Raw genomic sequence first — 56,986 nt, 5'->3', positions numbered from 1 at the left:
GTTTTTGTTCAACGATTCAAAGGTTCTGAAGACCTATAAATTTGACCTCGGATTTGCTCCCGTTGGGCATAAGCAGTTTGAAGGGGATGGGAAAACACCCGAGGGAAGCTACACGGTCGACAAGCGTAATCCAGATACTAAGTTCCACCTGTCGGTCGGGATATCTTATCCGAACGAAGCCGACATTGCCTACGCAGCCTCACAAGGCCGCAGTCCCGGTGGCGAAATCTTCATACATGGCGGTCCACGCCCGGGTATTGATCCAATCAAACCCGACTGGACAGCTGGGTGTATTGCAGTAACTGATAGCGAAATCGAGCATATCTATGCGATGCTTCGAGACGGTACACCAATTGATATTTTCGCTTAGATTGCGGATGAACTGATGGCTGAGCACACGATTTTTGCGGGCTGAGACAAGACAGTCTGGTGCTTAACTACCCAAAAAGCAGTACGTCTGCCGCAGCTTGACTAAAGAATGAAAGCCCCCAGTGACACCGGGAGCTTAATGATCAGCCCAACCAGACATCGAGAAACAGCATCACGACCAGACCGATCGCCAGTCCTGTAGTCGCCTGTTTCTGGTGACCACTGCGGTGGGTTTCGGGGATGATCTCATGGCTGATGACATACAGCATTGCACCAGCGGCGAAGGCAAGGCCCCAAGGCAAGAGCGGTTCGGCAACAACGATAACTGCGGCACCAAGAAAGCCGGTGACAGGTTCAATCAAGCCAGTCAGAGCCGCGATCCCAAACGCGCGTTTTGCAGAGTATTTTTCACCAAGCAAAGCCACAGCAACCGCCAGCCCTTCTGGCGCGTTCTGCAAACCGATCCCCAAAGCCACAGGAAATCCACCATCAAACCCGTCCGCGCCGAATGCCACCCCGACAGCCAAACCTTCCGGGGCGTTATGGATGGCAATCGCTATGACGAATAGCCAGACACGACGTAGCGATGCGGCTTCGGGGCCTTCACGGCCTGTGCTAAAGTGCTCATGCGGGATCACCTCGTTCAAGATCGCGACAGCCCCCATGCCAAGCAGGATTGCAGCACAGACGATCAAAGCAGGTATCGCGCTATCCCCGTATCGAATTTCGGCTGCATCAAGCGCTGGAATGATTAATGAAAAGAATGAAGCCGCCAGCATGACCCCTGCGGCAAACCCAAGGGAGATATCGCGCCATTTTCGCGAAGGCGTGTTTCCGAAGAGGACCGGAACCGCACCCACGGCTGTCATGAGACCCGCTGCGAGACTTCCGTAAAAGCCCAAGGCGATAGGCGATAGAGTCGTGAGCAATTCCATACTCAGCTCGCAGGATAGGACGAGAATATCTCGGTGCTACCGTCCTTCTTGATTAAAAAGACATCATAGGCATCAGAGCCATCCCCAAAATCCATGCCAGGTGAACCAATTGGCATACCAGGCACCGCAAGACCGATTGCATCAGGGCGCTCCTCAAGAAGACGTGTGATGTCTGCAGGCGGCACATGCCCTTCAATTGTATAGCCCTCGATGGTTGCCGTGTGGCACGAGAACATTGAGACAGGGATACCACGGTCCATCTTTAGGCGGACGAGCGCACCGCCGACATTCTCGCCTTCGGGTGAGAATCCGGCGTCAGAAAGTCTGTCCATCCAGGCCAAACAGCATCCGCATCCTCGGGTCTTGGCCACATGAATAGCAGTCTGGGCTGTGGCCGCCGTTGTGATGGTTGTCAGTAGTACGGCACCAATAAGCAGTTTCGTCTTAGAAAACATTTGTAGTCCTACTCGCTTGTTTCAGGTTAAATTGCCGAACTATGCTCGGAAGTTTCTCCAAACCATGCCACGAACTGGCAAACGGAGCGTTGTTTCCAAAAGCATCTCAAATTGTTCCATCGGCATCTCGGTCTTGCATCGCACGCCTTATCTTCGGCACCGCGAATTCTCGTGGTTCGTAATAATCAATTGTCGTCACCATGCGACCTGTTGAACTGAACAGAAAAACGCCTGCTGTGTGGTTCATGGTATAGTCGCCATCTTCGCGCACTACCTTTTCGTAGACTGCGCGAAACCCTTCCGCTGCATCGGCGAGTTGTGCATTTGAACCAGTCCAACCTTGAATTTGTGGATGGAAATATGAGACATATTCAGCCAGCACACCGACTGTATCGCGCTCTGGGTCGACAGTAATGAGCACTGTGTTCAGGTTACTCGCGTCGGGTCCGATCTCGTCGAGCCACGCAGATATGTCCGAGAGAGTAGTGGGGCAGACGTCGGGACAATGGGTGAAGCCAAAGAAGACTAAGCTCGGCTGTCCGATGAGGGTTTTAGGACCTACTGCTTCACCATTCTGATTGGTCAGTTCAAAGTTCATTTCCGTCAAGGGCAGTGGGCGCTGGCGCGGAGTTGACGTGGACCCTGGTCCATCGACCTGCCACCAGCCCATAAAAAGAGCGGTGGCCAAAGCGACACCGCCGATACCGAAAAACTTTGTGATAAGTTTCATGCCTGTATCAGCCCTCGGGTCCGCGTGCGCCGATACGCAGCACTGGCATCATCACTTCCAGCTCTGTCCCATCCGCAAAGAGCAGTATTATTGGGAAGGTCTCCCCTTCGACAAGCGGCGCCTGCAGCTTCATCAGCATGATGTGATAGCTGCCTGGCTTCAGCGAAAGCGTTTCTCCTGCTGGGATTTCAATATCAGCAGCAGGCATCATGCTGCTGACACCATTATTGTCTGTTTGTGTCTCATGGATGCTCGTCATGCCTGCAATATCGGCTCGTATCCCGATCAGTGTAACGGGCTTCTCGCCCGCATTCCGAAGTGTCAGATAGGCGCCACCCGGGCGCGATGTCCCAAGGCTTGCCCGCGCCCAAGGTTGTTCAACAACAACCTTGATTGCTCCATTGGTGTCTTCTGCTGTTGATACTGCAGGCATCCCCATCAGAAGGGTACAAATAAGGCCGCGTATGCCTTTTGCAATGCGTTTCATTTTTGATATCCTCACTCGGTTCAGTTTCCTGCAACCGCTTGAACTTCAGACTGAACAAGCGCGATCAGCTGTTTTGCGCCAAAGTCGGTCAGACGCTTCCCATTTACGAAAAACGTGGGCGTACCTGTAATTCCGACGGCTTTTACATCGGCGCGATCCTGATTGAGGATGCCGATGACACCTGGGGATTTGATCTGATCTGCGGCAGCAGTTACATTCAGACCAGCAGCCGCTGCGATCTCTACAATCCGCGCTGTTTCTGGAGCGCCATGAGATGCCCAACTGGGCTGGTTCTCCAGCAACGCCTCAAGCACAGGTAGGAAGACCTCCTGCATTCTGGCAGCTTCCAACACCTTGATTGCCAGTTCCGAACCTTCGCCGTGAAACGGTGTGTAGCGCAAAACCACGCGTACATCTTCGGGGTACTCGGCGAGGATTTGCTTCACAATTGGATGAAACGCGCGGCAAGCTTCGCAGGCTGGGTCGAAAAACTCCACAATCGTAACTGGCGCGTCCTCTCGGCCCAGAACAGGGGAGTAAGCGCGAACGAGTTGCTCTTGCTGCTCTGCAGGAGCCGAAGTCGCAACTGGCGCTGTATTCGAGCGAGATACAAACCATGATCCGAGCGCGAAAAGGGCCAGCACGGTGGTCAAGGTGATGAGGACAAGAGTTTTGCGTGTCATGTGGAAATCCGTCGCAGTTGGAGGAGCAGAGCAGATATTGCCCCAAAAGTTATGAAAGAGAGTGCCGGAATGGGCAGGCCAAGGATCAGCATTGCGTCATCGGTGCATGAGGGGCCAGATTCAGTGCATGGAGTGATCGGCTCTGGTACGATACCCGCATAAAGCAGCCAGTGATACAGAGCTATTGCACCTCCAATAGCAGCGAGTGGAAGAGCGTATCGCCAGATGAACAGGTCAGACTGCCATGCCGCTACGCCAAGAATGACAGCGAGCGGGAACATGAAAGCGCGCTGAAACCAGCACAGGTGGCAGGGGGTTTGCCCCAATACCTCGCCGATAAATAGGATGGCCAGTGAAGCGGCCAAGGCAATAAACCACGCCGCGAAGACCAGCATTACGCCGCGATTATCTGTTGGTAATAAAAGAGAATTTGTTGTCACCCTTCTATCCTTTGCTTGAGGTCGGATACGATCTGGGAGGGATCGGTGTTGTACTCGTAGATCCGCACAAATTCGCCCTGCGGATTAAACAGCAAGAAGGATGATGTGTGGCCCATGGTGTATCCATCGGGCGCATATTCATCTTCATTGCGTTGGTAGTAGACCTTGAAGGCTTTCGCCGTGCTCATGGTCTGTTCCGGCGGTCCGCTGAGTCCCAAAATGCCTGGGCCGAATTGCGGAACATACTCAGCTAAAACGCTGGGGGTGTCCCGCTCGGGATCAACAGTAATGAAAAGAGGCTGCACAATAGTTCCATCATCCGCCAGATCATCCATAACCTGTCCTATGGTAGACAGACCCATGGGGCAAACATCGGGACAGTTTGTAAATCCAAAGAAAACAAGCATCCAACGCCCGCGGAAATCCTCATCGGTCTGCATCATGCCATTGTGATCGGTCAGCTCAAAGTCAGCCAATACAGTCTCTGCCTCAGCCACGCGCACGGCAGCAATCGGAAGCTGGTCACGCTGTGATACCCATAGGCCGCCTACGGCTATGATGGCTATAGCTACGAGAGACCACAGAGTTGTTCGCACTTTTTTCATGGCAAATTTCGACCTTTCTGCAAATCACTTGTTGCGCGTGATACAAGCTACAGCTGATAGAGGTTCAAGCACAAAATTTGAGTTTTGATACCATGTCACGTTTTTGTGAAAGCTATGGATTTTCAATAGTGTGTAAACGTAGATAACCTCAAGTGACTTTAGATAAGGAATGGCGCATGCTGGCAATTGGAACGCTTTCACGGAGAACCGGAACGAAGGTTCAGACGATCCGCTATTATGAAGAAATCGGCCTGATGAATGAAGCTGGGCGCACCGCAGGCGGGCAAAGAAGGTATGACGAAAAAGATCTCGACCGCCTCGCGTTTATTCGCCATTCGCGACAACTTGGCTTTTCTCTCGACTCCATTCGCGAGCTTCTGGACCTTGCTGATAATCCCGCGCAGTCCTGTTCAGAAGCTGATTCAATTGCACGGCGCCAGCTCGGGCAGGTCGAACAGCGTATCAAGCGGCTTCAAGCTCTGAAAAAAGAACTGAGACGGATGGTCGCCGAATGTGATGGCGACAGCGTTGCGGAATGCAAAGTGCTTGAGGTGCTGCGTGACCATTCAGAGTGTTTGACTGAGCATAACGAGATAGGTGCGTGAATGCCCAAGCGCATGATCCTTATTGTTTGTCGGAAATTATTCGACGTGAAAGTGTTCTAAAACTGTTTGCTTTTTGCAGAGCTTGATCCGTCACCCCCACACAAAGATGTGACTGGTTCCGCTTGGAATTGTGGCCGGTCGCTGACATACGTCTCTCACGCCACTCACTAGAAGGTTGTTTTGATATGTTGACCAGACGCCATTTTGTCATCTCTACTGCTGCTTTGTTTTCTGCACCTATACCTCAGGCAGCACTGGCGGCTCCAACCTCTAACCGATCAAAGTGGGACGCTTGGGATGCTCAGGTTACACCCGCAAATTATGACCCTGCCACGTCCAACCCATGGGGATTTCATCCACGGTTTCTTCCGCAGCTTGTGCAAGCAAACGACAGCCTGACTCCTGGAGATGTTCATGTCGATGCAGTTGCCCGATATCTCTATCATATCCGCAATGATGGAACTGCTATGCGCTACGGCGTCGCGATCGCTCGGGGAAACCTTTACGAGCCAGGAACGTATCTGATCAAACGCAAAACACACTGGCCGACCTGGACGCCAACCCCTGCAATGATTGAACGTGATCCTGCAACATATGGGCCCGTTGCCGATGGCGTGGACGGTGGACCTACCAATCCTCTCGGCTCGCGAGCGCTCTATCTCTATGTTGGTAATCGCGACACCTACCTGCGGATTCACGGCACGCCGAGCCCGAAATCAATCGGTGGACGTGCAAGCTCGGGATGCGTTCGAATGGTAATGGCTCACATCAACGGGCTCTATGATCAGGTCTCAACCGGCTCCTCAGCAATCCTCTATCCGCCAGAAGACAGAATTACCGCAAAGAGTTGAGCAAACATCAGGCCTGCTTCTTCCGCATCAGGACAGCAATCGATCCTGCGGCTGGATTAACCAGTTGCGGGCACGCCTTCTGGTCTTGAACATATTGGATTTCCGCGTTTTGACCGCAACGGCAAGTATGTCGTCTCAACAGGGCCTACGTAGCGGTAGACAAAGCACCCATCTGTCGGCTCAATTTTGACTGCGTTTAAGTCCTGAAAAGGTGCTGCAATCTCAAGAACACCCTCCGGCAACTCTTTGATGAAAATGTCATTGGAAGCGCTCGTTTGACCAGCAAGATCAGCACATCCACCGAGTGCGAGTATCGCAAGACCGAGACCACTCATACATAATTTCATTTTGCCGTTCCTTTTAGTTTCCGAGTATGTGGGGAAGTGTGCTTGAAATTGCATTTTGTCGGCCTTCACTTAACTACCCATTACGGACCAGAGCAACCTATGCAAGCGATCTTCATGCGAATAGCCTTCCGTTTGTGGTGAAGTAGAGCATAAACGCACAGTGCTAAAACCGCAGGGTGATACTTTGCTCGCACAGCACGTTTTCAGAAATATCGATCTCACTTTTTTGTGATGAGAAATCGCTTGAACCTCCAGTAGGTGAAGGTTGTAGAAGCTTCAAAAATGGCGGGATCAAGGAATGCACTATGAAGTTTACAAAGGATGCAACTATCACAAGGCGCGGAGCCCTTCTTGGAGCAGCGGCCGGTGGATTTGTTCTGACAGCAGGCTCCGCTCTTGCTCAGAACGGGCCACCTCCTCCGGCACCTGCTGTACGAAGGAATTCATCGGGCTTTGCGATTGCCAATTGGCGCGATCACTTTGACGATCTGAAGAATGGTGTAATTCTCTGCGATATAGATTCCCGAGCGGTCCAGTATTGGTCTGAAGACCAGAATGTCTATAAACTCTACCCTTCCAGTGTGCCGGAATCCGAAGAGCTGACCAAACGCGGTTACACAAGTGTGATTAAGAAAGTAGAAGGACCAACTTGGCGTCCAACCCCGTCGATGAAAATCCGTAACCCTGACTGGCCAGACTTTTGGCCTCCAGGTCCGGATAACCCTCTGGGCACCCACGCACTCTATCTTTCATGGCAATATTATCGCGTCCACGGGACAGGGGACACTCGGAAAATAGGTAGGCCATCCTCAAATGGGTGCATAGGCCTCTATAATGAGCATATTGAAGAACTATTTGCTCTTGCCGAAGTCGGGACACAAGTTAAGATTTTCTAATCACTCGAAGCATGTTGCCCTGAACCAGAGAGCTGCATGCTTCGCCTACCTCGTTATATGTCGAAAGCCTTTGTTAATGAATAGAAGAAAATTTATCCTGACTACCGGAGCAGCAGTAACTTTTCTCAACAATCCTGTTTCAGCTCATGTCGTCTTACCAAAATATGATCTCCCACCAGAATTCCTTCCCAAGGTTGTAAAATCCCCAATCAGGGCTGCTCCTTACGAAATTCATGTTATCCCAAACCATTTCGCTCTTTATTGGACCCAACCCAATAACCGTGCAATCCGATATACTGTGGGTGTAGGCCGTCCCGGTCTTTATGAAGCAGGCGAATTTTACGTAGGTGCAAAGAGGAAGTGGCCGAGTTGGACACCAACACCTGGCATGCTGCGTCGCGAGCCGGAAAAGTATGGTCCCCTTCGCAAAGGAATGCCTGGTGGCCTGAAAAACCCTTTGGGTGCTCGTGCGCTTTATCTTTTTCAGCCAGGCCTTGGTGATACACTACTACGCGTGCATGGTACGAACAATCCAAAGACTCTCGGGCGTGCTGTCTCAAATGGGTGCGCAAGGCTCGTGAATGATCAGATTGTCGAGCTCTATGACAAAGTCCCGATGCGCACCCGTGTAGTGTTACATCCTGTTACGTAAAAAATGTAAAATGACAGCTCGGGGGTCCAATCCGCTGTAGGGTGTTTATTGAGATCAACGCCATTGTATCACAGTCGGACAGCGATATTGTCCGACTACCCGCGTAACGAATAGGTTATGTTCAATGCCGTATATCGCGATTCAAAAACGAATTTTCATGGGCATGAAAACGTTCAGTGAAACTCGTCCTCGAAAAGTGATGAAATCATATATTATTGCACTTCGTCCCGCGAGAATTGAGCCCATGCATGTTCACGCAGGGATTGAGTTTTCGCAGTCAGCGCAGACCGACGCCGTGCATTTCTGACAACCTTACCAAACATTTCGCGTATCTCTCGCTGAAGATCGGCGGTTCTCAACGGGACCCGTAGGTTTTCCAAGTCACGGATGGAGATGGCTTTACTTCGGTTTCCTGCAGCTATTGCTTGCCAGTAAGTTCGGACCGCCCGCGCGGATAGATACATGAACATTACTTCTGGATGGATTTTCACCTCGCTTGATATCGGTCGCAAAATCATGAGTGACTGTGATGCCGACCAAGGTTCCCATTCCGGTTTGTCGAACACCTCAGGCAGGAATATCCCTACCTTGCCGACCTGTCCTTTGATCGTGAACAGAAGATCACCAGATCTCAGCTTCTGTTGTTCTAAGCTCTCCCATTTTGCCTGACCTACCGTCAGGCCTCGTGATGCCGCAAGAACCATTCCATCTTCGCTGATATCCTGTGGGCTGACCTCTCTAAAATTCACCGTTTCCGGAGGGTCATCGGTTACTACGGATGGTCTGTGGATTCTGAAAAGGCTGTCGAGCCGGGCGGTTTCCACATCTGGCCGGTGCTGACCAATCCTTCTCGGACCCGGAGCATATAAAAGGTAGCGTCGAGGGATTAACACATATTCATTTGTAGCGATTTCCGCCCGTTCAACATCCCGCCATCTGTGTAAGGAAATCTTGGATTCTTTGGATAGAGGTATAGTCGACCAATTCGGGGCCGAACCTGATTTTGAGCGATTGTTACTATAGACCCCTATATCGGCGAACCGAACGGGCGTCGGGAATTGATCTGTACCTCGAACAACCACTACATTTTTCGCGTCAGGTGCATTCTCATATAAGACACCCTTCGGCGCATGTAGAACTGCGCTGAGACGGTCCTTGCGGCAAATTAAACTACGGGCTGCGGATGGGTCTTTCGAGCGTTTTTCCAAGGTACCATCTGACAAGCAGATTATGGTTCGACAGCTGACATTTTCTACAGCATCGCGGAGCGCAAGCACTTCGAGATCTAATCGGCCGCGGGAAAAGAAGACCGACGACGGCCCCATATTTGCTTCGCCCACCCGAGGATCGTCGGTTTCCAGTTGAATTGGAGAAGGCGGCATCATGATCTCAGTGGCGGCAGCTTCGGACCAGTTGCGTTCCCACGGCAATCCACGTTCAACTGTAATATCGAGCCCAAATAGGTCGGAGAGGGACTGCATGAGTGGTCGATCTGCCGCAAATCCGGCGAAGCGAATTTCGGTATCTTTGTTTAGCAGCTTTACGCTTCTTGAGTACTGAAGGCATACGCGCACCGAGCCAGCATAGGAAAAGCGTACCGATGAGGGCCATTTCAAAACATAGAAATCTTCAAATGGTGGCGGTTTAAGAAGGTCGCCGTCGGACTCGTCCCAATCTGGAGAGTCGTAGTCGTCATTCTTCAAAGGAGAACCTATTAGATAACTGAGCTGCGTTGCAGCATCACTGGTGAGCCAGCACCCTGCACCCTCATATTGATACATCTCTCCGAGAAGTTGCTCGACGATCTGGAACGCAGCATCTTTCGATAGGCCGGCAATATAGGTCGCTATATCCAGAGATGTACCATCTCGATCTGCATAGGCGTCGGTTCGAAGTACGGGCGAAACTTTCGGGGTATCGTTGGCAATCGTCGGATGTGCGCAGGAGATTTGCGCTGATCGGCTGAAAATATGGGTGAGACCAACGTTGGTGAGGAGGTCCGCTTCACGAATGATCCCGATAACGTTCACAGTTATGTACTCCAGTAATGCTGGCGGGGCACCCAGAGCTGACCCGATCCTTCAATCCAAGCGGGAAGGAGACACATTGAGATATGACGAAATTTGTAAAAATTTCCAAGAGTTACATCGCAAATATTAAAAAAACATAATATTGAATTTACGTATATCAGCGGCTGATAGCCATTCGATGCGAAAATTGAACTGTTGATGGATTTATGCTGCATTTCGTTGCCCTGAGCGAGATGACAGGTCATTTATATACCCAGACCAAGACGGTGTTGAACAACATGCCGACACATGCGGTCTGAGAGAGAAAGCGCAGTAAGCGAAAAGCTGACGACCAATGAGGGGTGATGTGATGCAGAATAAATGGCGAAGAACTCAGAAACACGGTTCGTCTTTGGCGCAAAGACTGCTGGTACTACCTCAGAATTCATTGCTCAAAGTGCTTTTGGAAATTTGGTGAATTATGCAGAATCACTATCGCGAGTTTGCGAGGTTTCTTTGCAAAACGCGCTCCCAATTGGATCAGAAACAGTTTCACTAATGTTCAGAAAGATTTTTCTTTGCCCAAATTTATTCTGACGGATGTTCATTGTCGAACGCCATACTTTGCCAGTCTTTGGAGTGAGAGACCTATATGTTGTGCTCTTGGATTGCGAAAAACCCGAAGGGGAAATTTCTCAATAAGCCTTTGAAAACAAACGCTTGTAGTGATTTCCAAGCTGTGGAATCAAAACGGGACCGATCAAACATCGGTGTCCTGAAACAAACAGCAAAAAGGACCAAAGGAAAAAAAGGCGCCCCCGAAGGGACGCTCTAAGGTTACGACCGACTGCGGCCGCGATTTCAATGCTGACAATAGACCCAAATATGGGCGTCCGCAACTCCGCATTCGGTCATAGCGAAATATTCAACTCGGACCATGTTCCGAGAACGGAGAAGTTATGACTATCAATATGTTACCCACAACCACTGACGCTATGTCGTCGGGGATTGTTCTACCCGGACCGTCGCAAGCTGAGCGTGACGTACCTGCAGCATCAGCAGGTCACTGTACGACCATTTCGGTCGTCGGAGACGGCCCAGGGTACCGCATGCAGGGCGAGAGTGCATTAGAGCAGAGCTCGCAGTACTTGCTGAATTCCATGCCAGATGTGGTCAAGCTGCAAGAGCAAGTCCGTTTCCACTACGGTTGGGACCCGAAAAATCTGAAGGAGCGAGTTTTCGACTTGGTAGCAACACTGGGTTGCGGTTCTGTTATCGCTTGTACCGTTAAACCAGAAGTTCGACTGGTTTCGGGCAAGTTTATTGCCGACATGCAAGAAGTTGCCTGGTGGGTAGAAGAACTCGGCTTTGCTGATGACGTTCGACTGATCACAGATGCCGATATGGACCCCACGGACCTATCTAATGCCAAGATTTTTGCAGCAGTTCGGTCGGTCGATCCTGAGGCTGATGAAGCCGCTATGAATGTGGTCGCAGGACTACCTGACAGTGCTGGTAGAAGCCTACGTGATTTAACGATCGAGACCGAGCTACAGGCTCGAGGATATCATGCCCTTATTCGGCTTCTGCGGAAGCGCTACCTCCGTACGCTGCAGCATGAAGTGATCGGCCCTATGACGATCGTTGCGCTTGCTGGCTCTGGCGGGGGCTTCATCCCAGCTCAACGTCTCGGTGTCCGGAAGGTCAGCTCCGTCGTTTCACGTGATGAGATGCAAGCCGCAGCCTGATCTTCTCAACAATCAAAATGAACATCCCGCGCGTAAATCTCGTGCGCGGGATCAGTATCCCCTTGTCCAAATTTGGGTGCAATGCACCCAGCCAACAGAAGGAATTATCTAATGGCAAAAGACTTTCAAAATGAATACTTGAACTTCGGTCTCGACATTAATCATGTCTACAAACTGCATGGTGAGGATTGGCAATTCGCCTATCAGACCAACGGCACAGTAACGTTTTCTGTCATCGATGATCCGTACAGAAAAGCAACATACGACATCGGTACGCTGAATCGCATGAATGCGGCCGGGGACATCGAGTTGACACCGTTTGGCCAACTGCCTGAGCACCTGCGTCCTCTTTCTGTCAATTTAAATGAAGATGCTTTTATTGCTGGTCTCCCCGAGGCGCAGGGTAAGGAATGTGAAAGCCGTCATGCTCTTGTTCGAAGTTTCCTTGAATTAAAAGCGTCCAAAACTGTCAAAGGAACAGATGAGGCTATCACAGCTTCAATGGGTGAAATTCGTCAGAATGCGGAAGAGTATCTTGCGGAAACATTACCCGATCCCCTGTTCTCAGAAAATATGCGGCTTTGGAAAGAAGGTAAGGGCCGTAAGCCAAAATCCAAAAGTACGGTCAGTATCCCAGGGCAGGTCTCCTCCAGAACCCTACGCGGTTGGGTCAGCCTGTACAAGAAAGGAGGAAAAAAAGCCCTCATTTCCAACAGTAACAACCAGGGAAACATCAACAGTTTCTATAGCGTAGAAGAGAATACGTTGTTGGCTCAGGTTGTCCAAAAGGAATACCTCACTCTGCAGAGGAAATGGCAGACGACGGTCACCGCAGATGTAAAATACGCATTTAAAGAAGCGAATGTGCTTCGCAAAGCGGATGGTCGGGTACTGCTCCGAACGCCAGGCCGCAAAGCCGTCAGCGAGTACATCTCCCGACTTGGCAAGTTTCGTGTTTTGGTGGCGCGTTTTGGCCAGGAAGAAGCCCTCAAGAAGATGCGGGCCGTAAAGGGAGGTCTTGAAGTCCTGCGCCCATTTCAGCGGGTTGAAATGGATGAGAAGAAAATCGATTTACTCACGATCATGGCCAAAAGTGGAATGCTTACCCTCTTTTCAGAAGAGGAACTCGAAGCGATGGATTTGCTCGATAAGCAAAAACGATGGTGGTTGGTTGCGGCAATTGACTGCCGGACCCGTTGCATCGTCGGAATGACTCTTACTGCGAACCCCAAAACCAGCAGTGCAATCAAATGCCTCCGGATGGTGGTCAGCGACAAGGGACAGTTTGCAGATGCTGTCGGGGCACTTTCGCCGTGGGCTATGTTTAGCAAGCCGGAAAACCTCGCCGTTGATAATGGGAGCGCCTTCAAGTCCATTCTGTTTTCGTCGACGTGTGCAGATCTCGGAATTGCAAAAACGCAAACAATTGCAGGCCAGCCCTCAATGCGTGGTCATATCGAGCGCTCTTTCAGGACACTGGATCAGTCTTTGCTGCCTCGCCTGTCTGGCCGGACTTTCAGTAACGTTCTTGACCGCGCAAATCACCCAGCGGAAAAACGTGCCTGTCTAACCATCGATGATCTCGCCTTTGCTCTGGTTCGGTGGGTTGTAGATATCTATCACAACACGCCGCACGAGGGCTTGTGTGGCCGTACACCGCTTGAACAGTGGGAGAAAGATCTCGCCGATGGCAACTATCCCCTTAATGCGGCCCCCAGCGCGCGTCACAAACGCCTGGCGTTTGGCCTCCCGCTTGAACGTATGGTCCAACCAGATGGTATTCGGGTCCTTAATGTTCAGTACCATTCTGGTCAGTTGGCGAAGTGGTATCACAAGCACGGTAGCCAAAAAGTCCAGGTGCGTTGGAACGATGAAAACATCGGTGCCATCGAGGTAATGTTGGACGGTCAGTGGTTTGAAGTCCCATCAATTTCGGATGCTTTCAAGAATGTCGATGCCACAACTTGGAACGCTGCCCGCCGTGCGCTGCGGACGAAAGATGAAAAGCGAAAAGAGTGGGAAGAAGAGGTGATTTACCGTGCGATCACTGACATCAAAGATCTGAACGCCGAACGGCAGAGTGCCTACAAAGTGATGGATCATGAGTGGACAGAGGCACGCTTCAAAGCCGTAGAGAAAGAAGCGACCGTAAACTTCGATGTGGTCCCCACGCGCGATAAAACCACCAACCCAGAAAATGGTTTCGGCCGCTCAATCAATCCTGTGATGCCAGAAAAACCATCTGCAACTCGCGATGCAGTTGAGGCCGCACAGAAAAACGCGGCCGACGATGACGATTGGGATGTTCGGGGCTGATCTCGACTCTCACCAACACATTTTTTTAGGAGAACCAACATGACGAAATCCATCATTGAGATCGCAGGCACAATTCAGTCCATCCGTGACATGCACTTTGTAACTGAGCGTGACCGCAATCTGATGGCTCAGCTTTCTCGGTTGTTTAAGGTTACAAACGGCAAGCTGACCCATGAGCCCGTGCGGTTTACAGCAGGCACCGAAACACACGGCATTACATTTATTGAGGGATCCGGCGGCGGCAAAAGTACTGCCATCGCCGAAGTCCTCTCCAATTTCGAGCCGTTGGTGTGCAATCCCGAAACAGACAAGCCACGCTATCTTGATGTGAAGGTAGAAAGTCCAGCGACGCTTCGTAGCCTTGGTGTGAGCATGCTCTTGAAACTGGGTGGCGATAAAGTCTCAGACCGGGCGAAAGTTTATGACATTTGGGGCTTGGTTCGGCACCGCTTGCAGATTACCGGAACAACCCTCGTATGGCTCGATGAAGCCCATGATATGTTCCGTGGCACATTGTCTTCAGAAACGGACAACATGTTCAAAATGCTGAAGTCTCTCATGCAGGGAGAGCATCCGGTCGTGCTTCTGTTGAGCGGTACTGAACGATTGTCGCGCATCACTCAGATTGATCCTCAGGTGAACCGTCGCTTCAACAAAATCCGTCCACGGCCACTGGCTTTCGGGACCGATAATAAGCGATTGGTAGGGCTCGTCACCAAGTGCGCAGAACGGGCTGATTTGGAGGTCTCCCTGCAAGATGACCAAATCAACCGTCTTATTTATGCGAGCCGCTACCGCTTCGGACGCTGTATTGAAACCACGATCCATGCGATTGAATGCGCGCTGATGGATGATGTGGAAACACTTACCATTGAGCACTTTGAATTGGCTTGGGGGCAGCAAGAAGGCTGCGAAATCAAAGAAAATGTGTTTGCCGCTGAAAACTGGATGGGAATTGAACTTGAGGACGAGGACGGCGATATTTTCCTGAAAGAGCGAGACAAAGCGATCAATAAGAACAAGTCACGCAAAAAGAAGGCAGCATAACTATGGCACTCCTTCCATTGCTTCCCGTAATTGCCGGCGAAAGCTTGACTTCATACATGGCCCGTATCGCAAAATTTCACTGCGATAGTGACGTCTATTCATTCCTCAGCATGTTTGAGCTGTCACGTCAGGACGTGATGTTCCCATCGGAAGAGGTCATTGAGCGCATCTCTTTACTTACCGGGCAGGGTGAGGCGGTGCTCAAACGTATGACGTTCCTACGTCAGGGTGGCCGGGTGCGCACGATCTGTGGCGAAACCGTCCATTCTGAGTTTGCCAATCTGGAACAGACAAGCTTCTGTCCAGCATGTTTGCTGGAGGATGGACATGCAGATAGTGCGTCCGCGGGTATGAGAGTTGGCCGCATCGGCTGGTTGATCGAACCATCTCGGACATGTCCGAACCACGGTATCCTCTTACGTCGATATAAGAATCTGACTTACTCCAAGAAATTTCAACTCATGTCTGACGTTGCGCCAAATGACAATGAGTTGAGAGAGATGGTCGCAAATTCTGATAAGCAAAAAACCTCTGAGCTTCAGTCATACATTCAGCAACGCTTAGAAGGTGTGTCGGGCTCACCTTGGCTTGATAACCAGCAGATTGATCAGGCGTCTCGTGCCTGTGAAATGCTGGGTGTAATTCTAACTGCCGGCACGCACTGCAATCTCAAAAAAATTAGCCAGGCGGAATGGAATGAAGCCGGCGATCTAGGATTTGGTTTCGCTTCACGGGGTGAGGAGGGGATCCGGGAAGGTCTTCGGTTGGCGTTTGATCGTTTCATTGAGCGCGACCTCCATGGAGGTCCACAGAAAGTATTTGGTCGTCTCTACCAATGGCTTCAGTTCAACACAAACGGGAAAGAGTTTGGTCCGATCCGTGGGGTTGTCCGCGAATTTATTGTGGAAAATTTCGTTCTGGAAATCGGAATGAATTTACTTGGGTCACCGGTAGAACAGCAAGCGATCCACTCTGTTTATAGCCTTTCCCAAAAAACAGGGATGCATCCGAAGACGATCAATCGAGCGGCTGTGTATTCAGGTCTGGTGCAGGGCGATCCTGATCGTTCACTGGCCCATTTGACCTTCGATGCCAAAGCTGGAGAAGAACTGGTTCTAAAGATGCAAAATGCGCTCCCCACCTTACGGATTCCAGAGTACCTGAACTGCAACCGTGTTCAAGCTCAGCAACTCGTCCGGTCCGGCGTAATCCCGCGGATTGGAAAGGGATTGGCAGGGGCAACTGGGGTCCTCAAGCATGTTGCAAAAGAGGACCTTGATCAGTTTCTTGACCGTATTGTAGGGCAGGCAACGCAGGTCGACTGCGCGACGGACGGACTTTTCGATATTGTTTCAACCGCTGAGATTGCTCGGTGGCCCGTGCTCGACATCGTGAATGGTATTCTTGCAGGGGCGTTTTCCAAGCTGGAAATCGTTGACGTTGACCTGAAGTTCAAGGGTATTCTTATGGACCCGAATGAAGTCTGCGAGGTTCTTTCTGAGAAGTTGCCGACTGGCCAAGTAAGTGCCAATGAGGCGGCTCGAATTCTCGGCATGAATACATACAATTTGCGTAACTTGGCCAAACTTTTAGATCCGGATGGCAAGCCTTACCTTACAGAGCATTTCATCAAAAAGAACTCAAAAGGCGTACAGGTTTCGGTCTTCATGGTAGATGAGCTTCTGGCTTTTCTGCGCACGCATGTTTCGCTGAAAGACTATGCCGAGATGCATATTTTTTCACCCAAGGTGATGAAGATGAAGTTGGATGGACGAGGGCTGAAACCGATTGTTGCCGATCACAGTCTGGGACGGTTTTTCTACAGGAAAGCCGATATCGCTGCCTGATCTAAACTCCAACGACCAATATTGCTGAAAAAGCCGCCCTTTGGGGCGGCTTTTCTTTTGACTTCACGTTTTTCGGTGGCAGAAATAGGGTGGCCTGTGGTGGCAGAAGTACTGACCTGAGCATTTTAGAAAACCCTTATAATAAAGGCTTTTCAGTAGGAAGGTGGCGGAAAATAGGGTGTTGTTTCATGTGGGGCACACTATAGAATGACCATTCTGTAGGCCTTTGCACACTCTGCCCAGACAAATAGCCACCGGTGACGAGAGTTGCCGGTGGTTTTTTTTACAAGTGTTTGGTCTGCCTTTTTGACCTGCGTGGCACGCCCTTTTGGCTATTCGCGTGGTGATTTCTAGAAGCGGTCGCCGCGTTAGCCATGCGCAAGCCAATAGTGTTTAAACTGCTTGATACCGGCGTGATTGTGGACGCCATGCTTTGCAGCTTCACAATAGGCCACTTCTGTTCAGCGACGATCGTAACCCGTTTGAATGTCTGAAACCGCTCTCTTTGTTTGGGGGGGTATTCACCGGTGCATCTGGGGTTTTGGCTTGGGTCGGAATGGTGAACGCACGATAGACCTACAGTGTTTCATCATGTTCCGAGGCGAGTTTGGCCCAATCAAAGGTCACACCAATACCCGGAGTATCCGGGGCAACGGCCATGTGATCCTGGATTACCAAAGGTCTTGTCGTGTATTTATCAATCGGGAACGAATGTACTTCGATCCAGCCTGCGTTGGGGCGGGCAGATACGAGGCTCACATGCAGCTCTTGCATCCCGTGGCTGCACACGGGAATGTCGTGCCGGGCTGAAAGTTCTGCCGCTTGAAGCCAACCCGTGATGCCGCCGCAGTTGGATGCGTCTGGCTGGATAAAGCTGAGCTTGGCATCTGCGAAAGCGTATTCGAATTCATGGATCGTGTGCAGGTTCTCACCCATTGCCAGTGGCATTCCCGTGGCGTCCGCGATTTTTCCATAGGCTTTGTAATCATCGGGAATCGTCGGCTCTTCGAACCAGTAGATGTCATAATGCGCGACCGCCTTGGCCAGCTCAATCGCCTGATCGGCAGACATGGAATAGTTGGCATCAATCATAAAAGTGATGTCGGGGCCGATCAATTCACGCACAGCTTTGATACGGGCGACATCCTCGGCCAATGTGGGCTGCCCGATCTTGATCTTTACCCCGTTATACCCCGCATCCAGATATCCCTGAACGGACTTCAGCAATTTCGGCAGCGGAAAATTCAGATCAATGCCGCCGCAATAGGCGCGGCAGCGATTTGATGCGCCGCCCGCCATTTTCCAAAGCGGCTGGCCTGTGCGTTTTCCTAACGCGTCCCAAAGCGCAATATCGACTGCCGAGATCGCAAAAGAGGCAATGCCACCGCGCCCGACATAGTGAATATGCCACTGCATCGCGTCATACAGAACGGCGGGATCATTGCCGTCTTGCCCCAATAGAAACGGGGTTAGATCATGATTTATCATTGCAACAATCGGATGCCCGCCCTTGCCACCTGTGTAGGTGTATCCCGTACCTTTGGTGCCATCGTCCAAGGTGATGGTACTGGTAATCAACTCAAAATGCGTGTGATCTCCGTGCTTTGCATCGGTGAGAACTTCGGCCAGCGGGACGTTGAACAGCTGGGTATGGATGCTTGTAATTGTTGGCATATGGGCCTCTGGTCCAGTTGATTGCACCGCATGGTGATGGGTATGGTTTGGAGCCTACCGCCTATGCAGACGCCTCTGCAACGCCCGTCAGATCACGCAGGCCTGTTTGCGCCATGGCGATACTCAGCTCGTCCGAGAGGACATCCCACATGCGGTTCAGACCTTCCTCGCCTCCTGCGGCAATGGCGAATTGCAGGATGCGACCGAAGAAGGTGAAATCGGCCCCAGCGTGCAGCGCCTTGAGCGCGTCTTCACCCGAACGCAAGCCACTGTCGAAAAAGACAGGCATGTCAGGTCCGACGGCAGCGCGGATTGCGGGCAGGATGGTGATCGGGCAGGGCGCGCTTTCCAATTGGCGCGCACCGTGGCTTGAAACCTGAATAGCGTCGACACCGGCGTCGCGCAATAGAACCGCGTCTTCTACGTCGAGGACGCCTTTGACGACCAGCCTGCCGGGCCATGCGTCGCGCATCGCCCTCAGAGTATCCCAATCGGCCCGTGCGCGGCTTTCGGTGCGGTCAAACGCATAGCCGGGCATGTCGAAATTCGCCATGGCGGGTTTGCCGTGCAGCAAGCTGCTGAGCGACCAGCGCGGATGCAGGGCGAAATCTATGAATTGTTTGGGGCCTATCTTGAAAGGCATCTTGAAGCCGTGGCGCAGCTCGCGCGGGCGGCGGCCTACTTCCGGCACATCGGCGGTCAGCACCAGTGTTTCATACCCCGCGTTGCGCGCCCGTTCGATCAATTTGAACGTGCCGGTACCGTCCCCGCTGAAATAAATCTGGAACCACGCATGGCCCTCGGCCACTTCGATGATCCGCTCCAGCGGGGTGGAGGCAACGGTAGAGACGCCGTGGGGAATGTGGTGTCTGGCCGCCAACCGTGCCAGCATCAGATCGGCACCCGCGCCCGACAGGTTGCACATGCCCATAGGTGCGATGCCGAACGGGCGCGCAGCGGGCGCGCCAAAGAGGGTAGTGGCAAGCGAGCGGTTGCTAACGTCACATAAGATGCGGGGCCGCAGGGTGATGGCATCAAGGGCCGCACGGTTGCGCGCTGCCCCTGTTTCCGTCCCTGCGGCCCCGTCGATATAGTCAAAGATCATCCAGGGCAGGCGGCGGCGGGCAATGGCCCGTGCGTCCGCCGCCGAATGGATGTCTCGCGCGTTCATTTAGGCCTTCACGGCTTCCATAAAGCGGTGACGGATGACAACGGGGTCAAGCGTGATAACGGGTAGTTTGATATTGCCGCTGTCACATTTGCACACGATGATCGTCATCTCGTCGCTGTTGATGGCGTCTTGCAAAACAGGGCCGAGGTCTTTGTCCTGCACCTCGATCACTGTGTCGCAGCCACATGCCTTTGCGACGGCTGTCAGCGATGTCTTTTTGCCCGCATAGGTCGGCTGGTCTCCGGTGGAGCCGTAAGAGCCGTTGTCGATTATCAGCAGAGTGTAGTTGTCCGCTGGATTGTTGGCGATGGTCGGCAGCGTGCCGAGATTGGTCAGCACCGAGCCGTCCCCGTCGATGGAGATCACGGGTTTGTCCTGCGCCAGCGCAAGGCCAAGGCCGATGGATGATGCAAGGCCCATGGTGCCAAGCATGTAAAAGTTGGTCGGCTGGTCGTCGATCATATGCAGCTCTTGGCTGGGCAGACCGATGTTACAGACAACAAGGTGATCACGGATGATCGGGGCGATTTCTTTGAGAATTTCTGAACGGATCATTGGTCGCCGTAGCCTCCCCAGAAGTTGGCATCGGTCAGGATTGCCACAGGTTTGTTGCACATGAAGGTGTATTTGAGGATGTTATCGAATTCCTCGACATCCTTTTGCCAGTGAAAGTGGTAGGTCGGGATGTTCAGCTGGGCCAGCAGGGCCTTGGTGTGCACAGCCATTTCAACCTGACAGGCGACAGGCTCGCGCAGTTCGCCGCGGTACGAGATGATCATGGGCAGCGGCATGCGGTAGAATTGCGTCAGCGTCGCCAGCGTGTTGATCGTCACACCGATGGCTGTGTTCTGCATGATGATGGCAGGGCGTTTGCCGCCCATGAACGCGCCTGCGCACAGGCCCATGCCTTCGTCTTCTTTGTTGGAGGGGATGTGAAAGATATCTTCGCGCGCTTCAACCTCGTCGATCACACCGGCCAGCTGTTTGCAGGGCACGGTTGTCACGAACGAGACATCGTTGGCGACAAGATCATCCACGATCTTCTTGTCGATGTTCATCTTGGGGGAACCTTTCCAGAGAGTTAAATCAGATTAAAAGCAGGGGGCGGTGAGCAGGCAGTATGCAAAGTTCATCGCGCGGGGTGTTCGGGGCGGGTGTGTGTCAGGGTTCATTATACATCAGGACCAAGGCGTCAGGATAATTTTCGGGGCTGCCACAGTGCCTGCGCGCAGGTCTTGGAACGCGGCAAAACCTTGGGACAAGGGGCGCGACTGGGTCCAGTCCAGCGGACCGAGGCGGCCCTCGAAAATGGCCTGCGCGGTATCGCGGAAATCCTGCGCGGTGTAGGTATAGGTCCCGATAAAGGTGATCTCTTGCAAGGTCATGCGGCGCACATCCAGCCCGCCTGAATCTTCGCCCAGACCCACGTGGGCGATCACACCACCCGGTTGGGCAAGGGCCGACGCCGTGGCGCGGGTGGCACCATAGCCGACCGCGTCGATCACGATTGCGAACTGCCCTGTGGCATCGCCCACCGCATCTTCCCCGCAGCGTTTTTTGAGGAAGGCGCGGCGCGTTTCGTTCGGTTCGGCGATGGTGATGTCATCTACCCCCATCGCACGCAGCGCCAGTGCAGCAGCAAGCCCGATAGCCCCGCCGCCAATCACCAGCGCACGTTTGTCCATCGCCGGATGCAACGCTTCCAGTGCCAGCCGCACCGCGTGCCAACTGACGGCCAAAGGCTCGGCCAGTGCGGCTTTGTCCAGTGGCACGTCGTCAGGCACCGCAACCAGATTGGCGGCGGGCATGGTGATGTATTGGGCAAATGCGCCTTCGCGTGGCATCATCGAAATGATCTGGCGATCAGGGCAGAGATTTTCGCGCCCGCTGGTGCAGGCAGGGCATGTGCCGCAATTTACCAGCGGATTAACTGTCACGCGCTGGCCATCCTGCGCGCCGCCGGTAATCACACCGGCAGCCTCATGCCCCAGGATCAGCGGTGCAGGGCGGCGTGCATCGTGGCCCAGATAGGCGTGCATGTCAGAGCCGCAAATGCCCACGGCTTCAACCTTGATTAGCTGCTCGCCGTTTTGCGGTACGGCATCGGGCACATCACGAAACCCGAGGGTTTCAACCCCGTCATACACAAGTGCTTTCATTTTGCAGTAAACCCCCCGTCGACCATCAGAACCTGCCCTGTGACATAGGCGGAAGCCTCGGAGCATAAAAACAGCAGTGGCCCGTCCATGTCTTCCATGCGCCCGTTGCGGCCTGTGCAGGTCTGCGCCGCATTGCGGGCAGCACGCTCTGGGTCGTCAAACACGGCTGCTGTCAGCTCTGTCGGGAAAAACCCGGGGCCGATGGCATTGGCTGTGATGCCGTGGGGCGACCAGGCTTGCGCCATGGCGCGGGTCAGCTGGCCAACTCCGCCTTTGGTCGCACCATAGGCAATGCCACCCGGAAAGGCCCGCGTGGTCTGCAGCGAAGCGAAATTGACAATCCGCCCCCAACCTTTGGCCTTCATCGCAGGAACAAGAGCTTGGGACAGAAAGAAAGGCGCAGTGAGGTTGATTGCCAAGGTGTTGTCCCAGCCCTCTGGGGTGACTTCATCGGCGTCCTGCCGCGTGTTCAGCCCTGCGGCGTGGATCACGATATCGGGTGCGCCAAAGGGGCTGGCGATGTCGGTCGCGAGGGCGGTGATCGCGGCGCGGTCCGCGATATCGGCTGCCACGCGCGCAGCGTTTTTACCGATCTGCGCGCACATTTCGTCCAAGGCCTCAGCCCGCCGCGCAACACCGACAACCTGCGCCCCCGCAGCGGCCAGCGCAGTCGCCGCCCGCCGACCCAACCCCGAGCTTGCGCCGGTCACGCACGCCACACGGCCCGTCAGATCAAAAAGGGTGCGCGGATCAGTCATGCCTAGCCTTCTGCAGTCAGATCAAAGTTCTCACCGGGAAAGTATTTGGCCAGACGCACATCAGCGGCGCGGGCGTGGCCCTCCATCCCCTCCAGCCGCGAAATGCGCGCGGTAGCCTCGGCCACACGTTTGGAGGCATCGCGCGTGGTGCGCTGCCATGTGACGATCTTCATATATTTATGCACCGACAGGCCGCCCGTGTATCCCGCAGCGCCCGATGTGGGCAGCACGTGGTTGGTGCCAGATGCTTTGTCGCCGTAAGACACGGTGGTTTCCTCACCCAAGAACAGCGAGCCATAGCAGGTCAGCCGGTCCAGCCACCAATCCAGATCATCGGCCTGCACGGTCAGGTGTTCGGGCGCGTAATCATCCGAACACGCGGCCATTTCTTCGCGGTCGGCGCACAGGATGACTTCGGCATAGTCGCGCCATGCGGCAAAGGCGTTTTCGCGGTTCAGTTCGGGCAGATCATCAATCAGACCCGGCACCAGTTCCATCACTTTTTCGGCCATTGCACGGTCATCGGTGACCAGCCAGACGGGCGAGTTATAGCCGTGCTCGGCCTGACTGACCAAATCAGTGGCTACGATATGGGCATCAGCCGTTTTATCGGCCAGCACAAGGCTGTCTGTCGGGCCTGCGATCATGTCGATGCCAACGCGGCCAAACAAGATGCGCTTGGCCTCGGCCACGAACTGGTTGCCGGGGCCGACCAGTATGTTGGCCTTGGGCAGACCGAACAGGCCAAATGTCATGGCTGCCACCCCCTGCACACCTCCCATGGCAAGGATTTTGTCCGCACCGCAGATATGGGCGGCATACACAATCGCGGGGGCCACACCCACATCAGGGCGCGGGGGCGAACAGGCTGCGATATGGCGGCACCCCGCAACTTTGGCTGTGGTCACTGTCATAATGGCAGAGGCGATGTGGCTATAGCGCCCGCCGGGTACATAGCAGCCCGCCGCATCCACGGGGATCGCCTTTTGACCTGCGACGAAACCGGGCTCGATCTCCATCTCGACGTTTGTGAGGGTGGATTTCTGGATTTCGGCAAAGCGGCGCACGTTGTCATGGGCAAAGCGGATGTCGGCCTTGAGCTTTTCCGGGACCAGCGCGCAGGCTGCCTCGATCTCTTCCGCGGTCAGGATCACGTTGCCTTCGTATTGGTCGAACTTGGCGGCGTATTCCATGGCTTTGGCATCGCCGCCTTCTTCGATATCGGTGAGGATGTTTTGCACGATATCGTGGGTCTTGGAGGCGTCTGATTTCGCGGTCAACGTCGCTTTTTTCAGGTATTCACGTGTCATGTAATGCTTCCTAGCGTTGGATGTTTGCCAGCGTATGCGCGGCGCGTGCAGGCAAAGGGGCGGTAAGGGGCGAATAGGCGGTATGTGTAAACAGGGTCGCCACAGCAGTACCGCTGTCATGCACCGAGCCGGCCAGTCTGGCGGTTGCGCAGGGCAGAGCGGCAAATTGCATGGGCGCTGTCTTTCATGGAATGGGTGGTGTTATTCGCACCATAGCTCTGTAAAGCAGCAATGCAAGCCCTTACATTTTGCTGCTGGATCATAAGTCTGTGGCCTGATCTTTGGTGTTGGGATAAGCTGACGACACTGCTGAACCTTTTGGAGATATGATGAAATCTGCACCCGCTGCCCCCACTCTGGATGACGTGGCCCTCCTTGCGGCGGTGTCTACGGCGACTGTGTCGCGCTGCATCAATGAGCCCGAAAAGGTAGCGGTGCGCACGCGGGACAAGGTCGCGGCGGCGATTGCGCAATTGGGGTATACGCCCAACTTTGCCGCGCGCTCTATGGCGGCAAAGCGGACCTTTACGATTGGTGCGATCATTCCGACGATGGAGAATGCGATTTTTGCGCGGGGGCTACAGGCGTTCCAAGAGGCGCTGGATGCGCGCGGCTATACACTGCTTGTTTCAAGCTCTGCCTACAGTCTTGACGCGGAAGAGGAGCAAATTCGCAATCTGGTCGCGCGGGGGGCGGATGGTTTGTTGGTGATCGGTCATGACCGTGATCCGGCCATCTATGACTATCTGGAGCAGCAGCGTGTGCCGGTTCTGGTGGCCTGGTCCTATGACGAAAACGCGCGCGCGCCCTCCATCGGGTTTGACAACCGCGCCGCGATGCGTGCGCTGGCGGAGCGGGTCCTCGCGCTGGGTCATCGCGATATTGCGATGATTTCCGGCACTAGCGCACAAAACGATCGTGCGCGGATGCGGATCGCGGGCCTGTGCGATGCGATGGCCGCACACGGGCTGGATCCTGCGACGCTTGACCCTGTTGAAGTGCCTTACGGATTTGACGAGGGGACCGAGGCTTTTGTGTCTTTGATGGCGCGCACCCCACGGCCCAGCATTGTAATGTGTGGCAATGACGTTCTGGCTGTGGGTGCCGTGCGCGGTGCGCGGCAAATGGGCCTGCGGGTGCCACAAGACATCTCGATCACCGGGTTTGATGACATAGAGCTTGCATTGGTGGTCGAGCCTGCCTTGACCACGGTACATGTCCCCCACCGCACCATGGGTGCGCTGGCCGCTGCCGAACTGGTTGCGATGATTGAGGAAAAGCGCAGCGGCATGTCCCAAAGACTGATCGCTGAGGTGGTAGAGCGCGCTTCTGTCGCGCCTGTGGGTAGATAAAAGTCGCACAGGATTGGCGCGCGGGGTAGCGCTATTATACCTCAACCTGAGGCCTGATTTGGCTGCGCTGCAGCATTTTCGAACAACGCATTATTGTGCCTTAACGACAGGTATCTTGACAAAAATTAATCAGAATTGCGGTTTTTGTATGCCCTTTTGCACAAAACGTATTGGATGACGTTTTGTTAATCCTGCACGTTGGCGAGGCAGAGAAAAGAATCGAATCTGTAATTTCTGGGAGGAACCACATGAAATCTCTTCGCAATACGGCACTTGGTCTGACACTTGGCATTGCCGGTGCGTCCTTTGCCCTGGCCGATGGCCATTCCAAAGAACTGACAATCGCGATCGTGAACAACGGTCACATGATCAACATGCAAAAAGTCGCCGAGGCCTACACCGAAGAAACCGGTGTAAAGCTGAACTGGGTGTCGCTGGAAGAAGGCGTTCTGCGCGAGCAGGTCACATCCGACACGGCCACAGGTGGCGGCCAGTACGACATTATCAACATCGGCATGCAGGAAGCACCCATCTGGGGCGCTGCTGGCTGGATCGAGCCGCTGGAATTCGGCGCCGAGTATGACGTAGACGACATGCTGCCTGCCATGCGCAACGGTCTGTCACACGAAGGTACGCTCTACGCGGCACCATTCTATGGCGAAAGCTCCATGGTTATGTACCGCAAGGACCTGACCGACGCTGCTGGCGTATCAATCGCCGACAACGACAGCTGGGACAACGTGAAGGCCGCAGCCGCAGCCATCCACAACCCTGATGCCGGCGTTTACGGTGCCTGCCTGCGCGGCAAGCCAGGCTGGGGCGACAACATGGCGTTCATCACAACAGTGGTAAACTCCTTTGGTGGTGCATGGTTCGACAAAGACTACCGTCCGACCATCAACTCTGATGAGTGGAAAGCGGCCATGAACTTCTACGTGGATCTGCTGGGCAACTACGGCCCTCCCGGCTCCGAGGGTAACTCGTTCAACGAAATCCTCGCGCTGTACAACGAAGGCAAATGCGGCATGTGGATCGATGCCACAATCGCGGCGTCCTTCCTGACAGTAGACGGTGTTGCATACGCACAGTCGCCAAACGCAGGTAACCCTGTTGGCGCGAACTGGCTGTGGGCATGGGCAATGGCTGTACCAACAGGTACGGACAACTCTGACGAAGCCAAAGCCTTCATCGAGTGGGCAACATCCAAAGCGTACATCCAGGCTGTTGCAGATCACCCAGACTTCGGCTGGGGTTCGGTTCCAACCGGTACACGCGCATCCACCTATGCTTCTGCTGACTTTCAGGCAGCTGCACCTTTCGCCGCAGCCGAGCTGGCCGCGATCGAATCCGCAGCACCAGAAGCAACTGACATCAAGCCATACGTAGGTGTTCAGTTTGCAGCGATCCCCGAGTTCCCCGAAGTCGGTTCCGCTGTAGCACAGGAAATGGCTGCGGCCCTGTCCGGTGCAAAATCTGTAGACGATGCGCTGGCCGCTGCTCAGCAGGCAGCCGACGCAATCATGTCCGAAGCGGGCTACTACTAACTCGCTTTGACAAATGCAGAGGTCCGGTGGCATGCCGCCGGACCTCTCACTCCAAACCCGCATTTCCGTTTTTCCGGCCAGCAGCACCGCGTGTGCCGCTGCCCTGAACAACTGTCACCTCCGCCACGGGGCCGCTTTGGCCTTGGTGTTTAGCAAGGACACGAGATCCGTCATGTCAAATCGTACGCTCCCCCGTCTGCTTCAATCGCCCGCTGTATTGCTTTTGCTGGTGTGGATGCTGGTCCCGCTGGGGATGACACTGTATTTCTCCTTTATCCGCTACGTTCTCAACAGTGCGCGGCGGCCTGAATGGACGACACCATCGCTCAGCAACTGGCGCGGTTTTGGCAACTATGAATATGTGTTGTTCAACGCCAAGGATTTCTGGCTGGCTGTCCAAAACAGTGTGTTCATCGTCAGCAGTATTCTGGTGCTGACCGTCATTCTGGGGTTGGGGATTGCCGTACTGGTCAATCGCAGCTTTCCGGGGCGCGGGATTGTACGGGTCTTGCTGATCTCGCCCTTCTTTGTGATGCCTGCGGTCAACGCGGTTTTGTGGATCAACATGATCCTTGATCCCGTGTTAGGGCTGAACGGTCTGGCCATCTCGGGCATTAACAGTGTTGTGGACGGTCTGCGTGATTTCCCTGTGCTGGGGTCTTTCTTCTCGCTCTGGCCGCCGCTTGAGCCGGTCTCGTTCCGCGCGACCCAGACATCGGCCTATGCGGTCATAATGATGGTGACATGGCAGTGGACGCCCTTTGCGGTGCTGATCTTTATGACCTCGCTGCAATCCGAGGACGAGCAGCAGAAAGAGGCGGCCATTCTGGACGGGGCCAACGCATGGTCACGCTTCCGCAACCTGACAGTGCCACATCTGGCGCGCCCGATCGCCATCGTTGTGATGATCCAGTCGATCTTTCACCTGTCGCTCTATGCCGAGATCGAGATCGTCAGCCGTGGCAACGGGAACAAGAACCTGCCCTATCTGATCGGGGAGTTCACCTCCAACAACATCGGTGCCGCAAGCGCCACGGGCATCTTCGCCGTCATTCTGGCCAATATCGTTGCAATCTTCTTGCTGCGTATGGTCGGCAAAAGTCTAATGGACTGAGGAGAGTAGCAATGGCTGCCGTAACAGAACAATCCAAATTCGGACACATCATCTGGCCTGTCGTGGCATGGATCGTGGCGCTGGTTTTCTTCTTTCCGATCTTCTGGATGGTGTTCACCAGCTTCAAAACCGACGCTGATGCGGTCAAGCCGGAATTCTTGTTCCGCTTTACGCCGACGTTGGAAAATTACACCAACATGACGCAGAATTATGACTATTGGCGCTTTGCCATCAACTCGGTCATCACATCGACGTTCGCCACGCTGTTTGCGTTGGTGGTGGGGGTACCTGCGGCCTATGCGATGGCATTCAACCCCAGCCGCCACACCAAGGACGTGCTGCTGTGGATGCTCTCGACCAAGATGCTGCCAGCAGCGGCGGTTCTGTACCCGATGACCTTTCTGACCAAGAACTTCCTTGGAATTTATGATACGCATTTCCTGATTATCCTTGTGTTGTGTCTGATCAATCTGCCCATCGTCGTGTGGATGCTGTTCACCTATTTCAAGGAAATCCCCAAAGAGATCATCGAGGCGGCGCAGATGGACGGTGTCAGCACTTGGGGCGAGATCAAGGACATCCTGATCCCGCTGGCGTGGGGGGGGATGGCTTCGACTGCGCTGCTGTGTTTCATCTTTTGCTGGAACGAGGCCTATTGGACCGTACGCCTGACCACGACAGAGGCGGCTACCCTGTCCAAACTGATTGAAGGCAACCGCGCACCAGAGGGTCTGTTCTTTGGCCGCCTGTCCGCTGTGTCGACTGCCGCTGTTGGCCCGATCATCGTGCTGGGCTGGTTCTGCCAGAAGCAGCTGGTGCAGGGTCTGACATTTGGTGCGGTGAAATGATAACGGGTGTATCCTTGCCCCTGATGCGCGCGGTTGTGCGGGGGGCGGCAATCGCCACGCCCGCGCCGCTGGCTGCACAGTGTTGAGGTAGATTTATGTCCATCATGACCCCCGAAATCGAAATGGTCGACCGCTCCACGCGGTCTATCCGCTACCTTCAGCACGGTTGGCCTACAGACCTGTGCCGCTGGCACGCCCATGAGGAATACGAACTGCACCTGATCACTGCGACACGCGGCAAAGCGTTTGTCGGTGACTATATCGGCGATTTCAAAGCAGGCGATCTGTTCATGACAGGGCCGAACCTGCCGCACAACTGGATCACCGATCAGGTCTGGACCGAGCCTGTGGTCACGCGGGATATGCTGGTTCAGTTCAACCATGAAAGCGTGGTCAAACTGGCCGAGGGGTTTCCCGAATTCAGTCAGGTGCTGCATATGTTGCAACTGGCGCAGTCGGGCATTCAATTCGAAGGGTTTAACGGCACTTTTGCACGCGGACACATGGAAGCGATCCGCGACAACAAGGGCGCCGAACGTATTCTCGCCTTTATCCGTTTCCTCGTGCGTCTGAACGAACATGCCGAGAAAAAGACACTGTCGGTGGCGCGCATGGTCCAGCCTGAAGGCGGCAGCAAACAAGCGCGCATCGCGCAGGTCATCGATTACGCGACCAAAAATTATCACGACAGTTTTTCCGTGGCCGAGGCCGCCAGCATGGCTGGCATGACCGAAGTGACCTTTAGCCGGAATTTCCAGACTGTCACGGGCCACAGCTTTGTCGAGTTTCTGAACCGCATCCGCATCGGGCAGGCCTGTGCCATGCTCTATGCCTCGGACGATCAGATCATCACCATCGCGCAGAACTCAGGCTTCAAGAACCTTGCCAATTTCAACCGTCACTTTTTGAAAGTGAAGGGTATGACCCCGTCGGAATATCGCGCCACTGCGCGCAAAGACCTGATGCCACAGGCGGAGGACAGCAAATGAACAGTGCCACCCACGCCCCGATCTATGCCACTAAATATGACCGCGCCGACTGTGAAACAGGCATTGTGCATCTGGGCTTTGGTGCGTTCCATCGCGCGCACCAAGCTGTATATCTCGACGACTATATGGAGGCGACAGGTGATCTGCGTTGGGGTATCGCAGCCGTAAATCTGCGCGCCAGCGAGGGCGGGCATTTCCGCACAGCGGGCGAAGATGTTGCGCGCCACGACGGCTACTACCTTAAATCCTACTCCGCAGACGGGCAGGTTGCCCTGTGCCGCGTGCGCAGCCATGTGGCGTTTGTCGATTGGAGTGCGGACCGTGCAGGCACCGAAGCATTGCTGGCCCGCGCCTCGGTGCATCTGGTGACGATCACAGTCACAGAAAGCGGCTATTACACCGACCCTGTTGGCGATCTGAACCTGTCGGACCTCACTGTCGCCGCCGAGATTGCAGGCGGTACCGGCCAGACTGTCTATGCATATCTGCGCGCAGGATTGCAGCAGCGCATGGACCACACAGGCGCGCCGCTGACCATCGCGTGCTGTGATAACATCCGCCAGAATGGCAAGATGCTGCATCGCAATCTGCTGGCCTATCTGCGCGCTTGTGGCGACGCGGCGCTTGCCGAGTGGGCCGAGGCAAACGTGGCCTTTCCCTGTTCGATGGTTGACCGCATCACACCGCGCAGCCCTGCCGAGCTTGGGCCGGAACTGTCTGCGCTGGTGGGACGTGATGTGCAATCGCCCGTGATGGCCGAAGACTTTATTCAGTGGGTGCTGCAAGATCATGCAGCAGGCCCTATGCCTGATCTGGCCCGCGTCGGCGTGACGGTCACGCCCGATGTGGACCCCTATGAAGAAACCAAGATCAGGGTGCTGAACGGCGGCCACACGGCGCTGACTTATCTGGCCGCCCTTGAGGGGATCGAAACATTTGACGCAGCCATGCGCATCCCGCACCTGAACGCGCATTTTCATGCTTTCGAGACGCAAGAGGTTTTGCCTGCGCTCACGCTGACGCTGCCGTTTTCCAAGCAAGACTATCTTGCCGATATCGCCCGCCGTTTTAGCAACCGCGCGATCGGCGATACTGTTGCGCGCATCTGTGCAGATGGCATGGCAAAATTCCCGATCTTCATCCGTCCCACGGTTGAGGGCTGTCTGGCGCAGGGCATTATGCCTGTTCACGCGCTGCGCAGCATCGCAAGCTGGTATGTTTTTGCCCGCCATGTGCAGGCAGGTAAAATCCCCTTCGAATATCTTGAACCCAGCTGGGATGATCTCAAGGCGCTGATCGCAACAGACGCTTTTGTAACCTCTGCCCAGCTTTGGGGGCATCTCCCGCAAACTTATCCGCAGTTTACGCAAGCCCTGCGGCAAGAAATCAGTGAAATGGAAACAAAATGGCCGGTCTGACCCTTCGTGATGTGAAAAAGAGCTATGGCGATGTGCAAGTCATGCACGGTGTCGATCTGGACATCGAAGATGGCGAGTTTGTCGTGTTTGTTGGCCCGTCGGGCTGTGGCAAATCCACCCTGTTGCGGATGATTGCGGGGCTTGAGGAAATTTCGGGCGGCAGCGTCGCTATTGGCGATACCGAAGTAAATGACGTGGCGGCCTCCAAGCGCGGCGTGGCGATGGTGTTCCAGACCTACGCGCTCTATCCGCATATGACGGTTTACAAAAACATGGCCTTTGGTCTGAAACAGGCCAAGACCGACCCCGCCGAGATTGACCGCCGCGTGAAAGCCGCCGCCGACATCCTGCAAATCACCGATTATCTTGAGCGGAGTCCGCGCAACCTGTCGGGTGGTCAGCGCCAGCGTGTAGCCATTGGCCGTGCAATTGTACGTGACCCGTCTGTGTTCTTGTTTGACGAGCCGCTCTCGAACCTTGATGCGGCGCTGCGTGTTCAGACCCGTCTGGAAATCGCCCGCCTGCACGAGCGGCTGAAAACCACGATGATCTACGTGACCCACGATCAGGTCGAAGCGATGACATTGGCGGATAAAATCGTCGTGCTGCGCGATGGCCGGATTGAACAGGTAGGCTCGCCCATCGACCTGTACGAGCGCCCCGCGAACGCCTTTGTTGCGCAGTTTATCGGCAGCCCGAAAATGAACTTCTTTGAGACAGCCGATCTGGCCCCGAACGCCACAGCGGTGCTGGGTCAGGAACTGGCTGGCAATTTGCAGATCGGCCTGCGCCCCGAAAATCTGGTGCCCTGCGCGGTTGAAGATGCCGTGGTGCAAGGCACGCTGGAGCTGGTCGAGAACCTTGGTGAATATGCGTTGGTGCATTTGCAGACATCCACGGGTGTTGAATTTATCGCCAAAACCGAGAAACCCCCGCAGGCCGAAAAGGGCGAAACCATCGGTTTCACCATCAAGCCTGAATTGGCGCACCGTTTTGACACCGCATCGGGTTTGCGTCTGACCTGACGCCGCACAAAAAGGACAGCTGAGATGATTTTATGCTGCGGTGAAGCCCTGATTGATATGGTCCCTGCCCAAGCGGCAGGGGAAGCAGAGGCGCGCGCCGCCTTTATGCCGCTGTCGGGTGGGGCGATTTTCAATACCGCCATTGCGTTGGGCCGTCTGGAGACGCCAGTGCAGTTTTTCTCTGGCCTGTCGAGCGATCTGTTTGGCGTGCAACTGTCCGAGGCGCTGAACGCGTCCGGTGTGCAAACGGATTTGGTGGTGCGCAGCAATCGCCCCACCACGCTGGCGTTTGTGACACTAACGGACGGCCATGCGCAGTATACTTTCTATGACGAAAATACCGCAGGCCGGATGCTGGGCCTTGATGATCTTCCGGATCTGGGCGCGGATATATCCGCGCTCTATTTCGGGGGGATCAGCCTATGTGCCGAGCCGGCTGCCAGCGCCTATGAGGCTTTGGCGCTGCGCACTGCCAATCAAGCATTGATTGTATTGGACCCGAACATCCGTCCCGGCTTTATTCAGGATGAGCAAGCCTACCGTGCGCGGCTGGACCGTATGATCGGGGTCGCCGGCATCGTGAAAGTCTCTGATGAAGATCTGGACTGGATCGTGAACGATGCACAAGGCGAGGACGCGCAAGTGGCCCGCCTTCACGCGCTGGGCGCGCATCTGGTGGTCGTCACCAAAGGGGCCGACGGGGCCACAGCCCATGCTGTCGGGCAACCTATGGTGAGTGTTGCAGCACCGAAGGTGGAGATCAAAGATACAGTAGGCGCAGGCGACACGTTCAACGCAGGAATGATGGCGCAACTGCACCGCGACGGTTTGTTGAGCAAAGATACGTTGCCAGCGATCACCGCACAGCAGCTCCAGACGGCGCTGGCTTACGGTGCCAAAGTAGCGGCCATCACCGTCTCGCGCAGCGGCGCCAACCCGCCGCACCTGTCCGAGTTGTAGCTGCCTGTGTGCTGCCAAAATCGTACTGCGTCCAGTTTGTTATCACTCCGAGAAGGCGCACAGATCGGCAGTTGCCCCTAGGGTCTGTGTTCAAGCTATACTCATTGCAGGTAGTCTCGCTGCACTGGTGAAGCTGACAGCGCACGCTCGTTCAGCTGATCATAAAACTGCTGGCTGTCGTTTGGTCGCAGCTTTTGCTGGAATTTTTGGATCGGACCGTTGCCCTGTTGTACCGCGCCGATCCGCTGCTGCGCATATCGCATCCCGTTCCGAAATGATTTGCAGTTATTGCTCGCGTAAATCTCGGGGGACACTTCCTTAACGAGGCACGTCAGGGCCTGTTGGGCGAGATCTTCGTTCGCGCTGACAGGGGCCGCGATGAGCAGCAAGGGGATCAAATATTGCTTCATCGGTTTTTTCCTAGTCTTGGGTTGGCGTGATGGCTTCGGGCTGTGGATCTGGCGCAGGCAACGTGGTAGGGCGCGCTTCCTCGGTCACGACATTCGTCGAAATGGTCGAGTTGATGTTTCGTTTATACCGATCAATGTTGAGATCGCGGGTGAAAACAGGGACATCAGTTGTCGTGATGCTGGGTGCGCCCGGTCCTGCGTAATAGACGCTGAACAGCAGTGAGAACGTGCCCAGAAATATCATTATCATTCCGGGGAATGAGCTCTCTGCGCTCAGGCTGAGCCCGCTTTTGTGATTTACACCTGCTTTGTTGGCGTCCGAGGAATAGACGCGATCAAAGATCAGCACACTGCCCAGAACAATCGTGGTGAGCGAGACAACAATCGCTGCGACCGAGATCGAAAACCGGTAGAGTAATGCATGACCGATACGTGCGTTCTTCAGCTTTTGGTACTCCAGCTCCATAAAGCTGGGGTGGAGTGCATCGCCGCTTTTGAGTACGGCCGCGCCGTCCCCGTTGAGCGAGAAAATCTGGCTGGATTGCATGTAGGCCGAGTAGAACAGATAGCCCAAAAGCCCCAAGACAAATAACGTAGACATGGCGGAGACAAAATATGCCGCTTGGCGGGAATAGCTGTGGCCGCGAGGAATAAAGGGCTCTGGGGCAACAGGCAGCCCGCCAGGGGGGATCGGTCCAATTGTAACGGTCTGGTCGGTCATAATCTTAATCCTGAAACATGGGCGATGGGCGTCGGGCCGCAGGGAGGAGGACGGCCCGACGCAGGCATTACACGTAGGCGTGTGCTACGCGGTGGGTGCCTATTCCGAGCCATTCGCGATAGTCTTGACCGGCAATATCTACTTGCGGTTTCAGCCCACCTGCTGTGGCCATATTGCGGATTGTGATCTGCTCCCCGTCAAAGCCGTGCAGGCGCATGTCCCAAGGCTCGGGGTAGGTGAACATTTGCTCTTCCAGAATACTGACTGCCAACCGCTCGCCCAGACGCAGGCTGTCGTGGTAATCGGAGTAGTAGTGAACACCGGCCATATTGCGCCCGATGGAGATATTGGCCGCGAGTTTGTTCAATTCGCCTTCAACGGTGATCTCGCTGGCAAGGTCGCCGCTGTCGCGCAGCGCACTGCCATCATCTTCCGCCTCATAGATCATATCCATACCAATATCGGCCAGCGTCAACGGCTCCCAGCTGCTTTCGCTTTTGAACATCTGGAAGAAGGCTTTGAGGATGGTTACACAGGCGCCCGCCACAGTGGCATGGCCCGCGCCATACGCGGGATGCATGGGCGATCCCTCAATAAAGGCCATAGGCAGCAGTAGGCTTCGCTCCCCGATATTGCCGCGGTTTTCCAGAGGGTTTCCTGCGTGGGAAAGCTGCTGCATGTTGTGGGCGTTGATCTGGTCCAACAGGCCTGTGTGATGCAATTCGCCATGCATACGGATCAGGTTCTGGCGCGCACAGGCGGGCAAGCCGTCCAGATCGTTGTTGGCCACCAGCGTTAGCATCGCGCCCAGACGCTCGGGCCGTGCGCGGCGGTGGTAGTTGAATTTCTGACGCCGCACCAGTTTCAGCCCGCGTGAGGAAACCTCGGTGAGCAGTGCCAGCAGATGTGGATCGCCAAAGGTGGCAAAGCTGCCGCGCTGGCTGTCTTTCTTGCCCGAGGGCATGCCGGTGTCGAATGTCGCCTTGCCCAGCAACATCAATGCTGCGTTCAGATAGGCCTGATACAGCGCGTCAATTCGTACATATGACGCCAGATCGCGCGGCGTCGCGATAAAGCGGGGCGGCAATTCGCTGGGCGGCATCTCCTCCAGACATTCGGCATAGCCGCCCAGTTCCTGAAGCCTGCGCGGGTTGGCGCCGTTCTGCACATCCAGCCAGCTGTGCCAATCGCCCATATAGTCCAGACGCGGCTTAAACGTGGCGATCTTCTGCGAGATGGTCTGAACCCCGTATTTGATAAAGCCGTCCATCGGGTTTTTAGTCGTTCCCGCCAGCATGAACTGTGAAATATAAGGTCCAGTCATAGAACCAGGGGCAGAGCCGCGGAAAATTGAATGACCGTCCAGCGCGCTGCGCCCGCGCAGCCGTGCCGCGCGACGGGCTTTCTCGGGCTCGCTCAGCGGCTCTCCGATATCGGCGAAAATGCCTGTCACAGGCTCTTCAGGGCGAAACCACGGCAACTGGTTCAGCGCGGCCTGTACCGATTCAGGGCTGCTGCCCGCAGCACCAGGCGTTTGGTCGGAATTGCGAATGGCGGTGAAAGGTACATCGCGCAGCAGGGCAAGGCCGTAGACTTCGGCCATTTCTGCCGTCAACTCGTCCGTGCCTGCCGACGGGGCGGGCGGCATTGGCAAATCATCCGCATCCGCCCCCTGCAAATCCGCAACATGGCCCGAACGCGGGCTTTCCCAGTTGCGCACGTGCAGCGGCGTGCCTTCGGGGCCTGTGCAATGGAATGTGTGTTGTAGTCCGGTATCGTCAAAATCCCGCTCTGGCGGCAATGCGCCCAAGGCATCGCGCGGTCCCAGTGGTACGTCAAATGGCGCGGTTGAAGAATAGGGCGAGGGCGCGTTGATCGCATGGACAAACTGGCGGTATGCCTCGGGTGCGACGAACCCCCGTGCGTCATGGGGCAGCCCTTTGGTAAACTGGAATGGCCAGCTGTCTGTATGCGCGGCCTCTTCGCCATTGGCGGTGGTAGGCAACAAGGGGCGGGCGTTGGCCTGCACCGCAGCACTGGCGCGTTGCTGCTGTGAGTATTGGCGGCGTGCGCTGCCATTGGGCTGTGGCTTTGGGTGCGAAATTGTCATGGCTTATAGCTCCTCGGTATTGGGTGTCTCTTCGCCGGACCACGGCACACGAATGGCGTCGAACAGCCACGTGAGACCCTCGCTAGGGTCCTCGAACGGCTCGCACTTGTGGATCACGACGCCTGTCTCGCTCAGCCCGTGCAGATGTCGGCCCGAAGCGCGCAGCGTGGCGCGGCTGCCCGTCCACTCAACCTCGACGCAGCCATCGCCGGGAAAGAAGGCAGAGGGCATATCGCCGACCAATCCGGCTGGAACATCACGGTTAAAGATGAATGTCTCGCGGTTGCGCGCCAGATCGCTGCGGATCAGCGTGCCCACCAGCGTATTGCCCAGTTTGAGGTTTTTGGGCGGATCAATCTCGGAAGGATCGCATTTTCCGGCCTCTGTGATGGTCAGATGGGCACCATCCGCTTCGCGCCGTTCCACGATGAGGCGTTCACACCCGATGGATAGAACATTTGTCGGCGTTGCGTATTCTGCCAGTGTCAGCACGTTCCGCATGAGGATTTTATATGGCATTTCGGTATCTCCTTTGGTGCAGATGTCCTCAGGCTAGACACAGGGCGTCAGTCACGTGTCAGGCGGCCGTGAATGCGCCGTGAAAAGGCGTCAAAATCTGCTCTGTCAGGCATAAAAAAAGCCCCGCGCAGCATGGGGCTGAGCGGGGCAGGTCAGGGAGGTTTGGTATGTATCTAAATGGTATCTGCAAACTGTCGGGCATAGATCGCAGAGGCGATGGAGGTGCCGGCAGGCCGTGTCACCGTGCCGCTGCGCCGCGCGGCAGCAATCGGCCCGCCGCGCAGACGGCTGACCTCTGCCACTGCGGCTTCAACCGATTGCGCATTGGGCGCGCGTCGCGCGCCGCTGAAGCGGTAAGGCTGGCTGCCACCGTTTTGCAGGCCTGCGACGCCGATAATGCCGTTCGCACCACCGTTGAGGGCATCCAGCAGGACGGATCCGGTCCCCTCGCGGTGGACCTTGAGGGCAGGCGCACCCGTGCGGGGCACGTCAATGTCCAGTAAATCACCGTTATCGTCCAGCAGCAGATAGGCGGCGTCCACGAACCATGACTGGCGGCCCGTGCTGTTAAACCCTTCCAGACGGTCATCGCGGCGCACCCAAAGATCAATTGCAGCACCGCATGATTTCAGGCCAAGATCCCAAGTGCCTGACGGGGCCACAGGATGGGTCATATCGCGCCGCGCAGTTGGCGCGACGGTCAGGGTATAGTGGTCTGGTCCAAATCCTGTCGGATGGGCCAGTCGCGCAATGATCTGTCCGTTCTGGACCAGATCAGCATAAAATCCGGGCGCAGGGATTGCCGATGCTGACAGCGTTAACGGGGCCGCGCCTGGCAAGGTCAGCTCGAATTGTTCGAGCGGAGTGCCATCCCTCACAAAGATCTCGACGCTGCTGGGGGTCAGATCATCGGGGGGCAGGCCCCATGCGATATGCTCCATCCTGCCGCCAGCCAGCCGTCCATGCACACGGTCCTGCCGGTGGTTGCCAGTGGGGATGGTCAGGGCCAGGCTCTCGTGGGGCAGAGTTTGCAGGGCCGTCATTGTATCCCCCAGCAATGTGGCAAAACCACTCTGGCCTGTGCCGTTGTCAGGCCCGCCCGTAAACGCCAGACTGGCATTAATGACCAAAGGCGCCCCTGCGATCATGCCGGCACTGCCTGCCGCAGGGCTGAAAAACAGCGACGTCACAGCAATCGCTGCAAGCCCCAGCAGCAAAGGCGGCAGCAATTGTTGCCCCGAGGTGTCCAGCAGCACCGATGTCGGCAGCTCGACCCCGTAAAGCGGGCGATCGGTGTCATGCGTCCCTGGATCAGCTCCGGCCATGTGATCCAGTATCGCCGTGCCATGCCCTTCGCGCAGCGCCCAACTGTCCTGCATCCCTAAAGGCGGCTTTGAAAAAGCGCCATAGGCAGCGTCTTCGTCCAGCACGCCATTTTTGGTGAAATGATCGATCAGCGCGTCAATGTCATGACGCATCAAGAAGGTGCCAAGGCCCAGCAACGTATAGGTTGGAAACATCGGCTTGAACGCATCCAATGGAACACGGTCCTGTATCCAGAGCATTTCAAACCGCGAATAGCCGTCTGCCTTGCGGAAGCGTCGGTTTAAAAACGCGATAGAGAAATCTGCGATCCCCATCGCGACTGTCTTGCCAGCAGCAGCCTTGTACGGGCTGGATTTCTGGATCGATTTTTGCGCGGTTTGCTGTGGTGCGCGAAACGGGCTGCCCCCGCTGAATGCTTCGAATCCTTCGGCGACCCCATCAGCCCCGTGGATCGCATCGCGCGAAATCACTGGCCCCAGAAGGCCCGATGGGTGCAGCCCGCTCTTTTTGTTGCTGCGCGGCAGCCTGACAAAACCCTCTTCGACCTCTGTGCGTTCCAGCACGGCATCTGCCAACTGGCTGAACAGTTCGGCTGTGGCCTGCTCGGGCGCTTCGGCAATGTTTTTGCCGAAACCCGCAATCTGTTCGGCCAATTGTGCCACATCCAGATACCTGGGCTGGGCTGATTGATCCGAAAGCACCAGAAGGCTTGCTGTCGAAGGGTCAAGCATACCCTTCGGCAGGGGCAACGGTTCTGACCACTTGGTCATAGCGCCAGATCCTTTTCTGCACGGCTGCGCAAATCCTTCAGCTCGTCCGTGGCAGCGGGCAATGTCAGCGGGGCCGTCCGCGTGAGCCAAGCAAGTCCGGAAGGGGTTGCGGCAGTTGTGTTGACGACCGTGTCAAAGGCAGGTGCGGTAAAGTCCTGATTGCCGAATTTGGTTGCATCCACCGAAAAGCCTTCGGCGGCTGCTGGCAGGCCCGCAATGCCCAGCTTGGCAGCATAGATGCGTCCCAGCGTGATGCCCAGACAGGCCCCCGCCATGCTGTCCATCGGGAAATGAACGCCCGCAACGGTGCGGTTTTCCGCGATGCGCGTGGCCATGCGCATAAACAGATTGGCCTCGCTCAGCGTGTCTGCATCGCTATGACCTGCCAGACGGCTCAGCACATATGCGCCGGCAAAGCCTTCGGCGGCATGGCCACTGGGCATGGTCGAATGTTGTGGTGTCTGGATCACAGGGGCCGCATCGCGCATGAGGTCAATCGGGCGCGCAACGGGGACGGCATATTTGATCTGTGCCACCACGCTCATCGCCGCCTCAAGGACCGAGCGGAGCAGTTCCAGCGCCCAAGGCTGGGATATCCCATTGAGCTGTAACAGTCCGCCGTAAAAGCTCAGAACATCTGATTGCTGCAAAACGATCTCGGCCAGCCTGTCACCGCGCAAATCCTTGGCGCGAATTACCGCGTCGGCCTGTGCATCAAATACAGTGCCTTCAACCGGTCCGAACAGATCAAAAACCGCTGCACCGTTCAGGGCGACCGTGCCGTTGGATACTGTTTTGGTCGCGTCGGATGGCGCGGGCGCAGGTGTACCCGCAACTGTGACGTCAGCGTTCAAATGCTCAAGATAGATCAGCCGTCGAAAAATCGGGTTCATCCGTTCCAGTGCATCTGGCCCGCTTGTTACGGGGGTGACCGCATCAATAGGGCTGGGTGCGCTGGGCAAAACACCTTCCAGCGCCAGTGCCACGGCACTGGAGATCAGCGTATTGTTCGGCCCGCCTGCGTGATTGGTCATGGCGCTACCAGCCGATCCTGCACTGCCCGCGCTGCCCGCACTGCCCGCCGATCCGGCCGAGCCCGCGCTGCCCGCTGAACCTGCACTGCCCGCCGATCCTGCGCTGCTATAGAGTGAAAATGACATAATAACCCCCGTTGTCGTCGTTTCACCCCAATAAGAGCGCCAATATTCCCATCTGCAAACAGCAACTTTGGCCTTTAACGTTTTTTTCACGTTGTAGGAGTTTTGCGTTTTGGTCGGATCAGTGGTATTAACAGTCTCGGGAGAGACAAATGTTAACAGTTTCATTATACGGGCAGGTGAGTGTCCGTGGATCGGACGGAGAGGATTTGACCCCGCGCGGGAAGAAGACGCGCGGCCTGATTGCTCTGTTGGCTTTCTCCAAAGATTTCAAACGCTCGCGCGCTTGGTTGCAAGACAAACTGTGGAGTGATCGTGGCCCGGAGCAGGCCGCGGGCTCCATGCGGCAGGCGCTTGCCGATCTGCGCCGTGCGCTGGGAGCCGAGAAAAATGCGCTGGTTTGTGATGCAGGCTGGGTACAGCTTGATCCCGCGCTCACCCGCCTTGCGGCAGCTGACCCATCGGACCAAGGGCAGGAGATTTGCGAAGATCTGGATATCCGTGACCCCGAATTTGAAAGCTGGATCAGGGATTTACGCCAAAACACCGTTTCAACAGAAAGCGATGCGCGTACCGAACACCCCATTCTGGTGATCGTCACCGAAGGCAACGACAGTCCGGGATCTGACCAAACTCTCAAGTTCGTCCGCGACGACGTGATCCACTCTCTGCTAGAGCTGGGCGCGTACCGTGTACTGGATCTGGACGCCAGCCAGACAGACCGCCCCAGCAGCCCCGGACCAGGCGTATTTCTGCGCCTCACCTCTGTCACGATGGGCGCACAGCACAATGTTTCTGTCACGCTAGAGACGCTCTCGGCCTCATGGACCCTCTGGCAATCGCCGGTCGTGGCCTGTGATTTGCACTGCGATGATGAAGCCGTCTGGCGGCTGCGCAGTCTGGCGCAATCGTGCGTTTCGCGAATCCAGTATGCGATTGAACAGCAGGCAGAGAAGACAACAGCAGGCGAATTTGCCACATGTCTGGCCAGTCGCGCGCTGCGGTTGCTGTTTTCTTTTGGCAAATCCGATCTGATGCAGGCGGACGCGCTGCTGCGGGCGGCCTATGAAATCCACCCCAAGGGTGTATATCTGTCGTGGCGCGCGTTTTTGCGCAATACAGCCGTTTTCGAGCATCTGACCGACAGTTTTCTTGAGCCGCTGGACCATCACGAACTGCACGCGCAAGCGATCATGGATGATCCGCTGAACTCCTACGCGCTGCTGTTTGCAGGCCAGCAGTCTTTTGTGAACGACAGTGATCCCAAGCTGGGCCAGATGTTGTGCGACAAAGCACTTGAGCTGAACCCCAGTAACCCGATGGGTTGGGCCTTTAAATCCAATGTGCTGACGCTACTGGGTCAGAACTCTCTCTCGATCGAGGCTGCGCGGCGTGGGCGGTTGCTTTCCGAAGGGCTGCCGTGCCGTCCGTCCCTGCTGCTGCACGCCTGCATCGCAGAGACGGCATCAGGGCGGTATGAACAGGCCTTACTGCTGGGCAAATACTCCCAGATATCAAAAGCGAACTGTCAGGCGGTCAACCGCTTCATGTTCGTCATCAACCACGCTCTTGAACGCCCCGAAGAGGCGAACAAGCAGTTGGACCGCATTCGCCTGCGCGAGCCTGACTTTAAACGCGCCGATCTTGTCCGCTCGGATTATCCGACATGGACGTTGCAGCAAATGCCCATTGCCAGCATCATCTGACCGGTCCCTTATCTAGCTGCCCGAGACATCCCCTGAACGTGCCAGCGCACCCCGTAACGGAGGGCTGACTGCGTGAATGCCGCGCGGCGATTGTTCAAATTTTAGCATGTAATGGCCTCTTTACTGCCGCATTGATGCGGCAGGCTGCACCAAACCAGTCAGAGGCCGTCATGGATTTATTGCAGCAATTCTTCACCACACTCGTCATGAGCTTTACCGACCTCGGGTCGCGTCTGGCGGTGTTCTATCTGTGCATCACCGTGCTGATCGTCGCTGTTTTGTGGATTATCCGCGGGCGGCCCAAGACCTTTGTATCCTATTTGCTGCCCAAGGAAGTCTATCTGCACAAATCCAATATCGTGGATATCAAGATATTCTTCTTTAACTCTGTTTTGTCGGCGGGGGGCATATTTGCTGCCGTGACCATGACACCGCTGATGACTGTTGGTGTGCTGAACGCGTTGATCAATGCCACGGGCGGCTCGATCGCGCTGGTGGATATGACGTGGGCCAGACTGGCGCTGGCGACACTGATTATGATCCTGACGCTGGATTTCTGCAAATACTGGGCGCACCGTCTCCACCACGAGGCAGCGATCCTGTGGCCCTTTCATGCGCTTCACCACTCGGCCGAGATCATGACGCCGCTTACTGCTAACAGGAACCATCCTGTGTTCCTGATCCTGCGCGCGTTGCTTTATACGGTTGTTGTCGGCACGGTTCAGGCGCTGATGTTGTTCTTGCTGATGGGCAAGATCGAGATTCTCACCATCGGAACGGTGAACGCGGGTTATTTCATCTTTAACGCCTTCGGCTCGAACCTGCGCCATAGCCATGTCTGGCTCAGCTACGGGCCAAAGCTTGAGCATGTGTTCATCTCGCCCGCACAGCACCATGTTCACCATTCGATTGACCGCAAACACTACAATAAGAACTATGGCGAAGTTTTTGCGATCTGGGATCTGATGTTCGGCACGCTCTATGTCCTGCGTGAGCATGAGCGGCTGGAATTTGGCCTGTCGGACGCCCATGGAGAGCGGATCGAGCAGCCTTATCCCAACCTGCGCTCGGCTCTTTTGCATCCCTTCGCAGACAGCTGGCGCGCGCTGTGGAAAGGCACCTCACGCGATCCCGAAGCGGCCCCTGCATCCGAACAGAGCCCTGTAGCATGACGCGCGGCCTGTCGATCTGGCTGGATGCGCTGCGGGTCTGGGCGACGATCATCGTCGTTTTGTCCCACATAGCATATCCGCGCTTCACCCGTGGCGACTACATCTTTATGCGCGAGCTTAATTTGGGCAGCGACAGCGTGATCGTGTTTTTTGTGATCTCTGGTCTGGTCATCGCCTATGCGGCGACCCGCGACCAACAGCTATCTACCTATGCGTTCAACCGTCTGACGCGACTGATGTCGGTGCTGGTGCCTGCGCTGCTGCTGACGTTTGTCTTTGACCAACTGGGCCAGCGCATCGGGCCAGAGGCCTACACCTCCTTTTACAATCCCGCGCCATTAGGCGAGCTGCTTCTGCGTGGCTTGTCCATGTCCAACGAATGGGGCGCGCTGGAGCGGATACGCCTCGGCTCCAATGGCCCGCTGTGGTCGCTTAGCTATGAGGCGGGGTATTATGTCCTGTTTGCGCTGGCGTTCTTTCTTACAGGCGCGCGGCGTGCTGTGTTGCTTTGTGCTGCGATCTGGCTGATCGGCCCGCGGGTTTTGCTGCTGATGCCTGCGTGGCTGATGGGCGTGTGGCTGTGGCATTGGGTGGCATCTGGCGGACCCGCACGGCTCGGCCATGCCCGTGCCCGCGCGTTCGCTTGGGGTGGGCCGCTGATCTATGTGCTGTGCCAATGGGCGGGTGTGCCTGACCTGCTGGCGGGTATCACAGCCGATGCACTTTCTCCCTACAACTACCGCGCCGTTCTGGCCTTTTCGGACGAGACGCTTTGGAATGCGCTGCTGGGTGGTTTGGCGGCAATGCACATCATGGGCATGGCGCGATTGCTGCAAGGCTATGAGGGCGCGCATCCGCGTATCCGCTGGTGGGCCGGTGCCAGTTTCTCGATCTATGTTACCCATTACCCCGCTTTGCACCTGATCGACGCGGCATTTCCCGCCGAAACGCTGGCGCGTGACGGTCTGCTGGTCGCAGGATCGCTGATGGTGGGACTGGTCTTTGCCCAAGTGTTCGAAAGGCGGATCAAAGGCCTGCGTGCGTGTCTTTTGGACGCGTCATCGGCCCTGCGCAGACCTGCCTAATCGTCGTCGAGCAGGATACGCGCGGCATTGCCGCTGGCATCGTCATACTGGTCTGACTTTACCGTCCAGATAAAGGCTACCAGACCTGCGGCCCCCAGTATCAGCGAGATGGGGATCAGGATCACAAGAATATTCATCGTACGTACCTCATCCGTTGGGCATTTAGCAGTACAGTAAGTGACGAGGCCGACATTGCCAAGGCAGCGACCAGCGGTGTGGCCAGCCCTGCAATGGCAAAAGGCACAGCAATCACGTTGTAGATCGTCGCGATGGTAAAGTTCTGCTTGGACAGATCACGTGTCGCCCGCGCGATACGCAATACCAGCGGCAGATCGGCAAAGCTGTCGCGCAGCACGATCACATCTGCCGCACTGCGTGACGCCTCCAGCGCCGCCGATGGCGCGATAGAGGCATGCGCGCTGGCAAGGGCTGCTGTGTCATTCAAACCGTCCCCGATCATCAGCGTATGCGCGCCGTTTGCTTTCAGCGCATCCAGACGGGCCAGCTTGTCTTCTGGCGTGGCTTGGGCGGTCACAGGCAGGTTCAGGCGCTGGGCCAGTGCATTGGCAGGGGCAGGGGCATCGCCTGTCATGATCTCGGCAGGCAGGTCGAGCTGGGCGAGCGCCTCTGTCACACCTGTCCGAAGGGCCTCTGGTGCCTCGATCGCGTGGGCGGGGGCATCGGCAATGCGCAGACCAAGCCCCGAAAAACCAGCGCCCAACCACCCTCCGCGTCCCAGACGCACAATCGTATCGCCGAACATGGCCTGCACGCCACTGCCCGCGATTTCCTGAATGTCGGTCAGCTCGGCGGCGGGGGTATCTTCCAGCGCTCGGGCCAACGCGCGCGACAGCGGGTGATACGAGGCCTGCGCCAGCGCCTTGGCGATCTGGCGCTCGGAGGTGGAAAAATCCTCGGGCAGCACAATCGAAGGGCGGGTCAACGTGCCGGTTTTGTCAAATACGATATGATCTACCTCGGCCAACCGCTCCAGCGCGGTGGCGTGTTTCACCAGAAATCCCGCGCTGAACAAGCGGCTGATTGCAGCGATCGAGACTGCAGGCACGGCCAGCCCCAGCGCACAGGGACACGTAATAATCAGAACAGCCACAGCGATATTGATCGCATGGCGCAGATCGCCCGTGGCCAGATACCAGCCCAGAAAGGCCACAAAGGACAGGATATGCACGCCGGGTGCATAGAGCGATGCCGCCTTGTCGGCCAGCGCGGTATAGCTGTTGCGCCCGTTTTCGGCAGTTTCGACAAGGGCGGCCATGCGGCGCAGGGTCGTATCCTCGCCGACGGCTGTGGCGCGTATCCGCACAGGTGCGGCCAGATTAACCTCGCCTGCGCGAAGGCTGTCCCCATAGGCGGCCTGCATTGCGGCACTCTCGCCCGTCAGGAACGAACGGTCCATGAGTGCTGCATCCGATAGCAATGTGCCATCCACAGGCACCCGCGCCCCTGCCGGTACGCTTACTTCGTCGCCCACAGATAGGTCGGATACGTTGATCTCCTCGGCGTGGTCGCCCTTGATACGGGTCGCGGTATGCACTTCCAGCGCGGTCAGTTCTTTCGCGGCAGAACGTGCGGCGCTGCGCGTCTGGTGATCCAGATACCGCCCGATCAGCAGAAAAAAGGTCAGCGCCACAGCAGCATCGAAATAGGCGTGTTCGCCGCCGTGCAATGTCTCGTAGAGCGAGCTGCCCGCAGCCAGCCAGATTGCCAGCGAAATGGGGACATCCATGCTCAAACGCCGCGCCCGCAGCGCCATCCATGCGTTCGAGAAAAACGGCTGACCCGCATAGGCGATCACAGGCAAGGCGATCAGCGCGGAGATAAGGTGAAACAGATCGCGTGTGGCATCTGCCGCGCCTGACCAAACGGCCACTGACAGCAGCATCACGTTCATCATCGCAAAGCCGGACACAGCCAGCCGCGTCAACAGCCCGCGCCCCACATCGTCGCGCGCGACTTTCAGTGCGGCGCTGTCCAGGGGATAAATCTCGAACCCAAGATTTTGCGTCGCTTCCAGCACCGCATCAGCCGCCACAGGGCCTGTCACCGTCAGACGCTTCATCGACAGGTTCACCCTGACGGAGATAACGCCTTGCAGATGGGCAAGGCCCCGTTCGATCTGGCCGATACACGCGGCGCAGTGGACGCCAGGCACCGAAAACTGCTGGCCGGGGCCGTTTGCGGCCTCCATCGCCATGGGCGCGCCCGCAACGCAGGCAGGGCAGGCGGCGGCTGTCATGGCAGCGACCGTACGATTACGCGTTGCTGGAACAGGGTGCCATCCGCACCGCGCGCGCGCAGCCGCAGGTTCCAGTTGCCCTCACCACCGTTAACAGTTGCGCGCAAGGCGGTACCGTCAAAGGTGAACTCGGGGGACTGGTCTTGCTGTACACTGGTTGCACGCCCGAAGATCGCAGTTTCAATTTCAGGGGCGATGGGTGTGCCGTCTTTTACAATGTTCAACGTCAGATCGTTGCCTTGCAACGTGGCCGACACGTCCCAGTTCAGCGCCAGCTGTGTCGCACGATCCTCGTCAAACGACTGGCTCGCCACGTAGGAGTTTTTGACCTCCAGCCCCGGAAACGTACGCACGGCGTTGTAGGCCAGCAAGAGGTTCACGGAAACGATAATGCTGAATGCAAAGACGAAGATGCTGGCCACATGCCAGCCTTTGATTTCGGTGATCATTGGTCTCTCCCGTTGAAGGTAGTGTTCTGGCTGGCGCGGTCACCCGTTTCAAGGTCTTCGACCCACAGGCGCAGCGCGGTTGTGTCGTCAGAGGCCGCGGGGTCTTGTGGACGCGCTGTGACAAAGACCTGCTGATTGATGGTGCTGTCCGCAGGGACAGTCACGCTCAGACCCTGATTTCGGTTTGGCACTTCAATGCGCAGGATGGCATCGCTGGTCAGGCTCAGGTGGAATTCGCGGTCATCGCCCGATTTGTTGCGCAGCCGCACGTCATAGATGTTGCGGATGGAACCGTCCGATTGCAGCACGTATTGCGGATTGCGCACAGGGCTGACCGTCAACTCGATGTCCGAGCGGATGAACAGCGCATAGACCAGCGCCATACCGATAGAGGCCCACATCATGGTGTAGATGATTGTGCGCGGACGGAAGATGTGACGCCAGATGGATTTGGGCGCACCACCCGCCCGTTCGGCGGCTTCATCGGACAGGGCCATATAGTCAATCAGGCCGCGGGGCTTGCCGATCTTGTCCATCACATCGTCACAGGCATCGATGCACAGCGCGCAGGTGATACACTCCATCTGCTGTCCATCGCGGATGTCGATGCCCGCAGGGCAGACGTTCACGCAGGCCATACAATCAATGCAGTCGCCTGTTGTGTTGTCATGCGCTTTGCCGCGTGGCTCTCCGCGCCAGTCGCGGTAGGCGACAGTGATGGTGTCAGGGTCCATCATAGCGGCCTGAATACGCGGCCACGGGCAGGCGTAGTTGCAAATTTGCTCGCGCATGAAACCACCAAAGACAAAGGTGGTCGCGGTCAGAATGGCGATGGTGATGTAGGCCACAGCACTTGCTTGCAGGGTGAACAGATCCACCAGCAGGGTAGGGGCATCTGCAAAATAGAACACCCACGCACCGCCCGTTGCCATGGCAATCACCAGCCAGACAACCCATTTGACGATGCGCAAACGCCATTTGCGCAGGTCCCACTTGGCGTGGTGCAGGCGCACCCGCGCATTGCGGTCGCCCTCGATCCACCGCTCGACCAATATAAACAGGTCCGTCCAGACGGTCTGTGGGCAGGTATAGCCACACCACACACGCCCCAACGCCGAGGTGAACAGGAACAACCCCAACCCCGCCATAATCAAAAGGCCCGCAACGAAATAGAATTCATGCGGCCAGATTTCGATCCAGAAAAAATAGAAACGACGGCTTGCCATGTCGATCAGCACCGCCTGATCCGGCAAATTCGGGCCGCGATCCCACCGCAGCCAAGGCGTCAGATAATAGATGCCCAGCGTCAGGCCCATAATCCACCACTTGAGATTACGGAATTTGCCTTTCACCCGACGGGGGAAAATCGGTTCGCGGGCGCTGTAGAGTGATGGTGTAGACATGAAAGTTCCCTTTGTGGCCTCTCAGCAGTAGATCGCGGCGCGGGACACTGCCTTGATCTGAATCAAAAATGCCCCCGTGAAGGGGGCATTGTCTATTTTGTCGCAGGGTGAGGGAAGCGTTATTCGCCGCCGCCCAGATTATGGACATATACCGCCACCGCGCGCACGTCTTCGTCCGACAGGCGCTGGCCCCATGCAGGCATCTGGCCAAAGCGTGAATAACGCACGGTATGGGTCAGTGTTTCGGTGTCACCTCCATAAAGCCAGATCGCATCGGCAAGGTTGGGCGCGCCCATGTCCTGATTGCCCAGCCCCTCGTCGCCGTGACAGGCCGAACAGTTATCGGCAAAAAGTTCGGCACCGGCAGCGGCCAAGGCAGGATCCTGAGCAGGGGCAGACAGGCTGCTTACGTAACTGACCACAGATGTGATTTCCTCGTCGCTGAGAATTTCGCCAAAGGCGGGCATCTCGGACCAGCGGGCATCGTCATCGGTATCGTTGCGGATACCGTGATCAATCGTCATTGCGATGTTGGTCACGTCACCGCCCCACAGCCAGTCATTGTCGCGCAGGTTGGGATATCCCTTTGCACCCGCCGCACCAGAGCCGTGGCACTGGCTGCACTGCGCGCGAAAGACCGCGCCGCCGCGTGCGACTGCATAGCGGTGCAGATCATCGCCCGGTTGCAGGGCTGGCAACTCGACCGCCAGCAATTCGGTGACCAGTTCGCTGTTTTTGGCCTCGTGGGCTGTGATATCCTCGGCCACTTCGGCGCGTGTGGAATACCCCAGCAGCCCCGTTGTGGCCCCCGAAATCATCGGCCATGCGGGATAGGCGATGGTATAGCCAACGGCCCAGACGATGGTGGCATAGAGCGTCCACAGCCACCAGCGTGGCAGCGGGTTGTTCAATTCGCGGATGCCGTCCCATTCATGGCCGGTGGTTTCCACGCCTGTGGTTTCGTCAACCTGTTTATCAGTCATGGGTCAGTGCCTCCAGTTTGGCGCTTGCACTGGCACAGGCGCAATCCGCGCAGGCGTTTGTGCAATTGGGGGTATCGTTGCGAAAAGGGATCATGCTGGCGTCCTCGCGGTTGTGGCTTTGGCTGGGCAGAAATGCCCAAACCGCCGCACCAGCGAAAAACCCGAACATGGCCAACAGAACCCAGCTGTCTGCGATTTGTCTAAGGAGTGAATAGGTATCCATTTTGCTGTCTCCTATCGGCTTGCATCAGGGGTGAAGGTGGAAAAGTCGACCATGGTCCCCAGAATCTGGAGATACGCGATCAGCGCATCCATTTCCGTGACACCCGGCTGGCCGTCAAAGTTGGAAATGGCCGCACCGGGATAGCGCTCTTCCATACCGTCCACATCGAAATCACCATCAGGATCGGCCTGCGCCTGAAAATCCTCATAGGCGGCTTCGATCTGCTGGTCGGTGTAGGGTACGCCGACAAAACGGTGCGTCGACATCAGCTCGCCCACATATTCGCCGTCGATCTTGGTGCTGGCGAGGAATGCGTATTTGGGCATGATGCTTTCGGGTACAACCGATTGCGGGTCCATCAGGTGGTCCAGATGCCAGCCGTCCGAATAGCGCCCGCCGACACGCGCCAGATCAGGCCCAGTGCGTTTGGAGCCCCACTGGTGCGGGTGGTCGTACATCGATTCCGCCGCCAGTGAATAGTGGCCATACCGCTCAACCTCGTCGCGCATCGGGCGGATCATCTGGCTGTGACAGACATAGCAGCCCTCGCGGATGTAGATATCGCGGCCCGTCAGCTCAAGCGGGGAGTAGGGGCGCACGCCCTCCACTTCCTCGATTGTGTTTTCCAGCCAGAACAGAGGCGCGATTTCCACGATCCCACCGACCGTCACTGTCAGCAGCGAGAAGGTGAGAAGCAACGTAGGGCTGCGCTCGAGGATGGCGTGTTTATCAAGAAATGCCATTTTTATATCCTATTCTGCTGGTGTTGCGTTGTAGCGGGCGGGCAGGGTCGCAGAGGCAGGGCTGCCTCCGCGGATGGTCATGAACATGTTCCAGCACATGATGACTGCACCAGAGAGGAACAACACACCCCCCAAACCGCGCACCACATACATCGGGAACTTGGCGCTGACCGTGTCGGCAAAGGAGTTTACAAGGAAGCCTTGGTCATCCACCTCACGCCACATCAAACCTTCCATAATACCCGACACCCACATGGAAGCGGCGTAGAGAACGATGCCCAGCGTCGCGAGCCAGAAGTGCCAGCTGATCGCCTTCATGGAGTGCATCTGCGGACGGCCCCAAAGACGTGGCGTCAGGAAATAGATACAGGCGAATGTAATCATGCCGTTCCAGCCAAGCGCGCCAGAGTGGACGTGACCGATGGTCCAGTCGGTATAGTGGCTCAGCGAGTTTACAGCGCGGATCGACATCATCGGACCCTCGAAGGTGGACATGCCGTAGAACCCGAGCGAGAGGACGAACATCCGCAGGATCGGATCGGTGCGCAACTTGTCCCATGCGCCTTGCAGCGTCATCAGACCGTTGATCATACCGCCCCAGCTGGGCATCCACAGGATGATCGAAAAGACCATGCCAAGTGTCGCAGCCCAGTCAGGCAAGGCGGTATAGTGCAAGTGGTGCGGACCCGCCCAGATGTACAAGAAAATCAGCGCCCAGAAGTGGATGATGGACAGTTTGTAAGAGTAAACCGGACGTCCCGCCTGCTTTGGCACAAAATAGTACATCATGCCTAGGAAACCCGCAGTCAGGAAGAACCCAACGGCGTTGTGGCCGTACCACCACTGCGTCATGGCATCCTGCACGCCCGAGAAGACCTGAACAGACTTGCTGCCCCAGATGCTGACAGGAATGGACAGGTTGTTGACCACATGCAGCATCGCAACCGTGACGATGAACGCCAGATAAAACCAGTTGGCGACATAGATGTGCCGTTCCTGCCGTTTGAAAATCGTGCCCATGAAGACAGCCAGATATGTTAGCCAGACAACAGTCAGCCACAGATCGACGTACCATTCAGGCTCAGCGTATTCTTTGGATTGTGTGGCCCCCAAAAGGTAGCCTGTCGCTGCCAGTACGATGAACAACTGATAGCCCCAAAAGACAAACCAGCCCGCATTGCCACCCCAGAGCCGCACACCGCTGGTGCGTTGCACCACGTAGAACGATGTGGCGATCAACGCGTTGCCGCCAAACGCGAAAATCACCGCGCTGGTGTGCAGTGGGCGTAGACGGCCAAAGTTTGCGTAGGGTTGCGCCCAGTCAAGGTTCAGTCCGGGAAAGGCCAGCTGAAACGCGATATACGTCCCCACCAGAAATCCGGCGATACCCCAGAACGCGGTGGCTATGACACCTGCCCGGATCACGCCGTCTGCGTACATGCCCTGCGGCGAAGCCATGATCGGCTCGTCCGTCTGACGCAAGACGCGGATAAACATGAAGGCCGCGATCAACATGATCAAAACGGCATGAAGCTGGTACGCAAGATCGCGCGCCCAGCTGCTGGCGATGGCCGCAAAAAGCGTCACACCTCCAAGGAGCAATAGTTTTACGTAGTTCATAGATGTCCCTCGCACTAGCAACACGCACGCGGCATGGCGCGTGTTGTTCTTACGAGAGGTTTAGGGCAGGTGGGCCGGACGATCTTTGATCTGGATCAAGAGGCTACGCTTACAGTGCAACTTGTATGTCTGTGTCGTCGCCTGTCGCAATTCGCAATGCTTTCAGGTTCTTGACCGCTACAAACTTGCGATCCGTGAACTCGATCACCCCCTCTTTTTTCAGGGCGTTGAAATGGCGGCTGACGGTTTCTAGGGTCAGACCCAGATAGTTGGCGATCTGGTCGCGCGTCATGCTGAGCGGAATCACCGATGTATTCGTGCCCGCCTCGCTGGGCGCGCGTCTCACCAGCATTTCGATGAATGTGGCAATCTTTTCACGCGCCGTTTTCCGCCCCAGCAGCAACATCCAGTCGCGTGCGGCATCCAGCTCGTCCAGCGCCAGTTCCATAATGCGCTGGGTCAGATGCGGCGTTGCCTGCATAAGCTGCTCGAACGGGGAACGTGCAAAACAACACAGGGTCACATCGGTGGTGGCGGTCACGTCAAATTCGATCTCGTCCCGTCCCGGACGGCCAATGAAATCGGACGGCAGCAACAGGCCCACCATCTGCGTACGCCCGTCTTCCAGCGTTTTGGACAACGCCGCGACCCCCGTCACAAGAGAGGCCACATACTCCAGCGGCTCACCGCGCCACAGAATCGTCTCGCCCGCAGAAAAACTACGGTAGCTTTTGATACTTTCGAGCGCACTCAACTCGTCAGCGTCGCAGTGGGAACAGACAGCACGATGGCGAATCGGGCAGTGGCTGCATTTGAAATCACGCAAGATCGGAAGTGTCATAATTTGATCTACATCAATGTTGGTCCCTAAGAATTGCAGTATACTGTTGCACGTGGAGGAAATCGACCAGTTTCGGCATTCCTGCGCCGTATCGCCGCGTCAGACGCTTTTTCCCGCGCAATGATGACAGTGCCAGATACCACTCCCGTTTAAACACTGAAACTAAAGCGCTATAGTGCAGATATCTCTTCTATCATTTGGGCTGCGAGCTGTAAGTCAGCGAGCAAAGCAGCACGCATCTGCGCGCTTTGATCGCTGCGCAGAATCGCCGAGGGATGCAGCGCGATCAGAACAGGCAGCCCGTCCAGCCCCTGCTCGACCCGTCCGCGCCGCTGCATGATTTGTGCGCCATTACCTGTCAGCGCCTGCGCGGCAGTTGCCCCCAGCGCCACAATCAGGGCAGGGCTTACCTGTGCGATTTCACGGGTTAGCCAGATGCGGCAGGCATCGATCTCTGATCGGTTCGGGCTTTGATGGATGCGGCGTTTGCCGCGGGGGGTGAATTTGAAATGTTTGACCGCGTTGGTCACATAGGCCGCCGAACGGTCCAGCCCCGCTTGGGCGGCAATCTCGTCAAATAACTGCCCCGCAGGGCCGACGAAGGGCTTGCCTGCCAAATCCTCGTGGTCACCCGGTTGCTCGCCGACAATCATCAGGGGCGCGTCCAGAGGGCCAGCGCCCCCCACTGCTTGCGTGGCCTGCGCGCCCAGTGGACAGCGCGCGCAACTGTGCAGGTCGTCTTGCCCCGCGCGTACAGGCAAACGCTCCAATATCCGCTCCGCACGGATCGGCGGCAGGGTAGGCGCATCTTTTTGCATCTGGCGCACCCGCGCTTCGGCCTGTGCGATCAGCCCCGGGATCAGATCAGCCTCTGGCAGGTTCTTCCAATATTTCTTGGGCATCTCAGACTGCATCGCTTTGATTTTCAGGCGCGCAGGATTGAAGATATTTGCGTAATACGTCCGCCACAGATCCTCGGTTTCATCGCTCAGGTCCAGCCGCTCGCTTGTGATTGATTCATGGCTCAGTTCCCCGCCCTCAAACCGCGTTGTGACCTCTGGCGTGACGATGACCCAATCCATATCCCCGAAACGTCGCGTAAAAAACGGCGCGATCAGTTCTTCAATGCGGTGATCCGGTTCAAACCAGCTCAGGAACTGGCGGCGGTTGGCGCCTTGCGGCGTGACCTCGCGAAACCGCACAAAAGCTTTCATCTTGTGCATATCGCGGCGGATGTTCTTGGCCCAAACCTCTAGCTGCTGCACCTGCGGGTCTGCCCGATTGCTCAACAGATTGCCGTTGCCGCGACAGCGCAGCAACACACGGTAGAGCAAATCATGCGCGCCTACAGCACGGCTTGCACAGACCAGCTTGGCCAGCTGTACAAATCCCCGCGGCACTGACATCTCACGGGCATCTGGCAGGGCGGCCCCGCCACCAAACAGGCCCGCCTCTGCGCCCTCCATCGCCCATTCTACGTCTTCGGGTGGCACGTCGTTGCTGGCCAGCGCGCGAGCGGCATCGCGCCACGCCTCAAAGGTGCCAAGGCGCGGCAACTGGGGCGCGTAGATCACAGCAGGCTCAGCTGCTCTGGCGGGGGGGCGAACCGCGCACGCAGATTTACGGCATCCGTTAACCCACCCGGCGACCAGTCGCGCGTGGTGATAAACGGCTTGGCCTTGTTCACCAGCGCGCCGATACGTTTCAGATCGCCAAAGCCCAAAGCGCCCGAGCGCCGTGCGGATAATATCCGCGCGACTGATTTCGTCCCGAACCCCGGCACGCGCAGCAACATATCGCGCCCCGCACGGTTCACATCCACCGGAAATACCGCACGGTTGGCCAGCGCCCATGCCAGCTTGGGGTCAATCTCAAGGTCCAGCATCCCGCCCTCTGCGGCCGAGGCGATCTCGTCCGCCTGATACCCGTAAAACCTGAGCAACCAATCCGCTTGATACAAGCGATGCTCCCGCGCCAGCGGGGGCTTGATCAGCGGCAATGCCGCCGTGCTGTCAGGAATGGGTGAAAAGGCAGAATAATAGACCCGCTTCAACTTGTACGAGCTGTAAAGCCTTGTGCTGCTTTGCAAAATCGTGGCGTCATTCGCGCCATCCGCCCCTACAATCAATTGCGTGCTCTGCCCTGCGGGCGCGAATTTGGCCGCGCGCCGTCCTGTATGGGTCTTCTCTTTGGCTGCCTGCTTGCGCAACTCGACCCGCCCCATCGCGCGGCGGATCTCGTGGGGGTTCTTTTCGGGCGCATAGGTATTGATACCTGCGTCCGTGGGCAATTCGATGTTCATCGACAGACGGTCCGCCAGCAGCCCTGCTTCCTCGATTAGCTCAGGGGCCGCATCGGGGATGGTTTTGAGATGAATGTAGCCGCGAAAGTGATGGTCATTGCGCAGGCTGCGCGCAATCCGCACCATGTCGGCCATCGTATCGTCGGGGCTTCTGATGATGCCTGACGACAAAAACAGCCCTTCGATATAATTACGCCGATAAAACTCGGTGGTCAGATGCACAACCTCCTCCACCGAGAATCGCGCACGCGGCACATTCGATGACACACGGTTGATGCAATAGGCGCAGTCATAGATGCAAAAATTTGTCATCAGAATTTTGAGCAGGCTAATGCATCGCCCGTCAGGGGCGTAGGCATGGCATATGCCCGACCCTTCGGTACTGCCCAGCCCCTTGCCATCTGCACTGCTACGCCGCGTGGTGCCAGACGACGCACAAGAGGCGTCATATTTCGCCGCATCGCTCAGCAACGCCAGCTTTTCTTTGAGGTTCATTTTTGCCATATGTTCTTATAATGTTCCACCGCTTGCGCTGGCAAGGGAATTACGTGTCCGGTTATTATTTCGCCTGCGGCGGAACATCGCAGGGTTTTGTGCGTTAGGGGGCATGATGAAAAAAATAATTGCCGCTGCCGCCTTCGCCCTTCCCTCAACCCTCGCTGCCGAGCAGGTCGGCAATGTCGATGTTGACTGGCTGGGGAATGACCTGATTATCGAGGCGCTTGCCGATCCGAAAGTGACAGGCGTGACCTGTCACGTGACCTATTTCGAGCGCGGTCTGATAGACCGTCTGCAAAAAGGCAACTGGTTCGAGGACCCTTCCAACTCGTCAATCTCTTGCCGTCAGACCGGCCCCATCACAGTGGGGGATATCAACCGCGATGATGAAGGGGAGGATGTGTTTACCAAGGGTCGTTCGATTGTTTTCAAATCGATCAAGGTGAAACGCATCTTTGACGAGGCCAACCAGACGTTGATCTATATCAGTCACGCCCGCGATGTGCAGAACGGGTCTGCGAAAATGTCCATGTCCACAGTGCCGCTGTACCAGCCCTGATCGCCTGTCATGCGTCGGCGAAGGGCCGCGTGGCCTCTCCTAATTCTGTTGCCATGCCCTGCCAATCAGCTAGCATAGTAGAAAACACAGGCGCACAACGCGGGGCAGCAGAACATGACAGTTTCACGGCGGAATTTCGGACTAGGCTTGGGCGCTCTTGCGCTTTCGGCATGTGGTGGGGCTGCGACATCGACCAGCAGTGTTCCGTCAGTGGGGCTCCCGCCTGATCTGCGCCCTACACCCAACGCAGGATACGACGCATGGGTCGCCAGCTTTCGCAGCCGTGCGGCATCGCGTGGCATTTCTTCATCAACACTCAACGCGGCCTTTCGCGGCACAGGTTATCTGCCCGGCTGCGTAAAGCGCGACCGCAACCAGACCGAATTCAAACGCAGCCTTGAGGATTACCTCTCCATCGCGGCCTCTGACGAACGTGTCAGCAAAGGCCGCGCGGCTTTTGCCCGCCAGCGCGGTACGCTTCAAACGCTTGAGGGCCGCTACGGTGTTGACGCGGAAATCATCTGTGCCGTCTGGGGGCTTGAAAGCTATTTCGGCGAGCGGCGCGGCAACGTACCCGTAATCTCGGCCACTTCGACGCTGGCCTATGACGGACGGCGCGGCGCGTTTTTTGAAAAGCAACTGATTGCGGCGCTGAAAATCCTTCAGAACGGCGATATCACGCCCGCCGGCATGACAGGATCATGGGCAGGGGCCATGGGCCACACACAGTTTATTCCCACATCTTACCAAGCGTTTGCGGTAGATTTTACAGGCGACGGTCGGCGCGA

56 protein-coding genes (2 of these 56 cut by a window edge) are annotated in these 56,986 nt (G+C 56.3%); 22 read left to right on the top strand and 34 right to left on the bottom strand.

All coding sequences use genetic code 11. The features are described 5' to 3' along the window. On the top strand, positions 1 to 370 hold the 3' portion of the coding sequence (locus Q0903_RS12690; protein ID WP_299415845.1) for a L,D-transpeptidase family protein. 125 nt of this gene lie to the left of the window's left edge; 370 of the gene's 495 nt are visible here — the last part of the coding sequence; the start codon falls outside the window, past its left edge; its stop codon occupies positions 368 to 370. Between the two features lie 142 nt (positions 371 to 512). On the opposite strand, the gene Q0903_RS12685 is transcribed toward Q0903_RS12690, so the two are convergent. The 7 genes from Q0903_RS12685 to Q0903_RS12655 form a co-directional block, all read right to left on the bottom strand. Next, entirely contained in the window at positions 513 to 1,304 is a 792-nt protein-coding gene (locus tag Q0903_RS12685; protein ID WP_299415843.1) for a ZIP family metal transporter, read from the bottom strand. A gap of 2 nt (positions 1,305 to 1,306) precedes the next feature. Continuing rightward, positions 1,307 to 1,759: a DUF411 domain-containing protein gene (locus Q0903_RS12680; RefSeq protein WP_299415814.1), complete on the bottom strand. Its 453-nt coding sequence runs from the start codon at positions 1,757 to 1,759 to the stop codon at positions 1,307 to 1,309. A gap of 106 nt (positions 1,760 to 1,865) precedes the next feature. After that, positions 1,866 to 2,489, bottom strand: coding sequence for an SCO family protein (locus Q0903_RS12675; protein ID WP_299415811.1), 624 nt, complete (start codon positions 2,487 to 2,489; stop codon positions 1,866 to 1,868). Between the two features lie 7 nt (positions 2,490 to 2,496). Continuing rightward, on the bottom strand, positions 2,497 to 2,976 hold the full coding sequence (locus tag Q0903_RS12670; RefSeq protein ID WP_299415809.1) for a copper chaperone PCu(A)C: 480 nt from the start codon (positions 2,974 to 2,976) through the stop codon (positions 2,497 to 2,499). A 20-nt stretch (positions 2,977 to 2,996) separates the two neighbouring features. After that, positions 2,997 to 3,659 (bottom strand): thioredoxin domain-containing protein, encoded by a 663-nt coding sequence (locus Q0903_RS12665; protein WP_299415806.1) that lies wholly within the window; start codon positions 3,657 to 3,659, stop codon positions 2,997 to 2,999. Beyond that, positions 3,656 to 4,054: a disulfide bond formation protein B gene (locus tag Q0903_RS12660; protein WP_299416083.1), complete on the bottom strand. Its 399-nt coding sequence runs from the start codon at positions 4,052 to 4,054 to the stop codon at positions 3,656 to 3,658. The genes Q0903_RS12665 and Q0903_RS12660 overlap by 4 nt, the downstream gene beginning before the upstream one ends. A gap of 41 nt (positions 4,055 to 4,095) precedes the next feature. After that, on the bottom strand, positions 4,096 to 4,704 hold the full coding sequence (locus tag Q0903_RS12655) for an SCO family protein (protein WP_299415802.1): 609 nt from the start codon (positions 4,702 to 4,704) through the stop codon (positions 4,096 to 4,098). Positions 4,705 to 4,880: 176 nt separating this feature from the next. Between Q0903_RS12655 and Q0903_RS12650 the strand changes: the two genes are divergently transcribed. Continuing rightward, positions 4,881 to 5,309, top strand: coding sequence for a helix-turn-helix domain-containing protein (locus Q0903_RS12650; RefSeq protein ID WP_299415799.1), 429 nt, complete (start codon positions 4,881 to 4,883; stop codon positions 5,307 to 5,309). A 185-nt stretch (positions 5,310 to 5,494) separates the two neighbouring features. Next, entirely contained in the window at positions 5,495 to 6,160 is a 666-nt protein-coding gene (locus Q0903_RS12645; protein WP_299415797.1) for a L,D-transpeptidase, read from the top strand. Between the two features lie 56 nt (positions 6,161 to 6,216). On the opposite strand, the gene Q0903_RS12640 is transcribed toward Q0903_RS12645, so the two are convergent. Beyond that, on the bottom strand, positions 6,217 to 6,576 hold the full coding sequence (locus tag Q0903_RS12640; protein WP_299415795.1) for a hypothetical protein: 360 nt from the start codon (positions 6,574 to 6,576) through the stop codon (positions 6,217 to 6,219). 236 nt (positions 6,577 to 6,812) lie between these two features. Between Q0903_RS12640 and Q0903_RS12635 the strand changes: the two genes are divergently transcribed. Continuing rightward, positions 6,813 to 7,403, top strand: a complete 591-nt coding sequence (locus Q0903_RS12635) for a L,D-transpeptidase (protein ID WP_299415793.1) — start codon at positions 6,813 to 6,815, stop codon at positions 7,401 to 7,403. 76 nt (positions 7,404 to 7,479) lie between these two features. Continuing rightward, on the top strand, positions 7,480 to 8,055 hold the full coding sequence (locus tag Q0903_RS12630) for a L,D-transpeptidase (protein ID WP_299415790.1): 576 nt from the start codon (positions 7,480 to 7,482) through the stop codon (positions 8,053 to 8,055). Between the two features lie 212 nt (positions 8,056 to 8,267). Here Q0903_RS12630 and Q0903_RS12625 read toward each other — a convergent pair whose 3' ends face one another. Continuing rightward, positions 8,268 to 10,085 carry a hypothetical protein gene (locus Q0903_RS12625; protein ID WP_299415789.1) on the bottom strand — a complete coding sequence of 606 codons (1,818 nt, stop codon included), beginning with the start codon at positions 10,083 to 10,085 and terminating at the stop codon, positions 8,268 to 8,270. Between the two features lie 938 nt (positions 10,086 to 11,023). Here Q0903_RS12625 and Q0903_RS12620 point away from each other — a divergent pair. From Q0903_RS12620 to Q0903_RS12605, 4 genes are all read left to right on the top strand, one after another. Further along, on the top strand, positions 11,024 to 11,812 hold the full coding sequence (locus tag Q0903_RS12620) for a hypothetical protein (protein ID WP_299415787.1): 789 nt from the start codon (positions 11,024 to 11,026) through the stop codon (positions 11,810 to 11,812). Positions 11,813 to 11,923: 111 nt separating this feature from the next. Further along, positions 11,924 to 14,128 carry a DDE-type integrase/transposase/recombinase gene (locus Q0903_RS12615; protein ID WP_299415785.1) on the top strand — a complete coding sequence of 735 codons (2,205 nt, stop codon included), beginning with the start codon at positions 11,924 to 11,926 and terminating at the stop codon, positions 14,126 to 14,128. A gap of 39 nt (positions 14,129 to 14,167) precedes the next feature. Continuing rightward, positions 14,168 to 15,175 carry an ATP-binding protein gene (locus tag Q0903_RS12610; RefSeq protein WP_299415782.1) on the top strand — a complete coding sequence of 336 codons (1,008 nt, stop codon included), beginning with the start codon at positions 14,168 to 14,170 and terminating at the stop codon, positions 15,173 to 15,175. Between the two features lie 2 nt (positions 15,176 to 15,177). Continuing rightward, positions 15,178 to 17,022, top strand: coding sequence for a TniQ family protein (locus Q0903_RS12605; protein WP_299415780.1), 1,845 nt, complete (start codon positions 15,178 to 15,180; stop codon positions 17,020 to 17,022). 576 nt (positions 17,023 to 17,598) lie between these two features. Here the strand turns inward: Q0903_RS12605 and Q0903_RS12600 are convergent. From Q0903_RS12600 to Q0903_RS12565, 8 genes are all read right to left on the bottom strand, one after another. Further along, complete coding sequence (locus Q0903_RS12600; protein ID WP_299415777.1) at positions 17,599 to 18,696, bottom strand: mandelate racemase/muconate lactonizing enzyme family protein; 1,098 nt, start codon at positions 18,694 to 18,696, stop codon at positions 17,599 to 17,601. A gap of 61 nt (positions 18,697 to 18,757) precedes the next feature. Continuing rightward, positions 18,758 to 19,867 carry an alpha-hydroxy acid oxidase gene (locus tag Q0903_RS12595; protein ID WP_299415774.1) on the bottom strand — a complete coding sequence of 370 codons (1,110 nt, stop codon included), beginning with the start codon at positions 19,865 to 19,867 and terminating at the stop codon, positions 18,758 to 18,760. Further along, positions 19,868 to 20,422 (bottom strand): sulfopyruvate decarboxylase subunit beta, encoded by a 555-nt coding sequence (gene comE, locus Q0903_RS12590; RefSeq protein WP_299027996.1) that lies wholly within the window; start codon positions 20,420 to 20,422, stop codon positions 19,868 to 19,870. It abuts the gene before it with no gap. Then, a complete protein-coding gene (gene comD / locus Q0903_RS12585) occupies positions 20,419 to 20,925 on the bottom strand; it encodes a sulfopyruvate decarboxylase subunit alpha (protein ID WP_299027999.1) in 507 nt (168 codons plus the stop codon). Before comD ends, comE begins: the two co-directional genes overlap by 4 nt. Before the next feature lie 120 nt (positions 20,926 to 21,045). Continuing rightward, a complete protein-coding gene (locus tag Q0903_RS12580) occupies positions 21,046 to 22,026 on the bottom strand; it encodes an alcohol dehydrogenase catalytic domain-containing protein (protein WP_299415770.1) in 981 nt (326 codons plus the stop codon). Then, positions 22,023 to 22,784 (bottom strand): SDR family oxidoreductase, encoded by a 762-nt coding sequence (locus Q0903_RS12575; protein WP_299415767.1) that lies wholly within the window; start codon positions 22,782 to 22,784, stop codon positions 22,023 to 22,025. Before Q0903_RS12575 ends, Q0903_RS12580 begins: the two co-directional genes overlap by 4 nt. 2 nt (positions 22,785 to 22,786) lie before the next feature. After that, positions 22,787 to 24,094: a histidinol dehydrogenase gene (gene hisD / locus Q0903_RS12570; protein ID WP_299415765.1), complete on the bottom strand. Its 1,308-nt coding sequence runs from the start codon at positions 24,092 to 24,094 to the stop codon at positions 22,787 to 22,789. 10 nt (positions 24,095 to 24,104) lie between these two features. Beyond that, entirely contained in the window at positions 24,105 to 24,266 is a 162-nt protein-coding gene (locus Q0903_RS12565) for a hypothetical protein (RefSeq protein WP_299028010.1), read from the bottom strand. 157 nt (positions 24,267 to 24,423) lie between these two features. On the opposite strand from Q0903_RS12565, the gene Q0903_RS12560 reads away from it, so the two are divergent. From Q0903_RS12560 to Q0903_RS12525, 8 genes are all read left to right on the top strand, one after another. Next, a complete protein-coding gene (locus Q0903_RS12560; protein ID WP_299415762.1) occupies positions 24,424 to 25,446 on the top strand; it encodes a LacI family DNA-binding transcriptional regulator in 1,023 nt (340 codons plus the stop codon). A gap of 248 nt (positions 25,447 to 25,694) precedes the next feature. After that, positions 25,695 to 26,990, top strand: coding sequence for a sugar ABC transporter substrate-binding protein (locus tag Q0903_RS12555; RefSeq protein ID WP_299028015.1), 1,296 nt, complete (start codon positions 25,695 to 25,697; stop codon positions 26,988 to 26,990). 172 nt (positions 26,991 to 27,162) lie between these two features. Then, positions 27,163 to 28,104, top strand: a complete 942-nt coding sequence (locus Q0903_RS12550) for a sugar ABC transporter permease (RefSeq protein ID WP_299028018.1) — start codon at positions 27,163 to 27,165, stop codon at positions 28,102 to 28,104. Between the two features lie 11 nt (positions 28,105 to 28,115). After that, positions 28,116 to 28,952 (top strand): carbohydrate ABC transporter permease, encoded by an 837-nt coding sequence (locus Q0903_RS12545; protein ID WP_299028021.1) that lies wholly within the window; start codon positions 28,116 to 28,118, stop codon positions 28,950 to 28,952. A 95-nt stretch (positions 28,953 to 29,047) separates the two neighbouring features. Then, complete coding sequence (locus tag Q0903_RS12540) at positions 29,048 to 29,941, top strand: AraC family transcriptional regulator (RefSeq protein ID WP_299028024.1); 894 nt, start codon at positions 29,048 to 29,050, stop codon at positions 29,939 to 29,941. Beyond that, the gene (locus Q0903_RS12535; RefSeq protein WP_299415758.1) at positions 29,938 to 31,359 is read left to right on the top strand and encodes a mannitol dehydrogenase family protein; all 1,422 of its coding nucleotides are present in this window, start codon (positions 29,938 to 29,940) and stop codon (positions 31,357 to 31,359) included. The genes Q0903_RS12540 and Q0903_RS12535 overlap by 4 nt, the downstream gene beginning before the upstream one ends. Continuing rightward, a complete protein-coding gene (ugpC, locus tag Q0903_RS12530) occupies positions 31,347 to 32,384 on the top strand; it encodes a sn-glycerol-3-phosphate ABC transporter ATP-binding protein UgpC (RefSeq protein WP_299415755.1) in 1,038 nt (345 codons plus the stop codon). Before Q0903_RS12535 ends, ugpC begins: the two co-directional genes overlap by 13 nt. Before the next feature lie 24 nt (positions 32,385 to 32,408). Further along, positions 32,409 to 33,344, top strand: a complete 936-nt coding sequence (locus Q0903_RS12525; protein WP_299415752.1) for a carbohydrate kinase — start codon at positions 32,409 to 32,411, stop codon at positions 33,342 to 33,344. A 101-nt stretch (positions 33,345 to 33,445) separates the two neighbouring features. Here the strand turns inward: Q0903_RS12525 and Q0903_RS12520 are convergent, their stop codons facing one another. From Q0903_RS12520 to Q0903_RS12495, 6 genes are all read right to left on the bottom strand, one after another. Next, positions 33,446 to 33,754 carry a hypothetical protein gene (locus Q0903_RS12520; RefSeq protein ID WP_299415750.1) on the bottom strand — a complete coding sequence of 103 codons (309 nt, stop codon included), beginning with the start codon at positions 33,752 to 33,754 and terminating at the stop codon, positions 33,446 to 33,448. A 10-nt stretch (positions 33,755 to 33,764) separates the two neighbouring features. Next, a complete protein-coding gene (locus tag Q0903_RS12515) occupies positions 33,765 to 34,475 on the bottom strand; it encodes a hypothetical protein (RefSeq protein ID WP_299415747.1) in 711 nt (236 codons plus the stop codon). A gap of 67 nt (positions 34,476 to 34,542) precedes the next feature. Further along, positions 34,543 to 36,585, bottom strand: a complete 2,043-nt coding sequence (locus Q0903_RS12510; protein WP_299415744.1) for a hypothetical protein — start codon at positions 36,583 to 36,585, stop codon at positions 34,543 to 34,545. 3 nt (positions 36,586 to 36,588) lie between these two features. After that, positions 36,589 to 37,104, bottom strand: coding sequence for a hypothetical protein (locus tag Q0903_RS12505; RefSeq protein WP_299415742.1), 516 nt, complete (start codon positions 37,102 to 37,104; stop codon positions 36,589 to 36,591). 173 nt (positions 37,105 to 37,277) lie between these two features. Next, positions 37,278 to 39,200, bottom strand: coding sequence for a hypothetical protein (locus tag Q0903_RS12500; RefSeq protein WP_299415739.1), 1,923 nt, complete (start codon positions 39,198 to 39,200; stop codon positions 37,278 to 37,280). Further along, the gene (locus Q0903_RS12495) at positions 39,197 to 40,360 is read right to left on the bottom strand and encodes a phosphatase PAP2 family protein (RefSeq protein WP_299028046.1); all 1,164 of its coding nucleotides are present in this window, start codon (positions 40,358 to 40,360) and stop codon (positions 39,197 to 39,199) included. The genes Q0903_RS12500 and Q0903_RS12495 overlap by 4 nt, the downstream gene beginning before the upstream one ends. Positions 40,361 to 40,509: 149 nt before the next feature. On the opposite strand from Q0903_RS12495, the gene Q0903_RS12490 reads away from it, so the two are divergent. The 3 genes from Q0903_RS12490 (at position 40,510) to Q0903_RS12480 (ending at position 44,320) form a co-directional block, all read left to right on the top strand. After that, entirely contained in the window at positions 40,510 to 42,063 is a 1,554-nt protein-coding gene (locus Q0903_RS12490) for a hypothetical protein (protein ID WP_299028050.1), read from the top strand. A gap of 170 nt (positions 42,064 to 42,233) precedes the next feature. Further along, positions 42,234 to 43,235: a sterol desaturase family protein gene (locus Q0903_RS12485; RefSeq protein WP_299415735.1), complete on the top strand. Its 1,002-nt coding sequence runs from the start codon at positions 42,234 to 42,236 to the stop codon at positions 43,233 to 43,235. Further along, positions 43,232 to 44,320 (top strand): acyltransferase, encoded by a 1,089-nt coding sequence (locus Q0903_RS12480; RefSeq protein ID WP_299415732.1) that lies wholly within the window; start codon positions 43,232 to 43,234, stop codon positions 44,318 to 44,320. Before Q0903_RS12485 ends, Q0903_RS12480 begins: the two co-directional genes overlap by 4 nt. Here Q0903_RS12480 and ccoS read toward each other — a convergent pair. The 11 genes from ccoS to Q0903_RS12425 all read right to left on the bottom strand — a co-directional run bounded on the left by ccoS (position 44,317) and on the right by Q0903_RS12425 (position 55,645). Further along, entirely contained in the window at positions 44,317 to 44,457 is a 141-nt protein-coding gene (gene ccoS / locus Q0903_RS12475; RefSeq protein ID WP_299028055.1) for a cbb3-type cytochrome oxidase assembly protein CcoS, read from the bottom strand. The two genes, Q0903_RS12480 and ccoS, sit on opposite strands and share 4 nt — an antisense overlap. Next, the gene (locus Q0903_RS12470; protein ID WP_299415729.1) at positions 44,454 to 46,577 is read right to left on the bottom strand and encodes a heavy metal translocating P-type ATPase; all 2,124 of its coding nucleotides are present in this window, start codon (positions 46,575 to 46,577) and stop codon (positions 44,454 to 44,456) included. The genes ccoS and Q0903_RS12470 overlap by 4 nt, the downstream gene beginning before the upstream one ends. After that, positions 46,574 to 47,026 carry a FixH family protein gene (locus tag Q0903_RS12465; protein WP_299028060.1) on the bottom strand — a complete coding sequence of 151 codons (453 nt, stop codon included), beginning with the start codon at positions 47,024 to 47,026 and terminating at the stop codon, positions 46,574 to 46,576. Before Q0903_RS12465 ends, Q0903_RS12470 begins: the two co-directional genes overlap by 4 nt. Then, positions 47,023 to 48,429, bottom strand: a complete 1,407-nt coding sequence (gene ccoG, locus Q0903_RS12460) for a cytochrome c oxidase accessory protein CcoG (protein ID WP_299415726.1) — start codon at positions 48,427 to 48,429, stop codon at positions 47,023 to 47,025. The genes Q0903_RS12465 and ccoG overlap by 4 nt, the downstream gene beginning before the upstream one ends. Before the next feature lie 119 nt (positions 48,430 to 48,548). Continuing rightward, the gene (gene ccoP, locus Q0903_RS12455; RefSeq protein ID WP_299415724.1) at positions 48,549 to 49,412 is read right to left on the bottom strand and encodes a cytochrome-c oxidase, cbb3-type subunit III; all 864 of its coding nucleotides are present in this window, start codon (positions 49,410 to 49,412) and stop codon (positions 48,549 to 48,551) included. Continuing rightward, on the bottom strand, positions 49,405 to 49,635 hold the full coding sequence (locus tag Q0903_RS12450) for a cbb3-type cytochrome c oxidase subunit 3 (protein WP_299028068.1): 231 nt from the start codon (positions 49,633 to 49,635) through the stop codon (positions 49,405 to 49,407). Before Q0903_RS12450 ends, ccoP begins: the two co-directional genes overlap by 8 nt. An 11-nt stretch (positions 49,636 to 49,646) precedes the next feature. After that, positions 49,647 to 50,378, bottom strand: a complete 732-nt coding sequence (gene ccoO, locus Q0903_RS12445; RefSeq protein ID WP_299028071.1) for a cytochrome-c oxidase, cbb3-type subunit II — start codon at positions 50,376 to 50,378, stop codon at positions 49,647 to 49,649. A gap of 9 nt (positions 50,379 to 50,387) precedes the next feature. After that, positions 50,388 to 51,998 (bottom strand): cytochrome-c oxidase, cbb3-type subunit I, encoded by a 1,611-nt coding sequence (gene ccoN / locus Q0903_RS12440; protein WP_299028074.1) that lies wholly within the window; start codon positions 51,996 to 51,998, stop codon positions 50,388 to 50,390. A gap of 109 nt (positions 51,999 to 52,107) precedes the next feature. Continuing rightward, positions 52,108 to 52,839 (bottom strand): transcriptional regulator FnrL, encoded by a 732-nt coding sequence (gene fnrL / locus Q0903_RS12435; protein ID WP_299415720.1) that lies wholly within the window; start codon positions 52,837 to 52,839, stop codon positions 52,108 to 52,110. Between the two features lie 170 nt (positions 52,840 to 53,009). Then, on the bottom strand, positions 53,010 to 54,413 hold the full coding sequence (locus Q0903_RS12430) for a UdgX family uracil-DNA binding protein (protein WP_299415717.1): 1,404 nt from the start codon (positions 54,411 to 54,413) through the stop codon (positions 53,010 to 53,012). Then, the gene (locus Q0903_RS12425) at positions 54,410 to 55,645 is read right to left on the bottom strand and encodes a putative DNA modification/repair radical SAM protein (protein WP_299415714.1); all 1,236 of its coding nucleotides are present in this window, start codon (positions 55,643 to 55,645) and stop codon (positions 54,410 to 54,412) included. Before Q0903_RS12425 ends, Q0903_RS12430 begins: the two co-directional genes overlap by 4 nt. Positions 55,646 to 55,751: 106 nt before the next feature. Between Q0903_RS12425 and Q0903_RS12420 the strand changes: the two genes are divergently transcribed. Together Q0903_RS12420 and Q0903_RS12415 are read left to right on the top strand one after the other, a co-directional pair. After that, entirely contained in the window at positions 55,752 to 56,198 is a 447-nt protein-coding gene (locus tag Q0903_RS12420) for a CreA family protein (protein ID WP_299028086.1), read from the top strand. Between the two features lie 114 nt (positions 56,199 to 56,312). After that, positions 56,313 to 56,986, top strand: partial view of a lytic murein transglycosylase gene (locus Q0903_RS12415; RefSeq protein WP_299415711.1) — the 5' portion only. It continues 469 nt past the right edge of the window; only the first 674 of its 1,143 coding nucleotides appear in the window; it begins with the start codon at positions 56,313 to 56,315; its stop codon lies beyond the right edge, outside the window.

The sequence above is a fragment of the uncultured Sulfitobacter sp. genome (assembly GCF_947502895.1).
GTDB lineage: Bacteria > Pseudomonadota > Alphaproteobacteria > Rhodobacterales > Rhodobacteraceae > Sulfitobacter.
Note: the sequence above shows the minus strand (reverse complement) of the source record. Positions and strands in the feature narration are given on the sequence as shown.

Coding starts and splice junctions, on each gene's coding strand:
- Q0903_RS12565 (WP_299028010.1), bottom strand. CDS start 24,266: ATGCAATTTGCCGCTCTGCCCTGCGCAACCGCCAGACTGGCCGGCTCG.
- comD (WP_299027999.1), bottom strand. CDS start 20,925: ATGAACATCGACAAGAAGATCGTGGATGATCTTGTCGCCAACGATGTC.
- ccoN (WP_299028074.1), bottom strand. CDS start 51,998: ATGAACTACGTAAAACTATTGCTCCTTGGAGGTGTGACGCTTTTTGCG.
- Q0903_RS12580 (WP_299415770.1), bottom strand. CDS start 22,026: ATGAAAGCACTTGTGTATGACGGGGTTGAAACCCTCGGGTTTCGTGAT.
- Q0903_RS12465 (WP_299028060.1), bottom strand. CDS start 47,026: ATGATCACCGAAATCAAAGGCTGGCATGTGGCCAGCATCTTCGTCTTT.
- Q0903_RS12600 (WP_299415777.1), bottom strand. CDS start 18,696: ATGCCAACAATTACAAGCATCCATACCCAGCTGTTCAACGTCCCGCTG.
- Q0903_RS12540 (WP_299028024.1), top strand. CDS start 29,048: ATGTCCATCATGACCCCCGAAATCGAAATGGTCGACCGCTCCACGCGG.
- Q0903_RS12680 (WP_299415814.1), bottom strand. CDS start 1,759: ATGTTTTCTAAGACGAAACTGCTTATTGGTGCCGTACTACTGACAACC.
- Q0903_RS12665 (WP_299415806.1), bottom strand. CDS start 3,659: ATGACACGCAAAACTCTTGTCCTCATCACCTTGACCACCGTGCTGGCC.
- Q0903_RS12655 (WP_299415802.1), bottom strand. CDS start 4,704: ATGAAAAAAGTGCGAACAACTCTGTGGTCTCTCGTAGCTATAGCCATC.
- Q0903_RS12595 (WP_299415774.1), bottom strand. CDS start 19,867: ATGAACGCGCGAGACATCCATTCGGCGGCGGACGCACGGGCCATTGCC.
- Q0903_RS12615 (WP_299415785.1), top strand. CDS start 11,924: ATGGCAAAAGACTTTCAAAATGAATACTTGAACTTCGGTCTCGACATT.
- ccoO (WP_299028071.1), bottom strand. CDS start 50,378: ATGGCATTTCTTGATAAACACGCCATCCTCGAGCGCAGCCCTACGTTG.
- Q0903_RS12505 (WP_299415742.1), bottom strand. CDS start 37,104: ATGCCATATAAAATCCTCATGCGGAACGTGCTGACACTGGCAGAATAC.
- Q0903_RS12490 (WP_299028050.1), top strand. CDS start 40,510: ATGTTAACAGTTTCATTATACGGGCAGGTGAGTGTCCGTGGATCGGAC.
- Q0903_RS12495 (WP_299028046.1), bottom strand. CDS start 40,360: ATGTCATTTTCACTCTATAGCAGCGCAGGATCGGCGGGCAGTGCAGGT.
- ugpC (WP_299415755.1), top strand. CDS start 31,347: ATGGCCGGTCTGACCCTTCGTGATGTGAAAAAGAGCTATGGCGATGTG.
- Q0903_RS12525 (WP_299415752.1), top strand. CDS start 32,409: ATGATTTTATGCTGCGGTGAAGCCCTGATTGATATGGTCCCTGCCCAA.
- Q0903_RS12510 (WP_299415744.1), bottom strand. CDS start 36,585: ATGACAATTTCGCACCCAAAGCCACAGCCCAATGGCAGCGCACGCCGC.
- Q0903_RS12660 (WP_299416083.1), bottom strand. CDS start 4,054: ATGCTGGTCTTCGCGGCGTGGTTTATTGCCTTGGCCGCTTCACTGGCC.
- Q0903_RS12520 (WP_299415750.1), bottom strand. CDS start 33,754: ATGAAGCAATATTTGATCCCCTTGCTGCTCATCGCGGCCCCTGTCAGC.
- Q0903_RS12675 (WP_299415811.1), bottom strand. CDS start 2,489: ATGAAACTTATCACAAAGTTTTTCGGTATCGGCGGTGTCGCTTTGGCC.
- Q0903_RS12550 (WP_299028018.1), top strand. CDS start 27,163: ATGTCAAATCGTACGCTCCCCCGTCTGCTTCAATCGCCCGCTGTATTG.
- ccoS (WP_299028055.1), bottom strand. CDS start 44,457: ATGAATATTCTTGTGATCCTGATCCCCATCTCGCTGATACTGGGGGCC.
- Q0903_RS12470 (WP_299415729.1), bottom strand. CDS start 46,577: ATGACAGCCGCCGCCTGCCCTGCCTGCGTTGCGGGCGCGCCCATGGCG.
- Q0903_RS12450 (WP_299028068.1), bottom strand. CDS start 49,635: ATGGATACCTATTCACTCCTTAGACAAATCGCAGACAGCTGGGTTCTG.
- Q0903_RS12620 (WP_299415787.1), top strand. CDS start 11,024: ATGACTATCAATATGTTACCCACAACCACTGACGCTATGTCGTCGGGG.
- Q0903_RS12420 (WP_299028086.1), top strand. CDS start 55,752: ATGAAAAAAATAATTGCCGCTGCCGCCTTCGCCCTTCCCTCAACCCTC.
- Q0903_RS12425 (WP_299415714.1), bottom strand. CDS start 55,645: ATGGCAAAAATGAACCTCAAAGAAAAGCTGGCGTTGCTGAGCGATGCG.
- ccoG (WP_299415726.1), bottom strand. CDS start 48,429: ATGTCTACACCATCACTCTACAGCGCCCGCGAACCGATTTTCCCCCGT.
- Q0903_RS12605 (WP_299415780.1), top strand. CDS start 15,178: ATGGCACTCCTTCCATTGCTTCCCGTAATTGCCGGCGAAAGCTTGACT.
- Q0903_RS12610 (WP_299415782.1), top strand. CDS start 14,168: ATGACGAAATCCATCATTGAGATCGCAGGCACAATTCAGTCCATCCGT.
- Q0903_RS12685 (WP_299415843.1), bottom strand. CDS start 1,304: ATGGAATTGCTCACGACTCTATCGCCTATCGCCTTGGGCTTTTACGGA.
- fnrL (WP_299415720.1), bottom strand. CDS start 52,839: ATGACACTTCCGATCTTGCGTGATTTCAAATGCAGCCACTGCCCGATT.
- Q0903_RS12635 (WP_299415793.1), top strand. CDS start 6,813: ATGAAGTTTACAAAGGATGCAACTATCACAAGGCGCGGAGCCCTTCTT.
- Q0903_RS12555 (WP_299028015.1), top strand. CDS start 25,695: ATGAAATCTCTTCGCAATACGGCACTTGGTCTGACACTTGGCATTGCC.
- Q0903_RS12535 (WP_299415758.1), top strand. CDS start 29,938: ATGAACAGTGCCACCCACGCCCCGATCTATGCCACTAAATATGACCGC.
- Q0903_RS12545 (WP_299028021.1), top strand. CDS start 28,116: ATGGCTGCCGTAACAGAACAATCCAAATTCGGACACATCATCTGGCCT.
- Q0903_RS12575 (WP_299415767.1), bottom strand. CDS start 22,784: ATGACTGATCCGCGCACCCTTTTTGATCTGACGGGCCGTGTGGCGTGC.
- Q0903_RS12560 (WP_299415762.1), top strand. CDS start 24,424: ATGAAATCTGCACCCGCTGCCCCCACTCTGGATGACGTGGCCCTCCTT.
- Q0903_RS12485 (WP_299415735.1), top strand. CDS start 42,234: ATGGATTTATTGCAGCAATTCTTCACCACACTCGTCATGAGCTTTACC.
- hisD (WP_299415765.1), bottom strand. CDS start 24,094: ATGACACGTGAATACCTGAAAAAAGCGACGTTGACCGCGAAATCAGAC.
- Q0903_RS12515 (WP_299415747.1), bottom strand. CDS start 34,475: ATGACCGACCAGACCGTTACAATTGGACCGATCCCCCCTGGCGGGCTG.
- ccoP (WP_299415724.1), bottom strand. CDS start 49,412: ATGACTGATAAACAGGTTGACGAAACCACAGGCGTGGAAACCACCGGC.
- Q0903_RS12645 (WP_299415797.1), top strand. CDS start 5,495: ATGTTGACCAGACGCCATTTTGTCATCTCTACTGCTGCTTTGTTTTCT.
- Q0903_RS12670 (WP_299415809.1), bottom strand. CDS start 2,976: ATGAAACGCATTGCAAAAGGCATACGCGGCCTTATTTGTACCCTTCTG.
- Q0903_RS12480 (WP_299415732.1), top strand. CDS start 43,232: ATGACGCGCGGCCTGTCGATCTGGCTGGATGCGCTGCGGGTCTGGGCG.
- Q0903_RS12650 (WP_299415799.1), top strand. CDS start 4,881: ATGCTGGCAATTGGAACGCTTTCACGGAGAACCGGAACGAAGGTTCAG.
- Q0903_RS12630 (WP_299415790.1), top strand. CDS start 7,480: ATGAATAGAAGAAAATTTATCCTGACTACCGGAGCAGCAGTAACTTTT.
- Q0903_RS12500 (WP_299415739.1), bottom strand. CDS start 39,200: ATGACCAAGTGGTCAGAACCGTTGCCCCTGCCGAAGGGTATGCTTGAC.
- comE (WP_299027996.1), bottom strand. CDS start 20,422: ATGATCCGTTCAGAAATTCTCAAAGAAATCGCCCCGATCATCCGTGAT.